Here is a 57,671-nt window from a genome sequence, read left to right as displayed (position 1 = left end):
ATGCACTATCGTGATACCGCTAAGATGAATGAATCCTGCAGCTCAGGTTGGTGATACATTCATGTTTGCTCAACCCATGAATTTTTCCAGTTGATCAAGATGTCCTGGGTTGGGTGCAACTCGCTTAAAATATCATCGTCTAAGGCAAATGTTACCCCTGAGTTCTGTTATTGATGAGGTTAAACGATGGTAGAGGACGTTAATCCGGCAGAAGGTAGTGCGATGGAAGACGATGAAGTCTCTAACATGGTGAATGAGACAGATGTCGATATCGAAGAACTTAAACTTGAAGACGCCGACATCGAAATTAATTTTGAGAATGAGTTTTCTGAAGCTAATCCTGAAGATGGTGAGGCGATAGATCCCTCTGATGCTGACACTACGGACAATGCTGAATCCGCCACAGCAACGGTTGCTGAATTAGAAGCCCAGATCGCTCAACTCAAAGGTCAGTTAGAAGATAGAAACAGCCAATATCTAAGACTCACAGCTGATTTTGAGAATTTCCGTAAGCGCACCAGTCGCGAGAAAGAAGATCTTGAAGTTCAGATTAAGTGTAATACGATTAGCAATCTGTTAGAGGCGGTTGATAACTTTGAGCGTGCTCGCGCCCAAATCAAACCTCAAAATGAGGGGGAAATGGCTGTTCACAAAAGCTATCAAAGTGTCTACAAGCAGTTAGTTGAAGGATTAAAGCGGGTCGGAGTAGCCCCTATGCGGGCTGAAGGTAAAGAGTTTGATCCCAATCTCCATGAAGCAGTAATGCGGCAACCCACCGATGAACATGCTGACGGCACAGTTATTGAGGAATTAGTCAAAGGGTACGTTTTAGGCGAGCGAGTCCTGCGTCATGCCATGGTCAAAGTCGCTACACCCCTTGAGGACTAGTTTGAAGGATCATGAAAAAGCAAACTTGGAGCCCCAGCTGATCGAGCTAGTCTTCTGTTAGCTCAGTTATGAAGCTTTCTTGAATATCGAGATGCTTTGTTAGAATTTATCGTTTTGGGTATTGTATTTATATGAGAGGGCTACTGACATAGCGTCTGCTAGGACACTTACTGCAAATATTTCTTGCAGGTATGTTGTTAGGTCCAGGGTGTAACTGTATGGCAATTTTTACTTAAGCTTATTTATCAGTCTGTCCCTATGATTAGGGGTTAAGAAATGCTTTCGACCTGGTAAATCTGCATAGGCTGTTAATCGACTTCAAGTTGATTAATAACCGCATCGGTTTACCTTCAAGCTATTAACCATCTAATTGATAGGTGGATATCTATATCTTTTAAAGAAATAAACGGTTCTCTAGAGTGAGCAGGCCCTTATGGGAAAAGTTATTGGCATTGATTTAGGAACTACTAATAGCTGCGTTGCAGTTCTAGAAGGTGGTAAACCTGAGGTTATAACCAACACAGAAGGCGGACGTACAATGCCCAGCATTGTTGGTTTTGCCAAAAATGGGGAACGCCTAGTTGGGCAGTTGGCTAAGCGTCAGGCTGTAACCAATGCAGAAAATACTGTTTACAGTATTAAACGCTTTATCGGTCGTCGTTGGGAAGATACATCCAGTGAGCGAACACGGGTTCCTTATACCTGTGTTCGCGGTAAAGATGACACCGTGGATGTTTTGATTCGGGGAAAAGCTTATACGCCTCAAGAAGTTTCTGCTATGACCCTGCAGAAGTTAAAGCAGGATGCTGAAGCCTACCTTGGCGAAGAGGTTACCCAGGCTGTGATTACGGTGCCAGCCTATTTTACTGATGCCCAACGCCAGGCAACAAAGGATGCGGGCAAAATTGCGGGTCTTGAAGTCCTAAGGATTATCAATGAGCCGACGGCTGCCGCCTTGTCCTATGGCATGGACAAGTTAGACCAAGATCAGACGGTTTTGGTATTTGACTTGGGTGGTGGTACGTTTGATGTTTCGATCCTACAGCTGGGGGATGGCGTCTTTGAAGTAAAGGCCACCTCTGGGAATAACCATCTGGGTGGCGATGATTTTGATAACAGCATCGTCACAGCTCTCTTAGATCAGTTCAGAGAGCAAGAGGGCATGGATCTGTCCACGGATCGCATGGCTTTACAGCGTATCCGGGAAGCAGCTGAAAAGTCTAAAATAGAATTATCTAGTCGAGCGAATACGTCAATTAATTTGCCCTTTATTGCAGCGGATGAAACCGGGCCCAAGCATTTGGAGGCTGAACTATCCCGCAACCAGTTTGAAGAGTTGGCCAAGCCCCTGGTCGCCGCAACGTTAGAGCCGGTAGCTCAGGCCCTCAAAGATGCCGAACTAACGCCAGACGACATTGATCGCATCCTATTAGTGGGCGGCTCTACCCGCATTCCAGCCGTCCAAAAAGCGATTACGGATTACTTTAATGGCAAAACTCCCGATCGCTCTGTTAATCCGGATGAGGCCGTGGCTTTGGGGGCCTCGATTCAAGCAGGGGTCTTAGGCGGTGAAGTCAAGGATCTGCTCTTGCTGGACGTCACCCCTTTATCCCTTGGCATCGAAACCTTAGGCGAAGTATTTACCAAGGTCATTGAGCGGAACACCACCATTCCCACCAGTAAATCACAAACTTTTTCCACTGCTACCGATGGGCAGACCTCTGTGGAGGTACATGCCTTACAGGGTGAGCGGGCTATGGCTCGAGACAATAAAAGCCTGGGACGATTCGAATTGACGGGGATTCCACCTGCTCCCAGAGGGATACCGCAAATTGAGGTGTCCTTTGAAATTGATGCTGACGGCATTCTGCAGGTAGCGGCGAAGGATAAGGGCACAGGTAGAGCCCAAAGCATTCGCATCACAAATACTGGCGGCCTAACAGCCAGTGAAATTGACAAGATGCGGGAAGAGGCAGAAGCCTATGCTGACGACGATGAGCGTCGGAAGGTAGTAGCTGAAATGATCAATAAGGCTGACGCCCTCTTCTACAGCTACGAAACAACGATGCGGGAAAATGCTGAGTGGATCAGCGACGAACGCAAAGCTCAAGGTCAAGAGGCAGAAGTTACCCTCAGAGCCGCTGTAAGCAATAAGGAAATTACACCAGAGGAACTTCAGACAGCTCTGGATGGATTACAGCAGATTATTTTTGCCATTGGCGCTGAGATGTATCGTCAGGTCAATCCAGAGGATAATTTTGACATTGCTGGGGGTGAGACCACTCCAGATATGTCATCAGAGTCAGGTAGCGATGGAAAATCCAGAGCAAAGGAACCTGTGGCCGCCGATGCCACCCCTGATGCCATAGATCTGTTAGCAGGTGAACCCGAGTTTGACTTGGACGCAACAATTACAGCTGATTATGAGGCGATAGAATAATAACCGAATGATGGGAGTACGGGAATTGCGAATCAGCAATGTGCCGTGTTTACGTAAAATGGTGGGATAGATTTCCAGTTGTCGTTGTTAAGCTAGCATTCTATGGCTCGTGATTACTATGAGGTACTCGGTGTTTCCCGGGGAGCCGATCAGGATGAGGTCAAGCGCGCTTATCGCCGACTGGCACGTAAGTATCACCCTGATGTCAATAAAGATGCTGGGGCGGAAGATAAATTTAAGGAAATTAACCGAGCTTACGAGGTGCTATCTGAGCCTGAAATCAGGGCTCGGTATGATCGATTTGGGGAAGCTGGCGTAGGTGGCGCAGCTTCTGGTGGTGCAGGGTTTCAAGATTTTGCGGATATGGGCGGCTTCGCCGATATCTTTGAGAGCTTTTTTAGTGGGTTTTCCGGTGGTCAGACCCAGACCAAGCGACGCGGCCCCATGCGCGGGGATGATTTGCGGCTTGATTTGAAATTAGATTTTTCTGAGGCGATTTTTGGTGGCGAAAAAGAAATCAAGATTAGCCATCTAGAAAACTGTATGACCTGTAAAGGATCGGGGGCAAAGCCGGGCACTCGGCCGCGCACCTGTTCCACCTGTAGCGGCTCTGGGCAAGTGCGGCGGGCAACCCGAACACCCTTTGGGAGTTTTACTCAGGTTTCAGCCTGTCCAACATGTAACGGCACCGGTGAGGTTGTTGAGGATCGGTGTGAAGTTTGTGGTGGAGCCGGACGAAAACAGGAAACTAAAAAGCTGAAAATAACGGTTCCAGCTGGGGTGGATAATGGTACTCGGCTCAGGGTTTCCAATGAAGGGGACGCGGGCATGCGGAGTGGTCCCCCGGGAGATCTCTATGTTTATTTGTTTGTTAAGGAGCATAGCAACTTTAAGCGGGACGGGATCAATGTCTTGTCGGACTTGAAGATCAGTTACTTACAGGCAATTTTGGGCTGTGACCTTCAGGTGGAAACGGTAGATGGGCCTGTGGAAGTCCACGTACCCTCGGGGACCCAGCCCAGTACGGTGTTGACCCTTGAGAATCGGGGTGTGCCGAAATTGGGTAATCCGGTGAGTCGTGGCAATCATTTGCTGACGATCATGGTTGATATTCCTACTCGCATTAAAGCGGAAGAACGTGAGCTCCTGGCAAAACTGGCAGAGGTGAGGGGTGATTCCATTTCCAAAAAGGGGCTTGAGGGATTTTTAGGCGGCTTATTTAAAGGCTAATACCGATGCGAGGGGCTTCAGACTATGACCGATGTCTTAAATAGACCTGATGAAACATTAGATTTGCGTGGGACTCCCTGCCCCCTGAATTTTGTGCGGACTAAGCTCAAATTACAGCGCATGCCCGTAGGAGAACTTCTGGAAGTTTGGTTGGATGCGGGTGAGCCTGTGGAGCAAGTGCCTGATAGCTTGCGTTCGGAAGGTTTTTTGATTGAAGAGTTAGAGTCAAACGCCGAAGGCTACTTTATGCTTCAGGTCAGACGACCTCCGGCATGAGGGGAGCATTAGAACCACCTAGGCCTTTATCTGCACTAGGTACAGTGGTTGCTTGTCAGGCAAATTACTATCAGGTAAGGCTGGCTTTAGAGGGGCCCAAACCACTCTATTTTTTGTGTACCCGTCGAGCCCGGTTGAAAAAGCTCGGGCAGCAGGTGGTGGTGGGCGATCGGGTGCTGGTGGAGGAGATGGATTGGCAGGATTGCCGTGGCGCGATCGCAACCATCCACCCCCGCTCTAACCTGCTTGACCGTCCACCGATTTCCAATGTGGACCAAATTCTGCTGGTATTTGCCCTCGCCGAACCGAACCTAGACCCCGCCCAACTCAGTCGATTTTTAGTCAAAGCAGAGTCCACCGGCATTCCCGTCACCCTGTGTCTGAATAAACAAGACTTGTTGCCTGGGTCAGCCATCGACCATTGGCAGACTCGACTGCGGAGTTGGGGCTATGACCCTCTACTGATCAGCGTACGGAATGATAAAAATCTTCCCCGGCCCCTGACGGAGGCCTTGCAGCATCGGGTGAGCGTTGTGGCCGGACCCTCAGGGGTAGGTAAATCCAGCCTCTTAAATCGTCTGGTGCCCGATGTGGAAGCCCGCACCAATACGGTATCCGGCAAGCTGGGCCGAGGACGTCATACTACCCGCCATGTGGAACTGTTTGAGCTACCCACGGGGGGGCTGCTAGCCGACACCCCTGGGTTTAATCAACCCGATGTCACCTGCACGGTGGAGACATTAATGGACTGCTTCCCGGAGGTGCGTCAGCGCCGAGGCCAATGTCAGTTCAACAACTGCCTCCATCGAGATGAGCCGGGCTGTGGCGTCAAAGGGGACTGGGAACGCTACGGCTACTACCTATCCTTATTGGATGAGGTGCTACAGCACCAGCAACAGCTGGACCATCGCCCGGATATGGAAGCCAGTGAAAAAGTGAAAATGGGCAGCGATGGCCAGGTAATGCATGAGCCCAAGCTAGAGGCCAAGAAATATCGCCGCACGTCCCGTCGGCAACGCCATCAAGATCTGCACGATATGTGTTCAGAGATTATGGATGCGGCTTCCGTGGATGATTTGGATGATGCGGTGCTTGAGGAGTATGGCCTTTAAAGACTGCGACTCCATGATCTGATAGGCAGGATAACAAGCATGGCGATCTCCTATTCAATTAACTAGAACTTCAGAAACTGGAACTCCAGAAGCTGAAACTCCAGAAACTGGAGCTCGGGCATTCTAACGATGCCACTCCGTTACACCGCCGGGCTTATCGATCAACGTGATTCCTTGGGCGGTCAAATCATCCCGAATTTGATCCGACAGGGCAAAGTCCTTAGCCTTTTTAGCGGCCAATCGTTGTTCAATCAAGGTGGCAATTTCAGCATCGCTGGGGCCTGCCTGGAGGTTGGGGCTACTGTCCGGTGTGGCTTCTATACCCAGCACCTGGGCTAGACCCACCAGGGTGCTCCACTGATGTTGGAGGTAGACGCTATCTCCATCGGTTTTGCCCTCATGCACCAAAAGGTTGCCTTGGCGGCGCAATTCCTTGGCCAGTTCAAACAGGACAGCTATGGCTTCAGAGGTATTGAAGTCATCATCCATCGCTGACTGGAATCGCTGTACTACCTCGCTCCCTCGGTTGAGTTCTAGGGGGACGGTGTCAGCCCAATTTAGCTGGGGGCCATGGGTATGGCCAAACAACAGACCATCTTTGAAGGTTTGCCAGCTTTTAGTGGCGGATGCGATCGCATCCGCCGTAAAGTCCACCGGCTTGCGGTACTGAGCCTGGCACAGGAATAGCCTCAGGGCCATGGGATGCAGTCCGTCATCATCATCCAGCAGCTGCCGAATGGTGGTGAAGTTACCCAAAGATTTGGACATCTTTTCCCCATTCACATTCACCATGCCGTTGTGCATCCAATACTGGGAGAGGGGCTTCCCCGTAGCCGCCTCCGACTGGGCAATTTCATTTTCATGGTGGGGAAAGGTAAGATCCCCGCCCCCCATGTGAATATCAATGGTGTCCCCCAAGCGATCGCGCACCATGGCCGAGCACTCAATGTGCCAACCCGGTCGCCCTGCCCCCCAGGGGGAATCCCAGGCCGGTTCCTCCGGCTTTGCCCCTTTCCATAGGGCAAAGTCAAACGGGTCCTGTTTTTTCGTCTCATCTCCACCCACACGACCACTGGCCCCGGCCTGCATGTCATCTAGCTTGCGACCTGAGAGCTTGCCATAGCCCTTAAACTGACGCACTTTATAGTAAACATCGCCACCAGCGGCATAGGCATAACCCTTTTGCTCCAGTTCCCCAATCAGCCGCTTGATCCCATCCAGGGTGTGGGTGGCATAGGTATATTCGTCAGCTTCTAGAATATTGAGCCGAGCCATATCTTCGTGGTAGGCCTCAATGTAACGCTGGGAAATGGCCTCCATGGTGGTCCCTTCTTGACGGGCACGGTTCAAAATTTTGTCATCAATATCCGTAAAATTTTGCACATATAGCACGTCATAGCCCCGCCACCGTAGGTAGCGACGGACAATATCCCAAACCACATAGCAGCGAGCATGGCCCAGGTGACAGTAGTCATACACCGTCACACCGCAGCAGTAAATCTTGGCGGTCCCAGCAATCAAAGGCTGAAACGGTTCTTTGCGGCGAGACAGGGTGTTGTAAAGGACTACGCTCATTGAAAAGGAAAGTTAACGGCTCATGGCCTTTCGGCCTAATCGTCTCCCATGGTAAGCCCTTTGGGACAGCGGCGATACCGAGAAAGCGTTTCCCTAACTCTCGGAGGATATCCCATACAATTTCCCATCAACATTTCCCATTAAAAAAGGGAAGATGCCCAAGGCACCCTCCCCATTAAATTTCCGAACTGAGTTGAGCAGCCAAACCGTCCTTAGAAGGTCACATTTGCCGCTTGAACAGTCTCAACCTGTTTCTTCTTCAGCACCAGCATAACCTGAGTCAAAGCAGCAGCCGCTAGGAAAGCCAAAAGGCCTTTAATGCGGTTGGGGCTCTGTAGAACAATCTCAGTGTCGTGCTGACCAAAACCACCCACATTGGGGTCGTTAGTCAGGGGAGCACCCGCTGCCACTGCATCACCCTTGGACACAATCAGCTCTGGTCCGGGCTGAAGACTTTCAGTGACGATTACACCATCGGCAGTCTGAATGGTCACTTCAGTACTGTAGTCACCCTTGACGATATCGGTAATGGTGCCGCCCTTGGAAGCAGTGTAAACAACATTATTCGTGGCCTGACCCGTTGGATATACCTGACCACGGCCACGGTTACCACCAACATGAATCTGGTACTTACCAAAGTGAGCGTTCTGATCAGCATTAGGGTCGGGGGAAAGTACCGGGAAAATAATTTCCTGATACTGTTCACCGGGCACCGGGCCTACGATCAGCCAGTTGGGATGCTCGTCGTCGTAAGGAGTATAGAAGGTACCGCCAATCTCTTCCTTCATTTCCTCAGGAATGCGATCTTCAGGAGCCAAGGTGAACCCATCGGGCAGCATCAGTAGAGCACCTACATTCAGACCTCCTTTGCTACCGTCGCCCAATACCTGCTGAGCATCGAGGTCGTAGGGCACCTTAACCACCGCTTCAAAAACGGTGTCGGGGAGTACCGCCTGGGGCACTTCAATTTGAGTGGTCTTTTTACCTAGGTGGCAGTTGGCACAAACAATCTTGCCAGTGGCTTCCCGAGGTACTGCATAGTTTTCTTGAGCCCAGAAGGGGTAAGCGGCTGCCGATTGGGCATTAGTCATTACTAGCCCCAGGGTTGCGATCGCAACCACAGCACTAGAGACAATGGCCTTAGCCAGCTTATTGAACACGCCTAAAAAATTAAATTTCATCCGTCACACGCCAGCAATTCAAGTACGTAGAGAGAAATCAAGAAAAATAGAAAGCCTAAGCCCACCAGGGAGCATCGCCTGTTCTAAAGTCAGTGTCGGTCCAAGGGCTCAAAACCACCTTGTCATCACTGCCCACATCCGCTTGAGCCAAGGGCAGGGATAGGGGAGCCGGGCCACGAACCACCTTGCCGGCAGAGTCATACTGAGAACCGTGGCAGGGGCACATAAACTTATTTGCACCCGCATTCCAAGGCACCACACAGCCTAAGTGAGTACAGACTGCATTGACAGCGTAGCTATCAATGGCACCATCATCAGTTACAACTAAATACGTTGGATCACCCTTCAGACCTTGAACCAGAGAGCGGTCACCAGCGCCGTGGGTTTTCAAATAACTGCTAGCGATCACATCGTTGCCCAGTTCATCCTTAGCGACGAGACCGCCACCAGTCGAGCCACTGCTCGGGGGCAAAAAAAACTTCACAACGGGGTAAAGAGCACCCACAGCCGTACCAGTTGCTGCTCCGAATGTGAGCAGATTCATAAATTGGCGACGCCCTAAATCAGGGACATCAGGGTTTCCAGAAGCTTGAGCCATAACTATCAGACTATATATGCGAGTATGAATCTAAAGGCTGCATTGCCCAGCGCAAACAAGCTTGTGAACGTTGGCCAGACAACATTTTCAGCCCGTACCGTCACAGAAGTTTGTAAATTGCTATGAGTATTATTACATTTTGCCGTCTCAGATAAACCTTTCTTCTCAGGGTTTAGCCGTTACAATCGTTGTCCCAAAGCGGCTATTTGCCAAATGTCCACACCGTAGTGAAATCCAGAACAAGCCCCAAACCCCCTTGATTCGGCTATCACCATGGGAGCTGATCAACCGTAAAGAACGGTACTTTGAGAGCTAAAGAACGGCATTCCAACCTTGACCGAGGAATAGTTCGCTATCTGAAATCGTGTAAACAAATGTAAAAGAGCCCCCATAAATGAGCTATGACCCCCGAAGATTTCCAAAACTTACTGATCGATAAATGGGGTTACTCATTTGATGTACAAATCCGTAAAACCTCCACCAAGGTCTTTTTCCAAGTCATGTGGCGCTACTTAGAACAGGTTTCTTTTCCCATGGAGGAGGAGGAATATCTGGCCCATTTAAAAGACATTGTGCTGTACCTAGAAGCGATGGGTTGTTTAACTCAGATTCAAACGGCCATTGAGCAAACCAAGGAACGCCCCAGGCTAGGTAAAGCGGTAAGCATTCCCATTGATTTGGGCAGACGAGCTTCGGAATGGCTGATCGATTAACCTTCTGGGCAGGGCGAATCCCCAGCCTGATTTAATCTCAAACATCCTGGCAGGATGCCCCTGTCCCCGATGGGTTTACCCTCAAAAATTAGCCAAAGCAATTACTGTACTAACGGCTAATAGTTCTGATATGATTAGCCTCATATTTGTATTCAAAGATACAATTTACTTGCATGGGCTTTAAGGCTCAAGCGATTGTCTTCTTTAAAAATTTCTTTAAAATTCCGTGGATTTATCGCCATCTACCATCTAAATGTCTGCACAAGAGCGGGTTTAGGTTAGAACGATAAAACCTTGCATTAGCATCGAGCATCCCTAGATCGATTAGGTGTCATCACATGCAGACAATGCTTGGGTAGTTCAGATATAAAATCTCTGGCGTCTATGGTCACTCATTGCCCAACTTTGCAAGCATTTGTCCGCTGTGTTAGTCACAGTCTTATTGTCTTAGATCCATTAGGGCAATCAGAGATATTACTGAAAGGTTATCCGATGTAATGCCAATAAAGTGTAATGCCAATAAAGTAGGTAAATAATCTAGCCTATGGAGCTATCGATATATGGGATTTGGCTATGCCGCTAATTCCTACATATCAGTTAGATGCCAGGGTGCTTCGAAGAAATATCTCACTTAGGAAAAATACGCTCAGATTTTTCTAAGACCGATGTTACGATTTGCATGAACTCGCCAAGTATGATTCGAGGGCCTGCCGTGATCAGCTCTGCAACACTGCCTGCTACAGCCACCCTGCCAACTTTGGAAGACAAGAGTCGCCTGAAGTTATTTTCGGGCTCATCCAATCCAGCTCTCTCTAAAGAAGTTGCACGCTACCTAGGAATGGACTTAGGACCTATGGTCCGTAAGCAGTTTGCCGATGGTGAACTGTATGTTCAAATCCAGGAGTCCATCCGTGGATGTGATGTTTACCTGATTCAACCCACATGTCGACCGGTCAACGATCATCTGATGGAATTACTCATCATGATCGACGCCTGTAGACGTGCTTCCGCCCGTCAGATTACAGCGGTTATTCCCTACTATGGTTATGCCCGTGCCGATCGTAAGACAGCTGGTCGCGAATCCATTACGGCCAAGTTAGTGGCTAACCTCATTACCCAAGCTGGCGCTAACCGTGTTCTGGCGATGGACTTACACTCCTCTCAGATTCAAGGGTATTTCGATATCCCTTGCGATCACATATATGGTGCTCCCGTATTGGTCAATTATCTCGCCAGCAAACGTCTCAGTGACTTAGTTGTGGTGTCTCCCGATGTGGGTGGGGTGGCCCGTGCCCGCGCCATCGCTAAACGTTTAGATGATGCGCCATTGGCCATTATTGATAAACGACGTCAGGCCCACAATGTGGCTGAAGTAATGAATTTGATTGGGGATGTGGAGGGTAAAACCGCCGTCCTTGTGGACGATATGATCGACACAGGTGGCACTATCTCTGAAGGGGCGAGGTTACTGCGTGCCCAGGGAGCCCGCCAGGTTTATGCCTGTGCTACCCACGCTGTATTTTCCCCACCTGCGGTCGAACGGTTATCCAGCGGCATTTTTGAAGAGGTGATTGTGACAAATACCATCCCTGTGCCCCCAGATCGGCAATTTGCCCAGCTCACCACCTTGACCATTGCTAACTTGCTGGGGGAAACCATCTGGCGCATCCACGAGGAAAGCTCTGTCAGCAGCATGTTTCGATAGCAGCCAGTGGCGATAACGGCCCGTTAGGATTCATTGAGTAGGGGAGGTTGTTCGCAGCCGCCCCTATTTTATTGGGCGCACATATTTAACCATACGGATAACCACCCCCTAATAGGAATGAAGCCTTATATGGATAAGGGGAAAGTGAAGGCTAGTGGGCTTTTATGGCTAGGGGAAACTTTAGGATGACATTGATGGACTGTAGATATGTTGCTGTTTAGAACCCATAGTGAAAAGCACCTCTATCCTTCAATGGGCCAGTGCTCTATTGGCCATCAGCGCACTGAATCCTCAACTCATGCAAATACAGTCGACACGGCTGGTATCAGTACTGGCTGAATCTATGGCCCAGGCAGACTCGTTGCAGGCTGGGTTGCCATCCCTGGATCAACAGCTGTTAGAGGCTGTTCAAAGTGGCAATGTCCAACGGACAAAACTAGCCCTAGATCAGGGGGCCAACGTAGATACGGGCAATCGCTACGTGGGCTATCCTGTTGCGATCGCAACCGAACAGGGCAACCAGGGCATGGTTCAGCTCCTAGTGGACCGAGGGGCCGAAGTAGATGTGGTCAGCGCAAGCGGACAAACCGCCTTGGGTCGGGCCGTTGACATGGGCAATATCGAGCTAGTACAGATTTTGATCAATGCGGGCGCATCTCCCGACCGCCGCACTAACTACGGTGTCCCCCTGCTATATCGCGCCACCGAAATGGGGAACATTCCCATTGTCAGACTGCTACTGCAGGGCGGAGCAAATGCCAATGCCCAGGTGGCCGGAGTTACCCCCTTATACAAAGCCGTTGAATCTGGCAATATCGCCATTGCCCAGCTCCTACTGGAGGGAAACGCTGACCCCAACCAAGCAGATCCGCTGTACCGGGCAGTGGAAATGGGTAATATCGAACTGGTCAGCTTGCTATTGAATCATGGCGCTAATCCACGCATCAGCGAGCGCGGAGTCAGTGCCTTAAGCTTGGCCAGGGCCCAGGGCAATCGTCAGATTTCCACCCTGCTACAGCAGGCCATGTAGAGCACCCAGACTCCAGTTATGGGCCCCAGCCATAAAGCTAACCATCAGGGTGAGTCATAAATTTAGTCATAAATATAGGCATGGCAATTTTCAGGTACTAGGTTTAGTACCCCTGCCTGCACCTGATCTGTCGGGATCCAGATCGCATCATGGCGATCCTCACCTTCGATCAAGGTATAGGTCTGGTCCAAATGATAAAAATCAGGGTCGACAAAATCACACCGAAACAGCTGGATTAGCTCGTGACCAGGTTTGCCATGGCAGGTAAAAAGATTATCCAAACAGGTTAAATATTCAATATTGGTCAGTTCCGCCTGGATTTCTTCTTGAAATTCCCGCTTGAGGGCATCGATACTGGTTTCACCAAAGTCAATGCCCCCACCTAAGAAACGGTAAAACGCCTGGTCTGTAACCTTGTCGATACCTTTACTAACAAAAAGATGTCCCTGGTGCTGAATCAATCCCAGGACAATGGGTCGAATCCGTGGTTTGCCCATGTTTTTCCCGTGTCAACCACTACACAACCATGACAATAGCTGTCCTCAATCTATCGGACTGGCCATCAAACTGGCCAGTCCGATAGATTGAGGACAGGCGATAGAACTGGAAAGGTTTTAGATCGCCGTTCCAGTTCTAAATATTAGACAGGGCCTTACACTGTGGCCGTCGAACGGGTTACCGTCCGCAACGATTCACGCAAACTGCGAACAGCGGCAACCATGGCAATTTCGTTATTCAGCTTATTCACTGCAGAGCCTACACCCACACCTGCAGCTCCCGCCGCGATCGCCATGGGGGCCGTGACATCCGAAATACCAGAGGCACAGAGCACGGGTATCCTCACAGCTCGGGAAATGGCATGGGCCGCCGCCAAGGTGGGGGTGGCTTTTTCAATCAATCCTATACTCCCAGCATGGATGGGCTGAGTGCTGGTACCGCCCTCGGTTTGAATGATGTCTGCCCCTAGGTTGACCAGGTCTTCGGCGAGCTGCACCTGCTCGTTTAACGGCAGGGTATGGGGGACGGTCACCGACAGCGGGATGTGGGGCAATAGCTCACGGGTACGCTGGGTTAACCCCAGCACATCCTTGGCTCCAAAGGTCAGTCCCTGGGCATAGAAGGCATCAAAGTTACCGATTTCAATCAGCATTGCACCGGCAGCCACCGGCGCTAGAAATGCTTCAGGATCAATCGCGGAAACACAGATCGGCAGGCTAATATGCTGGCCCACATGCCGCACAAGATCAGCATCGGCAGCAATGTCCACAAATGTGGCACCGCCCTGCTGAGCCGCCTGGGCCACGGCCAAAACGTTGGTCCGATCAAAGTTAGTCAAACCACTAATAATTTTGAGCGCATGGCCCTGGGCAAAAGCTTGGTGGAGTTTGGGGTGGATAGTCATAGGTCGTTCTTAGACAAGATCAATTCAGGGCCATTGTGCCAGAGGTTGGGGCCGCACAATGGTAAAGAATCACTAGGGCAGCCCAACTAGCTAATCCCTGCCAAAATGTCCCGCTTCACATCATCCGGGGATTGGTTGCCATCCACCCGCAACAGTCGTTGACGATAGTCATAGTATTCCAACATGGGTAGGGTGATGGCGGCCAAGGTTTCAATGCGACGACGCAGTGCTTCAGGGTTATCATCAATCGCTCCCCTATTTTCAGAGCGTTCGATCAGACAGTGGGCCGGTAGCTCTAGCCAAATGACATAATTCACCTGCAGGGTGAGGGTATCTAGGAAAAAATCCAGTTCTTCGGCTTGGAAGGCGGTGCGAGGATAGCCATCCAAAATCCAACCCTGGGCGACATCAGGTTGCTGTAAACGGACTTTAATCAAATCGATCATCACGTTATCCGACACCAGTTCACCCCGCACCAAGGTTTCCGACACTTGCTGCCCTAGCGTTGAGTCAGCGGCAATTTCTGCCCTTAGCGCGTCTCCCGTGGAAATCCATGGGATGCCAAAATGATCGCTGAGTTTTTTTGCTTGGGTGCCCTTGCCCGAACCTGGGCCACCTAAAACCACTAACTGCATGGGTGATTTCCTGTTGCTCGACATGGGTTGAGTCTAATGTAACCGGCTAGCGCCCGATGGCCATTTCAGATCATTCTTGGCTGGGCTATTGAAGCAAGCACTATGAACGTAGTAAACTGGTAAGCCGTGAAAAACCGTTGTAAGACCGGTTAAACATTTAAACGTAAAACCGTAAAACCATGCCCAAGCTTAAGACCCGTCGGGCAGCTGCCAAGCGTTTCCGCCGCAGCGGAAGTGGCAAAATTATGCGTCGTAAGGCGTTTAAGAACCATTTGCTACAGCATAAGTCAGCTGGCCGTAAAAATCGTCTATCCCAGAAAGCCGTTGTGGTAGATGCTGATATTCCCAACATCGAAGGGATGATGCCTTATTTGTAAGATGACTGCCTGCAATCACCTTACAGATAATTTCAATTCAATTGTTTTTCTAGCTAAATAACCACCTAGTATGGCACGTGTAAAACGCGGCAATGTAGCTCGCAAGCGCCGCAAGAAAATCCTCAAGCTTGCAAAGGGATATCGGGGCTCCCACTCTAAACTTTTCCGTACGGCTAACCAGCAGGTAATGAAAGCCTTGCGGTATGCCTATCGTGACCGCCGAAATCGGAAGCGGGATTTCCGCCGACTGTGGATTACTCGCATCAATGCGGCAGCTCGTCTTAACGGCACTACCTACAGCCGCTTGATTGGCGACCTAAAAACGGCGAATATTGAAATTAATCGCAAGATGCTGGCCCAAATGGCCGTGTTGGATCCGGGCACCTTTACCAAGGTGGTCGAGTTAGCTGGTAAAAAAGGCTAGTACCGCCATATGTGGCGATGTTTGCTGGCTATAGGTTTACAGTTGGGGGCACAGGTTACTGTGCCCCCAACTGTTAATGCGGCAGAATTAGTTGAGATTGAATCCCGTGGTCGGCTGATTGTGGCGGTTAAGGATAACTGGTATCCCCTGGGCTATCGGGATGTCAACGGTGAGCTGAGTGGGTTTGAAATTGATATTGCCCGTCGATTGGCCTTGGATCTACTTGGGGATGAAACCGCTGTGGAGTTTCGCCCGGTGAGCAATGGAGAGCGGCTCAATGGGGTGGTCAATGGGGATGTGGATATTGCGATCGCATCCATCACCGTCACCGCCCAACGTCAGCGCATTACCAGCTTTAGCCTGCCCTACTATTTAGACGGCACCGGGTTTATCACCACATCCCCCCAGGTAGCTGATCTTGACGATCTACACCGAATTGCCGTGCTCCAAGATTCCAGCACCCTGGCCCATGTCCGCCAGCAACTGCCCAACGCCAGTCTAGTCATGGTTTCCTCCTATGAAGAGGCCATTACGGAACTGGACCGGGATCAGGTAGATGCCTTTGCGGGAGATGTGTCATTACTAACGGGCTGGCAGCAGCAAAATAGCCGCTACCGACTACTGGATCAGGTGATTTCTGTAGAACCGGTTGCGATCGCAATTCCCAAAGGAACTCAGCATAGCGAGTTACGCCAAGCCATTAATCATTCCCTGCGCCAATGGGATGAAGAAGGTTGGTTACAAGATCGGGCTGCCCACTGGGGGTTACGGTAGCTACCATGGGAGAATATTCCAGACCACCACTGTACGCAATAACCGATTAAGCGAGTTCATGGAAAATAGCACCCTGTTTTTGACGTACCTTGGCATCTTGCTAACGCTGCTAGGACTGTCAGCCTTTTTCATCATTCGCCAAGTCTTCAAGACTCGACGAGTTGAGACGACCTTGGGCCGTCTGCAAAATAAACTCACCAAAGAAAAAGGCACCGCCCAAGAATATTACGAACTCGGCAGCTTACTGCTAGATAAAAAGCTCTTTTCCCAATCCGCCCTCTACATGCAGCAGGCCCTAAAAGCCCTCACGGAAGAAGAAGAACAAGAAAACGCACCACTCATTTTCAACGCCCTAGGATACTCCTACTTTGCCCAAGGCCAGTTTGACTTAGCCATTCGCCAATACAAAGCTGCCCTCAAAATCACACCGGGCTATGTGACCGCCCTGAATAATCTGGGCCATAGCTACGAAAAGAAGCAACTCACCGTGCAAGCCTTAGAAAGTTACGAACAGGCCCTTAAAGTGGAACCTAATAACATGACAGCTAAGCGACGGGCCCAGTCCCTACGTAAGCGCGTGGCGATCCCCATGAATGTACAGCAGTAAACTGCCTGTGGCGATCCCGTAGGCATAACTTCCTTGGGATGACGTAATGACGCTCGATGGGACGATGGGTTTGCTGATTGGTCAGCATCAAAACTAGTGTTTTTTTACTAGTAGAAATTTTTCCGAGCCTATACAGCAGTTAGCTCAGGGGTTTCCTTAGCAAAAGAGACTCTGGGAGCAGACGTTTCCTCACAATAGACTTCAGCCGAGTTGTTGGGGCTCTCGATCAGCTTTACCTTATGTAGACTGGCTCCAATTTGCTTAATCGGTTCCCGTAGCAAGTCACAAATACGCACCGCAATATTCTCAGCGGTGGGTACCACCTCAGCAAAGTAAGGAATATCCTTATTCAAAAACGTGTGGTCGAAGGGTTTCACCACGTGGGTGTTAACGGCATTTTGGAACTCTACTAGGTCGGCAATCATGCCCGTACGGGGGTTCATTTCACCCTTGATGGTCACTTCTAGATGATAGTTATGGCCATGACCGTTAACCCGCGCACAAAGACCATAGATTTCGCGGTTTTGCTCCAGCGTCAGTGAGGGCAGAGCCAATCGATGGGCGGCACTGAAATGGGTAGAGATAGATAAATAAGCTTCCATGGCGTTTCCTTGATAATCGGCCCAGAGGGTGGAGGTTTCAAACAGCTGGACATTGGTAATGGGTAAGTGGGGGGCCAGTCGCTGCCAAATTACCCGGGCAATATTCTCGGTGGTGGTCAATCCTGCCTCAGGTCGCTCAATCTGGAACTCAGGCCACACATCGTTCAAATACGAAAAGTCCAACTGACTGGTCACTTCACGCTGAATAATTTTTTTTACATCCGACAGGTTGAGCACCATGCCGTACTCGTCAAGCTCACCTGCCATGGAGATAAACAACTCATAGTTGTGCCCATGCCCCGGAGCACGGGTACACAGACCAAACTTGGCCTGATTTTCATCGTCACTTAACTCAGGCAACCAGTAACGATGGCTGGCGGAAAACTGAGCCCGACGGTTGATGGTGCATTTCATAGAAATACCAAAAACAGCAAGTCAAATATTAATTTTTGCGAATATGTTTTCCTTCAGCATAGACCATCCGTCAGGCCCGATGGCTGGGAAAATCCCCTGGTTAACCTGGGGGGAGAAACCTCCAAAGCAATTAAACAAAAAAACATAACCTCCTTTTAAGTCATGAACAGCCGCAACGAAAGTCATGAAGTTTTGACACATTTTTATCCGTTGAAATGAACAAAATCCAGAAAATCCCTGATAAATCGACTGTTCAGAGTTTCTGATGTGAAATATCAGGAGTTGCTAACTTCAGCGCAAAACGGTAAAAATAGATACAGAACACATCCTCGTTCATCTCCATAACTTTGCCCTTTGCTGGGGCGGTGAGACGGAAGTAGAGCAACGTTTACATCTTTACTTATAGAGTATTTACGCAGCTCGAAGGAACGCACTAATTCCTATTAGTAGTGCTCATTCAGGAGGAGACACACCGATGAAACTTACCTACCGTGGTGTCAAATACGACCACAATCCGCCGATGTTAGAGGTTTCTGAAAGCGACATTCTGTGCAAGTACCGTGGCCGTAGCCATCGCTATAGCTATGTGCGTCATGTGCCCTTTCCCCAGCCTCAATCTGTGCTAGTTTATCGCGGCGCAGCCTACCAAACTGACCGCCATGGACAGCGTCAGTCAGTTGAACAGACTCCTTTTAAGTCGGTATTTTCAGCTTTCCAGCGTAAATTGGCAGAACTCACTCCCTTGATGGATGAGCGTCGACAGCTGCTCCATGAGGCTGCTCGCAGCCATAGTGAGAGTATCCAACGCTCTTTGGAGCATCGCATTGCGGTGGCCCGTGAACAAGGCAACACCCATTTGTTGCAGCAGCTAGAAGATGAAATGCGTCAGATGGCTTAGAGGTTAATGGTTCCGTCCCTAATGGGGGCTAGGGTAAACCCCATATGAGCCCCCCAAACAAAAAGGAGAAGCTGGATCAGCTTCTCCTTTTTGTTTGGGGCCATGATGTTTCACAATAAGTCTGGAAGTCTGGACCGGTATCCGGCATCCAATCTTATTTCTTAGGGTGTTATGGGGCTATTTGATCAGGTTTTTGACCCATTGCCAGAGTCGCAATCCCTTACGCCAGCAGAAGCGTTGGCGGCTATTTGTTTGGTTGCGATCGCAGCCGACGGCTACCTCTCCGACCAAGAAGGTCTGGAAATGGATATGCTCCTAAGCCGGATGCGACTTTTCAAAAGCTACTCCAACGAAATGATCAACCGGATGAAAGATAGCCTGCTACAGCAATTGCAGCAGCATGGTCCCAGTCGATTAGTGGAGTCGGCCAATACAGCCCTACCGATTGAACTCAAACCCACAGCCTTTGCCCTCGCCACCGATTTAGTCCTAGCTGACGGCAACGTTACCCCCCAGGAGCAAGCGTTTCTTGACGATCTTTACCGCATTCTAGACATTCCCAGCGATCGCGCCCTGACCATTGTGGAAGTAATGACCGTTAAGAACCGAGGATAAAAAGCCGAAATCTTTACTTCAGTAAAGGCTAAACCGCAAGTTCTAACTAAATACGAGATAATAGGAGCTACCACTGACTGACTATCTAACCCTCCAAAAATCCCCTATGACTGCGGCAATATCAGCGCCCCAAAAACGGATGGATGACTCCAAACACGGATTGCCCGTAACCATCATTACCGGCTTTTTGGGTAGCGGCAAAACCACCCTACTCAACCACATCTTGACCAACCAAGAGGGTCTGAAAACGGCCGTTTTGGTCAACGAGTTCGGGGAAATCGGCATTGACAGCGACTTACTCATCACCACCGGTGACGACACCATGGTGGAACTGAGCAATGGCTGCATTTGCTGCACCATCAATAACGATCTGCTCGAGGCCGTCTATAAAGTCCTAGAGCGCAAGGACAAGATTGACTATCTAGTGGTAGAAACCACCGGACTGGCCGATCCCCTGCCCGTCGCCCTCACATTCCTAGGCACCGAACTGCGGGATCTCACCCGCCTAGATTCCATTGTCACCTTGGTGGATTCAGAGAACTACAGCGTTGATTTGTTCAATAGCCAAGCCGCTCACAACCAAATTGCCTACGGCGATATTATTCTGCTCAACAAGACAGATTTAGTTGATGAGGGAGATTTAGACCGGCTAGAACTAAAGGTTCGTGACATCAAAGAAGGGGCTCGCATTTTGCGCACAACCCAGGCTCAGGTGCCTCTGCCCCTGATTTTGAGCGTGGGTCTGTTTGAGTCCGACCAGTACTTTGACACCTCCAAACCAGAAACCCACGACCACCACGACCACCACGACCACCACGACCACCACGACCACGCTAATTGTGACCATGACCATGGCCATGGCGAACACGACGGCCACGATCATGCCCCCACCGCCAACCCACAAGCAGTAAGCCAGCATACAAAGCATGATCACACCGATTGTGATCATGACCACGGTCACTGTGAGCATGACGACCACGATCATGAAGGCCACAGCCATGAACATGGCCACTCCCACCTAGACGTCGACGGTTTTACCTCAATTTCCTTTGCGCGGGATCAGCCCCTAGCGATTCGCAAGTTTCAACAGTTCTTAGATAACAAGCTGCCTGAAAATGTCTTTCGCGCTAAAGGCATCCTGTGGTTCGACGAAAGCGAAAAACGCCATATCTTTCACCTCAGTGGTAAACGATTTTCCCTAGAAGACGAAGAATGGAACGGACGGCCCCAGAAAACCCAACTAGTGCTAATTGGGCAGAATCTCGATCATGATTTTCTGAAAACTGAAATCGAGAAATGCTTTTGCCTAGAATCCAAACCAAATCGCGGCAATGGTTTTGGTCGCTAGTGCGCGTCGTCATTCAACGGGTCACAGCATCCCAAGTCGTTGTAGACGGCGCAGTGGTGGGTCGCATTGGTCGAGGACTCACCCTACTGGTGGGGTTTGCCGCCACTGATACGGAAACAGAACTCCACTGGATGGCACAAAAGTGCCTAGGATTAAGGCTTTTCCCTACGGCTGACACAGGTCAGTTTGAGCTTTCAGTGCAAGATACTCAGGGAGCCCTACTGGTGATTAGTCAGTTTACGCTCTATGGTGATTGTCGCAAAGGACGACGGCCATCATTTGCCCAGGCAGCCCCACCTGCCCAGGCCATTAAGTTATATGAACAGTTTGTGGCTAAGCTGCAACAAAGTGGATTACAGATAGAAACAGGGCGATTTGGAGCCACCATGCAAGTCTCGATTGAAAATGATGGCCCTGTCACAATAGTGTTAGATCGAGATGCCGGATAGTCTAAGCTTGGAATTCAGCTCTACCCAGGCTAAAGAGGGATTCAGATATTCTCTAGTCACAAGAATGACGCCACAAGATATCTGAAGACTGTGACACTTTATTTTCTTTTTATGCCACTGGGCAGGTTCCTGCTTCCCTTGATAAAGTAAAGAAACATTAAGTAGTTTGACAATTCTTCATCTATCCATCATTCATAGAGACGATCCTGGAATGCGCCTTCCCAAATCCTTTATGCCACACATTATTAACCAGATGACCTCGTTACCCATGCCTTCTAAACAGGTATTATTCTGTGATTTTGATGGCCCGATTGTGGACGTTTCGGAGCGTTACTATCGCACCTACAAGCTAGGTCTTTCAACCCTACAAGCGAGTTATCAACAACATCACGCAGCAACTTTGCCATTGCAAGTTCTTTCAAAAAATCAGTTTTGGTGGATGAAGCGCAATCGGGTAGCAGATACCGATATTGCCATGCGTTCTGGGGTGCCCGCAGACTTAATCGACACGCTACTGCAGCAGGTTCAGCGCATTGTCAACCATCCCCATCTGCTACAGTGGGATACCCTACAGCCCGGCGCTGACACCGCAATCCATCAGCTTAAACGCATGGGCATACGGTTAGTATTGGTTACCCTACGACACCCACGCCAGGTACAAGCTTTTCTGCAGGCCAATGATCTCAGCCAATATATTGACGAAATCTTTGGCGCGTCGGATATTAATGCAGCCCATCTCAACCAAGCTGAGCAAAAGGTAGCCCTCTTAGAGCGTGCCCTTGCCGCGCAGAAATCCCAAGGCTATCAAACATCGCCCACCTGTATGATCGGCGATACTGAAGCCGATATCATTGCAGGACAGCGGGCAGAAATGATCACCGTAGCCCTCACCAACGGCATTCGTAGCTACGATTACTTAAAACGATATCAACCAACCACTATTGCACCGACTCTGTTACAGGCGGTCCAAAGCCGAAACATGACCCAAGTTCTACAGGCAGCGTAAAGCTCTCCTCAGAACAACTCGACTTAAATCTCATCGAGTAAAGTATTAGCAGTATTAGTAGTGGCAATACCCAGCCGACTAACCTTTCCACCAACGATGAAGGGGGTAGTATAGGGCCGGTGTCCACAAGCTACTTAAGATCGCCGAGCTTAGTGCCACCCGCTGATGAGTGCGCCAAATTTGCCAGAGATTCAGGTAAGGCGAGTTGGGCCAAAGCAAATGACGAACGCTCATTTGTAGGGCGATGACTGTGGCCCCTACCACGGCCATGCCAAAGACAATGAAGGCCACCAGCACGACATTTTCCTGGATGATACGCTGACGCTGTAGACGTGCTGTCAGCATACCTACCGCCATTAGACTCAGGGCATGGGTGGGGAAAGGCCCGGTAAGGCCATCCTGCATCAGACCTAGGGCAATACCGGCAATGGCCCCATCGACAATGGGGTGGTGAATACTCCAGATCACAACCCAGATCAGCAACCAGTTGGGGGCCACCCCCAACAGCTCAATCCCAGGAAACCTCATGGGGGATAGGAGCAGACAGACTAAAACTGAGCCAACGATAATAGCAATGTTAAGACAGTTTTTTTGAAAGTCGGAAAGCGTAGTCTTCCCTTTAGATGAGTTCATATCTGAGGGATTAGCAAGGGATTAGAGCTACGGCGTTGAGGCATCGTCTATGATTTCTGCGGGAGGTGCGTTAACGTCGGTTTTGGCCTCAAACGGATGGAGCGTTACCCACTCCAGAATATTCAGGGGGGACGACAGTTGAATAACCGCTTCAGGAGCCGGACTCTTTTTCAAATCCATACTTTCGATCCGTCCGACCGGGACTCCCTGGGGAAATAATCGACTGTAGGAAGACGTGACAATCACATCCCCCGGCTTCACGTCTGGAGTGGTCTCAAAAAACTGCATCACAACCCGACCGTCAACGTTGCCACGTACAATTCCTAGGGCACGGCTACGGCTAACTTTGACCCCCATTTGACTCGTCGGATCAGTCACTAACAAAATTTGACTGGTGTTGGGAGAAACACTAACAACTCGCCCCACCAATCCGCCAGGGCCAGTGGCTGTATCCCCCTCGGTGACGCCCGCCAAACTGCCTTTATTGACCGTAATTTCCTGCCACCAACTATCGGCACTACGTCCTATGACGGCAGCAATGGTTACCTTGCCTTGGCTCTCGGCATAGCTAATGTTGTCTCGCAGGCTTTGGTTTTGGTTTTCTAACTCAATGACCCGCTGCTGTAGCTCCAGGATATAAGCGTTTTCCAAGCGTTCCGCTTGAGTCAAGCCTGGCTGCAGCGGAGAGGTTAGCACCTGATAGATTTCATAGATGACTGCTCCCTGGCTCTGACGCATGGCCCAGGCTAGAGCAATTACAAGGGTAGCTACACCTGCCCTTGTCGCGTATCTATCCCACCATCGTCTAAGTGCAAACATCTTTATAATTTGCAGAAATAGTCGTCAATCGTCTAGAGAATCCCTATAGGTCACGGGAACGGGCACTAAATACGCGCTCCATCTGACTAAAGTTCTCAAGCACACGGCCAGTACCCAACACTACGCAACTGAGAGGATCAGCCGCAACGTGGACCACGATGCCGGTCTCATGGCTAATCAGAGTATCTAAGCCTTTGAGCAAAGCTCCTCCTCCTGCGAGCATAATGCCCCGATCAATAATATCAGCTGCCAACTCAGGTGGTGTCCGTTCCAACGTCCGCTTAACAGCTTCAACAATAACCGACAGAGGTTCTGCCATACTTTCGCGGATTTCAGCACTTTTTACAGTCACCGTTCGAGGCAGACCGGACAGTAAGTGTAATCCGCGGACATCTAAAACGATTTCGCCATCATTGGGACTGGGATAGGCAGAGCCGATATTAATCTTAATTTCTTCGGCAGTGCGCTCACCAATGACCAAGTTGTGAACTTTTTTCATGTATTGCGAAATCGAATCGCTCAGCTCATCACCCGCCACTCGGACCGACTCACTGAGCACGGTGCCCTGCAAGCTGAGAACGGCAACTTCAGTGGTGCCGCCACCAATATCGATAATCATATTGCCCGTCGGCTCAGCCACTGGCAGCCCGGCGCCAATAGCCGCCGCCACTGGCTCATCGATCAGATAAACCATGCGAGCACCAGCCTGTAAGGCTGCATCCATCACAGCCCGACGCTCCACTCCGGTCACACCACTGGGAATGCCAATAACAATGCGGGGCATACCCAGGGCCCGCCCTTCGTGGACTCGCCTAATGAAGTGCTTGAGCATCAGTTCAGCGGTGTCAAAATCAGCAATCACACCGTCTCTCAGGGGCCGCAGGGCCGTGATATTGCCGGGGGTACGTCCGAGCATGCGCTTGGCTTCTTCTCCGACGGCTAGAGGCTTGCCGTCCTTATCCCTGGCCACAACGGAGGGCTCCTGTAGGACAACGCCTTTACCCGAAACATAGACCAGGGTATTGGCAGTACCTAGGTCTATGCCCATGTCACGGGAGAAGGAAAAGCGATCGAGTAAACTCACTGTTAGACGTGCCCCCAAACGAGCTATTAAAAAACAAATGGACGACTAATTAAGTCGGAATGGATTCTATTACGTTTTATATCTACAAGTCTAGTCCGTAATTACGGCCAAAAGTCGGTGGAGTGATTAACATAGACCCGCTTAGAACATTTGGATAGGTTTATGAGTATAGACTACCAATCTACTGAACTCTGGTATTTCATCCTAGTAAAATTAGCTTTGACAAGTGGTGAGTCCAGATTAGGCTGTGTGCAACCTGCGTTACTTACCATACTCCAAGGTTACACGGTCTGAGATTCTAATTTGCCGGTAAAGACTGTTCGACCAGAGTAAAGGAAGGCTAGCTTATAGAGATGAGAATGACTTATTAAGGATCATTCTAGGCAGCGGCGTCTGTCTTGCATATTAAATTGGTTGAAATATGGCTTTGCGTCCATAGTTCAAAACATACCTACTAAAAGCTATGTAATAGCTTCCAGTAGGTATGGGGGCACAACCGGATGAAAGCCTTCAGCCGGTTGCTATAGTTAGTTGATCCAGTGGCGGGCAAAAGAGCGATGAGTTTAAATGTTGTAAATCTTGTAGGTCGGGCAGGACGAGATCCTGAAGTCCGTTATTTTGAGTCGGGCAATGTGCTGTGCAAGTTCACCATTGCAGTAAATAAACGGACTCGCAATAGTGATCAGCCTGATTGGTTTAATTTAGAGCTGTGGGGGCGGAATGCTGAAGTCGCCGCTAACTATGTCCGCAAAGGGAGTCTAGTGGGGGTAGTGGGCTCTCTGAAACTTGATAGCTGGCAAGATCGGGCCACAGGCGCACAACGTTCTAGCCCTGTGATTCGGGTGGAGCGTCTCGACCTGTTGGGTTCTAAACGGGATAATGCAGCTCCCATGGATGGAAACTACGAAGACGAACAATTTTAATATCTGACTAGGTGTGGCTAGCTTGCTAAACGATTACCCACGTCACCGTCTTTATCGGTGGCATCGCCATCGACTTGAATACTAACCTGAACACCACACCAAGCAGCACCAGGAATCACCTCAATTTTTCCTCGACTGGGAAAGGTTAGTTCTTCTACAGCTGTAACACCGTTCGTGTAAAGGTACTCCCGCAAGAGCTGATAGGCATCATCAACACTTTTCACGGTGTAGTTAGCCGCATAAAGATAAGGTTTGAGACGATTTTTATTGCGGGGCGCAGTTTCTCGAAAAGTTAGACGAGTAGCCTTGTTGGAGCTACGTTGGCAGCTAATGCGGTACTTGATGGTGTGGCAAGCTGTGTTGGGGAACATTTCACTAGGGAAAAACGAAATTCGGGAAACGCTGTAAGGATTGACTGGCTAGCTAGATGAACGAGAAATTAATGGTTGCACAAGTCTTTTACTGACAGTAAGGGCTAGTACTAATAAACGAACCCTAATCTATATCGCCTAAGGTTGTCAAAAGGAAGACTGAATTCACAGTTACATGCGATCACTTTTTGCAACTAAAATTTGCAACTAAAGACAGTATGCCTAGTAACGGGTAGCGGCCCATAAACTAAATCACGGTCCAGGTGAAACCTGTCGTATTTTCGCCATTCTGGGCATGGCAAAGGCTGCTGGAGGTTTTTGAGTTAATTTCCTTATATTAGCGGGTTTTTACTCAAGCTAACACTAGAGGAAGATCGGCAGAACTACCCATTAATACGGTTCGACTTGACATGATATGCCCAACGGAGGCAGCCGTAGTAACTAATGATGGATAGGATCAGGCCCACAACGGTACTACCGACCATTAATGCCAGGGTAATGTCAAAGCCAATGCTCATCCATTCCTGGGGAGAACGATTGCTGAGACTGGTGGTTGCAGATTGACCTAAAATCCTGCGACCCACTTGATAGTTAAAGGCATAAATCGGCGCGTAGGTCAGGGGGTTACTAATCCAAGTGCCAGCGGCGGCAATGATTTTATTGCCTCGGATAGTGGCTGCGATCGCAACTGCTATCAACATTTGCAGGCCAAATAGGGGATAGCTACCGGCAAACACTCCGGCGGCTAGTCCCCTGGCAATGACTTTAGGATGACTCCGTAGGCGAATGAAGCGTATATGGATATACCTGAACAGACGCCGAAATTTAGACCGTTTATGCCGGGCGAGACCGGGCAAGGGTCGGAGACTGCGAGCACCGGGTTGATTGTCGTTAAAAGAACCTTTTGGAGTCACTACAGCTGGATTCCTTGGATAATAGGGGGCACAGTAGGGACGACGTCCCAGGTATTATGCATGGGCCAATCCTACCGGTCATGACCTACTAGGATTAATTATGACAAAAGAGGCGATGTTAGTGCTTCCTCATGTCCCTGAGGTCCAGGTGGCATAGGGTAGGGTGCCAGGTTGGTGCAAATGATTAGTAACTCAGGAGAGCACGGGTGACCAGGACAGGGAAAACGGTGGTACAGGGAGAAACCATTGCCGCGATCGCCACCGCCATTGTGCCGCAACAGGGCAGTGTCGGCATTGTGCGCCTGTCGGGAGCCACCGCCGTTACCATTGCCCAGCAGCTTTTCCAGAGTCCAGGGCCGTGGGAAAGCCATCGCATTCTCTACGGTTACATCACCCATCCCGACCATCAGCAAACCGTGGATGAGGCCCTGCTGCTACTCATGCGGTCCCCCCGATCCTACACCCGCGAAGATGTGGTGGAATTTCACTGCCACGGCGGCATCATGGCGGTGCAGCAGGTCTTGCAACTATGCATTGCCCAGGGGGCACGGCTGGCGACACCAGGGGAGTTCACCCTGCGGGCTTTTCTCAATGGACGTTTAGATCTGACCCAGGCCGAAGGCATCGCTGATTTAGTCGGGGCCCAGTCACCCCAGGCAGCCCAAGCCGCCTTAGCGGGGATTCGGGGCAAATTGACAGAGGTCATTCGCCAATGTCGCAGCCGTTGTTTAGATGTGCTGGCGGAGGTGGAGGCCCGAATTGATTTTGCTGACGATCTGCCGCCGTTGGATGAAGACCATGTGCGTCATCAATTGGAGAGCATCCTGGCGGACTTGGACCATACGTTAGCCACGGCCCCCCAAGGGGAACTGCTGCGGGCCGGTCTGAAAGTGGCGATTATTGGCCAGCCGAATGTGGGAAAATCTAGTTTGCTCAATGCCTGGAGCCGTTGCGATCGCGCCATTGTCACCGCCCTCCCAGGCACCACCCGCGATGTGGTGGAATCCCATCTGGTGGTCGGCGGTATTCCCGTCCAGGTCCTAGATACGGCAGGCATTCGAGACGCCACGGATCAGGTGGAAAAAATGGGCATTGAACGCTCCCAAACCGCCGCCCAAAATGCTGATGTAGTCCTCCTAACCATCGATGGCACCCTGGGCTGGACCGCCGCCGAAGAAACCCTATACGGCACCATTAAACACAAGCCCCATATCTTGGTGCTCAATAAAATTGATATCGCCCCGCCCATCAATTTGCCCGTCACCAACGTGCCCATTGTCCAAACCGCCGCCGCCCAGGGCACCGGCATCGAGGACTTGGAACAGGCCATCCTAGGGATTGTGCAAGCGGGCCATGCCATAGCCGCCAATACAGACCTGGCCATCAATCAGCGCCAGGCCGCCGCCCTCATTCGGACTCAGACTGCTCTCCAACAGGTGCAAACAACCATGGCAGATGGCTTGCCCTTAGATTTTTGGACCATTGATCTGCGCGATGCCATTCGGGCCTTGGGGGAAGTGACCGGGGAAGAGATGACCGAATCCATGCTGGATGAGATCTTTAGTCGGTTTTGTATTGGGAAATAGGGTGGAGTAATAGCCATGGATCATAGCCAGGAGAAAGGGGGGAGGAATCAGGAAACAGGGGAGAGCCCCCTGACCCTCCAAACCCTGTATGTCACCCTAGCCAGTGAGGATTTACCAGAGTTGGTGGCCTTTTATCAGGGTCTGCTGGGTTACTCTCCCCACAGCCATTTGCCAGAACGCTATGCCGAGTTCTGGCTACCGGGTCTGAAGTTAGCGTTGTTTAAACCGAGTGCTGACCATCGGCAGGAATTTTCCAACCCCGCTGGCAGTATGAGCTTGTGTTTGGAAGTGGCAAATTTACAGGTTGCGATCGCCACCCTCACAGACCTGGGCTACCCACCACCGGGCAGCATTACCCATGCCAGCCACGGCCAAGAAATCTACGCCTACGATCCCAGAGGCAATCGCCTTATCCTGCACCAATCGAATGCATCTAATCCACCTAATCCATCTGACTGATGCGCTTAAGCTTGAGCAAATCAGTCATCTTACGTAGCTTTTTGACGGTTCGATCAAAATGGGCATGATCTTTCACATCAATTCCCAAGTCGATCTCAGCAATCTGATCCGGAAATGTCGTCACCGTCGCCCGATGCACATTAATTTTTAGATCCGACAGATGACTCAAAATATCCTTCAGGACGCCCACCCGGTCAATCACCTCAAGTTTGAGCATCACGGGATAGGTTTGAGGACGCCCGGTACTCGTCTCAGCCGTATTCCAACGGACGGGGATTAATCGATCCCCAGGCACAGAGGCCACATTAGGGCACCCCTGGCGATGAATCGCGATCCCCCGCGCCCCCAGGGACACCACCCCCAGAATAGATTCCCCAGGCAGCGGGTTACAGCAGCCCGCAATGTGATGCAATAGCCCCTCCACACCAATGATAGAGCTGCCGGAATCGTTATTTACCGCCGCATCCCCACCCCACTTAGTCCGCACATTGATTTGTTCAACTAGGGTCTCAGAGTCGATCTCTTCTATCGGTTGCAGTTCCTTAGTGGCTTCCTGCAGTCGATTAACCACAGAATTCAGCGTAATTTCGCCGTATCCCAAAGCCGCCAGCATATCTTCCACACAGGGATAATTACTCCGTTGGGCCGCTTCTTGCGCTGGGGCAGATTTAAGCAGAGCATCCAAACCGTCTCTACCCATTACCTTTTCCAACATGGCATGGCCACGGGCCATGTTCTCGTCATGGTGACACTGCTTATACCAATGGCGAATACGACCGCGAGCACCGGCAGAGACGGCAAAATTTAGCCAGTCCAAACTGGGATGACTATTTTTGTTAGTCATAATCTCCACAATGTCGCCGTTCTTCAGTCGAGTATCCAGAGTCACGATGCGATCATTGACCTTTGCCCCACAACAGTGATTTCCCACTTCAGTGTGAATGCGATAGGCAAAGTCTACGGGGGTAGCCCCTTGGCTGAGGGCAAATACATCCCCCCTGGGACTAAAAACATAGACTTCCTCATCAAAGAGATTGTCCTTAACGTCACTTAGATACTCCTGGGCATCTTTGAGTTCGTTTTGCCATTCCAGCAGCTGACGGAGCCAAGTAAATTTTTCATCTTCGGCATTAACCTTAGTATTGCTATTGCCGGTTTCCTTATATTTCCAATGGGCAGCGATCCCGTACTCGGCCACATGATGCATCTCCATCGTCCGAATCTGCACCTCAATGGGACGCCCCTGGGCACCGATCACCGCCGTGTGGAGGGATTGATAGCGGTTAGCCTTGGGGAGACCAATATAGTCCTTAAATCGTCCAGGGATCGGCTTAAAGCTGTCGTGAACCACTGCCAGCGCTCGGTAACATTCCACCTTTGTGCCGACAATAATGCGTACGGCTGCGATGTCATAGATCTGCTGGAAGTCCTTCTGCTGCCGTTGCATTTTGCGATAGATGCTGTAGAGATGTTTTGGACGGCTACTGATGTCAACACAGTTGATCCCTTCATCCTCTAGGTTCGTTTTTAATAGGTCAGCCACCTGCTGCAGACGGGATTCTCTATCCGTGCGTTTCTCAGAGATCAGACTTTTAATCTCGTTATAAGCTGCATCTTCCAGGTACTTAAAGCAAAGATCTTCCAGCTCCCATTTGATCCGACCGATCCCCAGGCGGTTGGCCAATGGAGCAAAGATTTCGATTGTTTCACGGGCCTTTTGTCGCTGTTTTTCCGGCGGCATATGCTGCAGGGTGCGCATATTGTGGAGACGATCCGCTAGTTTAACCACAATGACGCGAATATCCTGGGCCATGGCCAAGAACATGCGGCGAAAGTTCTCTGCTTGGCGTTCCGTCTTGCTATTGAACTGAAACTTTGAAAGTTTGGTCACCCCCTCCACCATCTGGCGAACTTCAGTGCCAAAGTGAGCTTCAATTTCATCCGCCGTAACATCCGTATCCTCTACCACGTCATGCAAAAAGCCCGCAGCAATCATGGCGCTGTCTCCCCCTAGACCACGCAAGATGTTAGCCACAGCCACTGGGTGGGCAATGTACGGTTCCCCAGAAGCGCGCATTTGCCCTTTGTGCAACTGATAGGCAAACTCAAACGCTCGACACACTAACTGATTGTTGTCTTTAGGGAGTTCAATCGGGGCCGTACCCTTTTCGCATTCTGCCTTGGGCAGCTGACTGTGTTCCAGGATGCAAGACCTGAGCCAGGTAGGCAAGGTACAGTCGTGGGGAATAGCAGGGGCGGCTGAGATCATGGTGAATAGAGGGAAAGGATAAAAACTGAGAAGATGCGCATGGGCTCTGGGGCAAATACAAAATCTAGATAGGTACAACTAACTATCCAGACAGGCTTGCCATGAGCTGTCTGAGTCTTATCGTCTTGAAATGAAAAATTATGCCTGTGGCTAGGTAGATAAACTCTTCAAGCTTTATCTTGCCCAGGACAGTTGCCCCGTTATTTCCAGGACAGACAGGTTAAGCGTATAAATTCTTACAATTATAACCTGACACTGAATGGGCCAATAGCTAGCAAGAAACCATTGGGCTTAATAATTTAAAGGAGTGATCTGATGGGGTGATCTGAATCTTTTGAGCCAGTTACCCAGGCCATGATGGATCTCGTGACCTATCAGGGATTGGCCTGATTGCCAATCAGTCAGCTACTCATATTAAAAGTTTAAAAGTTATAGATATCAAGGCTTTAGTTGAGGCGGTTTTATTAAATTCTCACATTATTATTAAATCATGACATTTACCCATGCCCACCAGACCCTCGTCCATTATGCAGAACGGTTAACTCAGCTACAGCGGGTGATGGGGCAAGAAACCATGGCCCAGCAGGCCCATAGCCTACAGACCTTTTTTCGTCAGGAGCTATGGCCCTTGGTGACCCAGCTGGATCTACCGCAGCAGCGGTCCCAATGGCTTTCAGCGATCACTGAGATGCAACGTCATATGCGACTTTTGGCCGTGGAAATCAGCTTTGTTCAAGCAGCCCGTCAGGGTCAAACCCGTCAGCAACGTCTAGGGCAAATTGAGCATCGATTAGGGCAATTGCAGGGCTTTACCCAAGTTATGATGTCCCTCTTGGCGAATAATGTACAGACCTAGGCGTGCTGATCTGGACAGCACCAAGAGTGATGTCAAAGAATGACTTTAATGCTTGAGTTTTTGGGCCCGAAAAACTAAAGTCTGGAGGTGGAAACGATTTAGACGGCTTAGGTCGACTACCTTTGATGCTTTGATTGCCAACCATTGTTTGTGTACTTTACTCACGAGGGCGATGCTCTGTCCGAAACATCCACAGGAACCTTTGCTGACAGAACAGCTAGCAGCAGGGCTCATCTCCCACAGCTGTTCCATCTGTCATGGGTCTTGGGTAGCGGCTGACGATTATCAAGCCTGGCAATCGACCCAGGCAGATCCGTCCATGGGGATCAGAAATTTAACGGTGCCGATTAACCACAGCGCTGATTATCAGCCCTCTCGCTACGACAATCGGGCTGGACTCTGTCCCCACTGTGGGTTTTACCTGGTGCGGGAGCGGATCAACCTACAGAAAACAGCTTTTTTTATTGAACGCTGCCCGGGCTGCAGGGGAACTTGGTACGACGAGGGGGAATGGGCCGTACTGGATGAGCTGGGTCTGAGTGCCTATGTGCCGGTTCTGTTTACCGATGAGTGGCACAACTATGTGCGCAGTGCGGAGGCCGAGTTCCGTGAACGGGCAGCCACGGCGGACAAGCTGGGGCCTGAGATTGCAGAGAAACTGTTTGAGCTGGCAAAACTGCTGGAGAAACATCCCAATGGCGACTTTGGGGTGGCCTATTTGATGCGCCGGTTTGAGCAGTAGGGGGCGGGTCAGCACAGCTCATATCTGTTTGATCGTGGTCAACCCATCGCGGTCTCAGCCCGTCGCAGGCTTGAGTCGACAGGAAATCAACGAGAAATCCGTTTAGAAATAGTTTAGACATTGTCCTCCATTCACATTCCATGGCTCCCCCTCTCCTAGAACTTGATAACTTTTGTGTGGCCTATCCACGCCAGACCACTTGGGCTGTTGATCATGTTTCCCTATCGTTACAGCCAGGGGAAATGCTGGGGTTGGTGGGGGAGTCGGGATGTGGCAAGTCGACCTTGGGCCGGGCGGCCCTCAGATTATTGCCGGGAGGCAGTCGCACGGAGGGAAAGTCCCTATTTGAGGGACGAGATGTGTTTGGCATGGTAGCCCAGGACATTCGTCGGTTTCGGGGGGAAGCGGTGTCGTTGGTGTTTCAAGATCCCATGACGCGACTCAATCCGTTGATGACCATTGGCGATCACTGTGTGGAAACCCTGCGGGCCCATCGGTCTGATCTATCTAAGCAAGGGGCGAAGGAAATTGCGATCGCAACCCTAGCCTCCGTCAGCATTCCCGCCACCCGCTGGGAGCAATATCCCCACGAATTTAGCGGCGGCATGCGGCAGCGGGTGGCCATTGCCCTGGCCCTCCTGCTCAACCCCAAACTGATTGTGGCGGATGAACCCACCACTAGCCTGGATGTGACCATCTCGGCTCAAATTTTAGACTTGCTGACCCAGCTGTGCCGGGAGCGGGGCATGGCCCTGATTTTGATTTCCCATGACCTAGCCCTGGTGGGGGAATATTGCGATCGCATCGCCGTCATGTACCAGGGCAAACTGGTGGAGCTAGGACCCACCGAGCAGGTGCTGTATCACCCCCAGGCCGACTACACCCAATCCCTTTTAAAAGCGGCTCACCAGCTCCAAAACTACGAAGCTGAGGACGTGGTGGGGGTCGTCAACCTAGATACCCCTCTGCTGCGGGTGCAGGATCTGGTCAAGCACTACACCATCGAGCAAAATCTGCTTGCCAAGCTGTTTAACCGGACACCGCCGGACACCATCCGGGCAGTGGATGGCATCTCGGTGGATTTGCATCCCGGCGAAATATTGGGGTTAGTGGGGGAGTCTGGCTGTGGCAAAAGCACGTTTTCCCGAACGCTGATGCAGATTATTCCGCCCACCTCTGGCCGGGTAGAATTCATGGGACAAAACCTGGTGGGCATGGCACGGTCTCAGCTCCAGGCCCAGCGCCGCAACTTTCAAATGATTTTCCAGGACCCCCACGCCTGCCTCAATCCGATGATGACCGTGGGGCGGGGGATTGCTGATCCGTTAATTATCCATGGTCTGGCCACGGCCTCGGAGGCGAAACAGCAGGTCCAGTCCATGTTACAGCGGGTGGGGCTAACGCCCACCGAGGACTACTACCATCGCTATCCCAGCGATTTATCCGGCGGGCAGCAGCAGCGGGTGGCCATTGCACGGGCGTTGATTACTAAACCTAAATTGGTAATCTGTGATGAGCCGGTCAGCATGCTGGATGCGAGCGTTCAGGCCCAGGTCCTAGAACTGATGCTAGAGCTGAAGGAGGAGCTGGATCTGACCTATTTATTTATTACCCACGATCTGTGGGTGGCTCGGTATCTTTGCGATCGCATCGCCGTCATGAACGAGGGCAAAATTGTGGAACTAGAACCCACAGAAAAGCTATTTAAACACCCCCAACACCCCTATACCCAAACCCTGCTAGCCGCAGCCCCCCTATTAGCCAAAACCTAAATCTGCCCACAAAAAAGACCGGCCTGGGCCGGTCTTTTTATTAAATCCACGAATTAAGCTCATGGATTAAACCTATCTAGCCCCATGCGTCATGGGCTATAGGCCGTAGATTGAATTACTCAACGACAATTTTGCCAACCATACCAGCACCACGGTGAGGAGCACAGAAGTAGCTGTACTCACCGGGTTCAGAGAATGTGGAGGAGTAGGACTCACCGGGGGAAAAGGTTAGCTGCACTTGGGATAGGGCATCAGCAACATCTTTGCCACCAGGCACTGCAGCTGCATCAAAAATAACGTTGTGGGGGGCCATTTTGTTATTAACCCAAGTGACCGTATCGCCAGCCTTGATGGTGATATTTGCCGGCTCAAACGCCAACAGACCGGCATCGGATCCCATTTTGACTGTGTGATCAGTAGCGTAGGCAGGAGCGGCATTGAAGACAGTGCCTGCAAAAACCAGAGCAGCTGTCACTAACAACGCACCCATGGCTCGCAAAGCTCGGTTGAAAAAGGTCATGGTGATTTTCTCAAGGTTGAATTTAGAGATAGTTAAGCATTTTTAACTACCCGTGCTTCATTATTTTATGATGCCTGCTGTCTCAGTAGACAAATAAACAAAAAATAAAGCATTACTCAGCACCAACCGCGATATCAGACGAATCGTCTACGGGGGCATGAACATCTAATCCGCCCCATGTCTGGTCGGGGAAAAGTAAAATCAATGCCCTGAAAAATAGAGGTTCTAGAAATCTCACCCAGGGTTCTATGACCCCAGGTCAGCGGGAGCAATTTGCCTGGGAATTCATTGCCTCAAGCTTCACAATTGTTTATGTTTGACCGAATGTCATTTGACTGGGGCAAAAAAAACCGAGGACGATAGGCCTGGTTTAACCTAGAAGCTTTTAGCTGCCATGGGTTGACCTCAAACGATGACTTTTTTGAGAGGAGTACCCGATGAAATCTATTTTGGCTATGGTCTTGGCATTCGTAGCAACTGCCCTATGCATGGCCTCCCCAGCCCTGGCGGCGGATGCTGATGCTGGTGCACAGGTATTTGCCTCTACCTGTGCAGCTTGCCACATTGGCGGTGGGAATGTGGTGAATTCCGCCAAGACCCTCAAGCAGGCTGACCTATCTGCGAATGGGAAAGATACCGCTGCAGCCATTGTCACCCAAGTGACAAATGGCAATGGTGCCATGCCTGCGTTTGGGAATCGGCTAACGGCTGAGCAAATTGATAACGTTGCGGCCTACGTCCTGGCAAAAGCCGACCAGGGCTGGTAAACACCCATCCCGGTCTGAGGCCTGTTTGGATTGCCTGGGGATTTTACCTAGATTATTCTCAACTTTTAAAATAGAAAGACCTGTTTTTAGGGGTGTCTCCCCCCTGGGAACAGGTCTTTCTATTAGGTAACGTAGTTCTGCAGCCTTGAAAAGGCCTCAGCAATCCAACGGATAATTATGCATGGCTAGGTAAAAAATAATACTTGGTTGCAGGGTAACGGATCGGAGATAATACGTAACCGAGAATAAATATTTTTGGAGACATTTGAATGCTTGCTTCGACTGTTCATAGGAATCATTTGCCTGCGATCGCAGGCAGCGAAACCCAAGGGTTACTCAGGTGAGGCCCAGTCCCCTGGCAACCTTAGCCAGACAATTGGCACCTGCGGTCTGTGCCCTCGGTCTTGGGGGATGTCAAGTCGCCGCCCAGCTTTCTCCAACCGCTGGGGCTCGACAAATGCCTAACACCCATACTGTTATCGTGCAGCTATTTGAATGGCGCTGGTCAGATGTTGCCCAGGAATGTGAGACCTGGTTAGGCCCCCATGGCTATGGTGCTGTACAAATTTCTCCACCCCATAAACATCGCATCATTGCCGAGGACACCAACCCTTTCCCCTGGTATCAGCGCTATCAGCCTGTTAGCTATGAACTATCGAGTCGCAGTGGCAGTCAGGTCGAACTGACAGACATGATCAGTCGCTGTAATCGCTCAGGGGTCAAGGTCTATGCCGATGTGGTGATTAACCAACTAGCCAACACCGGGGCCGCCCAGGGCATTGCCAGCCGCAGCCAAGTCAATGCTACCGACGTTGCCTATGACCATGGGGCTACCCCATGGCAACAACCGGGATTGGATACGGGCAGCGAGTCGGTGCAGGCTGAGATTGCCACGGCGATAAATCAACTCCTAGACCTGGGTGTGGCAGGGTTCCACATTGAAGCGGCCCAACATACTCCGCCCCAAGATCTGGCCAAAATTGTCCGTCAGCTCCAGCCCCTTAATCCCCAATTCCATGCCAACGGTGGTCGCCCTTTTGTCTATCAGGCAGTCGCTGATACCGGATCTGACTCCGTCAAAACCAGTGACTATTTGGGGAATGGCGCAGTCACCGAATTTGATTACGGTCGCAACCTCGGTGAACAGGTCCGCCATGGACAGCTCAAAAACCTCATGCTGTTTGGCGAAGCCTGGAACCTGATGCCGAGCCATCAGGCCGTGGTGTTTACCGATAACCACGTCACCCAGCGGGGGCGCGATCGCAACATAGTTACTTTCGATACCCCAGCAGATGATGGCGCCAGCTACACATTAGCCAACGTATTTATGCTGGCATGGCCCTACGGTATTCCCAAAGTAATGTCCAGTTACAACTGGCCCAGGGAAGTGGGCAACTGGGTAGGTCCCCCCGCCACAGCTGATGGCCAAACCCTACCCGTCAGCTGTGGTCATGACTGGGTCTGTGAGCATCGCTGGCCGAACATTGCCCACATGGTAGAGTTTCGCAACGTCACCCAGAGTGCGCCGACCATTGACCACTGGTGGGATAACGGCAATAACCAAATTGCCTTTGCCCGAGGAACGCGTGGCTTTGTGGTGATTAACAACGAAACAACCCCCCTCACCGAAACCTTAATGACGGGGCTGCCCCCTGGACTCTACTGCAATGTTTTATCAGCGGAAACAGCCACAGCTCCCGTCAGGCCTGCCACCGACGACGGCCTCACCCACGACTGCCATAGCTCAATTGTGGTGGACGAAAATGGTAGCGCTAAGTTTGCAGTCCCTCCCCGCCAGGCCGCAGCTATCCATATTGGCCAAACCCTTTAAAATTGGCACGGCTTTTGGCTGCCTCTTGCCCTAATCGTGTCTTTGCCAGAGGCACTCGACCGTTCCATCCATCCTTACTACTGTGGGCAAAAAGCGTTGAAAACCCGACAGATGGTGTACGGTTTTCAATCAGTTTTTTTCTCCAGCTACGTTGATAGGCTAAGGCTAAGGACACATTTGCAAGGAATTTCAACCCATGCCAGTCAATAAAAACCCTCGTCCACCGCGTTCCCAACAAATTAGCAGCCTGCTACTGCTGTTAGGGGCCATACTGCTAACGGTCAATATTTTTCTACCGATTCAGCAAACGCCACGCACGCCTTACAGCATGTTTATCCACCAGGTGCAAGAGCACGAGGTAATTAAGGCATCTGTGGGGCAAAACGAAATTCGCTATCAGGTCAAAAATGAGTTGGGACAACCCAGTACGGTCTATTCCACTACACCGATTTTTGATCTCAAGTTACCCGATTTGTTGGAAGCAAACGGTGTCGAATTCGCAGCGACTCCCCCCCCTCAGAACCAATGGATTGGGAGCCTCCTGAGCTGGGTGATTCCGCCGTTAATCTTTATTGCCGTGTGGCGCTTTTTCCTAGCCAAAGGTGGCGGTCCCCAGGGGGCACTGTCCATCGGCAAAAGTAAAGCCAAGGTGTATGTCGAAGACGAAGCCACCAAAATCACATTTGAAGATGTGGCTGGCGTGGAGGAAGCCAAGACTGAACTGGTGGAAATCGTTGATTTTTTGAAAACGCCGAAGCGGTTTACCGACATCGGGGCAAAAATTCCTAAGGGCGTGCTGCTCATCGGCCCACCAGGCACGGGTAAAACCTTACTCGCAAAAGCTGTAGCCGGAGAGGCCGGTGTACCCTTCTTCAGTATTTCCGGGTCCGAATTTATCGAAATGTTTGTGGGAGTGGGATCCTCTAGAGTCCGCGACCTGTTTGAGCAGGCCCAAAAGCAAGCGCCTTGTATTATCTTTATTGATGAATTGGATGCCATCGGTAAATCCCGTGCTTCGGGTGGGTTTTACGGGGGTAACGATGAGCGGGAGCAAACCTTAAACCAGCTGCTCACCGAAATGGATGGCTTTAGTGCTGGGGAAAATACCATCATCGTCTTGGCCGCCACTAACCGACCAGAAACCCTAGACCAAGCCCTACTTCGCCCCGGTCGATTTGACCGCCAGGTATTGGTGGACCGTCCTGACCTCAAAGGTCGAGCAGCCATCCTCAAAATCCATGCTCAAGAAGTAAAGCTTGAGGAGAATGTGGATTTAAATGCGATCGCTACCCGCACCCCTGGATTTGCCGGTGCCGACTTGGCCAATCTGGTCAATGAAGCGGCCCTACTGGCAGCGCGCAATCACCGTCAGGCAGTCATCCAAGCGGATTTTGCCGAAGCCATTGAGCGAGTCGTTGCCGGTCTAGAGAAAAAGAGCCGCGTACTCAACGATAAGGAAAAAGAAATTGTTGCCTACCACGAAGTAGGCCATGCCATGGTGGGAGCCCTCATGGAAGGAGGTGGCCAAGTGGAGAAAATTTCCATTATTCCACGGGGTATGGCCGCCCTAGGATATACCCTGCAACTGCCAACGGAAGATCGTTTTTTACGTAGTGCCGATGAACTTAAAGGACAAATTGCTACCCTCTTGGGCGGTCGTTCCGCCGAAGAAGTCGTCTTTGGCTCCATTACCACCGGCGCTGCAAACGACCTCCAGCGGGCCACTGAAGTAGCCGAGCAAATGGTCACCACCTACGGCATGAGCGATGTACTTGGCCCCCTGGCCTACGACAAAGGGCAGCAAAGCTCATTTTTAGATAGCGGCATGCCGAATGCACGTCGCAATATGAGTGAGGAAACAGCCCGAGCCATCGATGCCGAAGTCAAGGGCTTAGTGGAGGCAGCCCACGAAAAAGCCTTGGGAATTTTGCGGAGTAACCGAGCAATCCTGGAAAGCATTTCACAGCAGTTACTAAAAGAAGAGGTAATCGAAGGCAATGTCCTACGGGAGATGTTAGCCCAGGTACAACCCTTAGAGGCAGAAGCATAGAGGCCTCGACCTCCTTAAACCCTCTCTTCAACAGACCTTATGCATCAAACCGGGGCAGTGGCTTGGGCTTACCAATGCCATAGCCCTGGACATACCCCACGTTCAACTCCCGGAGCCGGTCCAAAATCAAGTCGTTTTCAACAAACTCAGCGATGGTTTTCATTCCCATCATGGTGGCCACCTGGTTCACCATATCGACAATCGTAGGAATATAGTCTTCTGTTTCAATACTACGAATCAAATCCCCATCGATCTTGAGGTAATCAACAGGCAACTGACGGAGATATCCGAAGGAAGAAACACCACTCCCAAAATCATCTAACGCAAACGTAACCCCCAACTCTTTGATAGTGGTGATAAACTTCAGCGCCTGATCTAACTGAGAAATGGTCGTTGTCTCAGTAATCTCAAAACATAGCCGGTCTGCAGGCATCGCCGATTGTTGCAACAGCTGAGTCACAAACTCCGTAAACCGTTCATCGCTCAAACTACTCCCTGAAAGGTTAATGGCGACAATCGTTTGAGCCTCAGGGTAATAGCGGTGATAGTTAGTCAGCACGGTTTTTACCACCCAGCGATCAATCAGCCCAATCATGCCATAGCGTTCTGCCATGGGAATAAATAGATGGGGATGGACAATATTGCCCGCTTCATCTGTCAAGCGTAATAAAATCTCCACATGACTATGGGAGTCATCCCACAGGGAGATAATCGGTTGCTCCATTAAATAAAATCGATTTTCTTCAATGGCTTGGGGAATATTGGCAATATGAACTAATTCAAGATGTTGTCGATCCAGTTCAGTATCATTTTTATCGGCCAAGTACACCCGACTCCGACCCAAATCCTTTGCCTTGTAGCAGGCTAAATCAGCCCGGCTGAGCAATTCAAGCACATTGGAGACATCAGCCAAAATGGGTACTAGGCCAATGCTGACGCCTACCTGAAACTGACGCCCCTGCCACATAAACTGATAACTACTAATTTTGTCGACTAGGGTTTGGGAAAGTTGCTGCCCCTGTTCCAGGGAACAGCCCTCTAATAGCAATCCAAATTCATCTCCCCCTAGTCGGCCTAGGCTATCGGAGCTACGAATATTTTGCTGCAGGAGCTGAGCCAGCTCTGCTAACAGCTGGTCACCCACTAAATGGCCAGCTGTATCATTGACAATTTTGAATTGATCTAAATCGAGATAGCCCAACACAGATTGCATGCCTCTCTCCTGCACGCGTTTGATCGCCTGCCGCAGACGGGTATCAAACTCATTCCGATTAATCAATCCCGTCAGGGGATCATAGGTAGCCTGATAAGCAATGGTTTGGGTCAGATTATATTCCTCTGTTACTTCTCGCTGCAGGCCACGATAGCCCTGAAAGCGATGATGTTGATCAAACAGGGGACGGGCATTGAGCTTAAAGATGCGGAGCGTTGTGTCGGATGTTTGTAACCGCAACGTAAAATTTTCTAGGGGCTGATACTGGGTTAACCGCTCTTGCAAGTAATCCCAATCGGCTTCCAGCTTAGAATGATTCACCAGAGCCTGGTAGGGAGTTTTACCCACTAAATCGTCCCGTTGGAAGTAGTGGAAATTGCCAGAAAGGTAGGAAAATTTTAGGTCTTCGTCTAACTCCCAAAATAAATCTGCACCGAGGGTTGCCAAGTCGTGGGACCGTTTTTCATTTTCCTGTAGTAGCTGTGCCTGAAACGAACGACAGCGAAGCACTTCAACGAGCAACACGCAAATTACCAAACTGGCTAAACCCAGACCGATCATTAGCCCTAGGATGTTTGGGTCCAGGTGTCCCAGCACCCCAAGTTGGTAAATAGAAGCGGCCCCAACCGGCTGACGAGCCCATACTAGTGGCGATAAACGCCATTCCTGTAAACCTGCCAACCCAACAAGAATTGTATTAAGAGCGTGCCACACAATAACGGGACAATAAATCACAGTTTTAAGCAAGTAATGGCCAACGGCAGCGATAATTTAGCAATAGTGCTGAAATATAACTTTGTGCATATGGTTCGGCACAGCCGTGATCGTTGAAAACCTTTAAATAGCAATAGCTATGCAGTCTTCTGAGAATGTATTCAGCAGACTGATACACAAGAAACAGTTAGGAACTTGTGCCAAAAACAATCCCAAAAATGATCCTAGTGATCTGCACAATACCCCTGCACTGCAGCACTAGGCCCATGCCTGCTTCTAGTGTGGTCTAAATGTAAGTTTTATTCAAAATACCCAATTTAGTTAACGCTTACAAAGTCTGTCAGTCCCCAGATCTCAACTATAACAGTCACAAAAACAGTCACCAACAGTAGCCTATCCAACGGGTTCAATGGTCTACGAGTCAATAGTCTTGACGAATTGTGGCCGCTTGGGCAAGGAGTGATTCCGCAAAGGCAATACCTTCTTGGTGGGAGCGACCACCGGCTAACTGGGCCAGTTCTTCGCGACGCGCAGCGGCATCGAGATCTGTAACTCTCACCACGGTACGCTCATCACCCTTTTTTTTACCGTTAAAGACCACTTGCTTATCGACATGAAAATGAGCATCTGCCATGGCAGCCACTAGGGGTTGATGGGTTACACAGAGTACCTGACGATGCTGACTAAGCTGATAAAGCTTTTCGGCAATAGTTTGGGCTACACGCCCTGAAACACCCACGTCAATTTCATCAAATATTAGGGTCCCAATGGGGTCTACCTTAGTGAAACAGGCCTTAAAAGCCAGTAGGAACCGGCTCATTTCTCCACCGGATGCTATTTCTGTCAGGGGCTGTAGGGGCTCACCAGGGTTAGGACTAAAGAGAAACTCGATCATATCCCCCCCATGGGCTTGGGGCGGCATCGGTCGGAGGTCGGCCTTAAACTTGACCCGTTCCATGGCTAAGGGCTTGAGTTCCTCCACCAGTTGTGACTCTAATCGTTTGGCGGCTTTTTTTCGAAGTTTTGTCAGCTTGGCACATTCATCATCCAGCGTGGCTTGGGCTTGTTCATAGGCCGCTTCTAACGCTTCAATGGACTGTCCATCACCGTTGAGGGCATCTAAGGCCACCTGTATTTCCTGATAGTACTCAATTAGCTCAGGTAAGTCGCGACCATATTTTCGACACAGCTGTTTCAGGTAGCTCATCCGGGCCTCCACCTCAGCTAGACGGGCTGGGTCCGTTTCTAAATTTTCCCCATAGGTATTAATTTGGCGTCCCGCTTCTTCTACTTGGGCCAGGGCATCGCTGACCAAATCAAGCATCGGTGTCACCTGCTCGTCAAATCGTTGCATGGAGCTGAGCAGTTGCTCCACCCGTCCGAGTAAGTCAGAACAGCTATCAAAGCTACCATCACTTTCATAAAGAATTTGGTAGGCATCGTAGCTTTGTTTTTGGAGTTCAACGCTGTGGCTAAGACGCTGATGTTCCTGCTTTAAGCGATCTAACTCGTCAGGGTCTTGCAGGTTGGCGCTGCTTAAATCCTGGGCATGGTAGTCAAATAAATCAAGCTGCTGCTGGCGCTGTTGCTCGGCTCGGCGGCGACGTTCTAACGCCTGCTGAGCAGCAGCAGCAGCGTCATAGGCCTGACCGACTATTTGACGCTGCTGCTGACTGCCGCCAAACCCATCGAGCCAATCGCGCTGGACATCTAGGGACCCTAACTGCACGGTTTGCCCCTGGGCAGTAATTTCCACCAATAGACAACGTAGCTCTTCTAGCTGATTCTTTTTAACAATGACGTCATTGAGACGGCTGCGACTACGGACACTACCTCGACCGGTGGTCAGTTCCCGACTACAGCGTAGTCCACCATCAGCCAAGGGTATGTCGTTGGTATTGAGCCACTCGGTCACGTTGGGAGGGGTCTGAAACGTGGCTTCGATGAGGGCTTTTGTTTCCCCTGTCCGCACTAATCGTCCAGTGGCTTTCCCGCCTAAAACCGTATCAATGGCATCGAGGATAATGGATTTTCCGGCCCCTGTTTCTCCGGTGAGAACATTAAGACCGGGCTGGAGCGAAAGCTCTAGCTGATCAATCAGGGTGAAATTGTCGATTTTCAGGGAGGTTAGCATGGCCATTGCCTCCGGGGCACAACAGGTTGCAGACAGATGTGACTAAACCAGAGCACAGCGTGGGACAGCCAAATAAATGTACGGCTCGAACAGCGAGCTAATCAATCTTACTGTGGATTTTTTACTGTGAAAATTAAGTGCACTGTCGGGCTGGTGCAATTCGGCCAAATCTTTTCAGGGTTAGGCCCTAAGGACTTCGGTTTCTGCGACTGACACCGATCCAAGGAAAGCACTATCCTGTCAATTAGCAATAGTTGATGGGGATAGCAGGGACAGTTTGTTACAATAATTAAGATAACTTAACGAAGGCCTAGTTAAAGCATTAGCTGGATGACTTTCAATCCCCCTAAGGTCCCAAAATCCTACCAGTTGACTTTATTGAAGCGCCTTATACCTAAAAGGATATAACCCATGTCTGCTGCACCAGCGTTCTCCAGCTTGAATAACGGGTCGGTATCTCCAGCCAAGTCTTTGGAGGAGCTATTGACCTACGATCCAGCTGCGATCGCACACTACTATCGCTCTCGCTCCCTACAAATTTTCCTGCGCCTAGTGGAGCTGGTGTGGACTTTCCTGGGTTTTGGCCTAGGACTGTTGTGGGATCGTCAAACCGGCCGCCAAGCAAAAAATGAAGTTAAGCGCGCTGTTCAGCTACGGCAGGTATTAACCAAGCTGGGTCCCGCCTACATCAAAATAGGCCAGGCCTTATCCACCCGGCCAGATTTGGTGCCCCCGGCCTTTATGGCAGAGCTGATTAAGCTACAGGACCAAATCCCACCGTTTCCCAACGAAATTGCCTTTCGGCTAATCCAGGAAGATTTGGGGCAAACTCCCGACCATATCTATGCAGAAATTTCCCCAGACCCCGTAGCGGCAGCATCCCTGGGCCAAGTGTACAAAGGCAAACTGAAAACGGGTGAGGACGTGGCCATTAAGGTGCAGCGGCCAGGACTCACCATACAAATCACCCGCGACATCTATCTATTAAGACGGTTGGCCCAGTGGGCGTGCAATAACCTCAGGGTGGTGCGCAGTGACCTGGTCAGCATCATGGATGAATTTGGCACCCGCATCTTTGAAGAGATGGACTATAACCACGAAGGGGAAAATGCCCAACGGTTTGAGTCCCTTTACGGATACATCCCCAATATCATTGTGCCAAAAATCTACACCGAGCTGACCGCCCGCCGGGTACTCACCATGGAGTGGATCAATGGTACGAAGCTAACCGAACCGGCCCTGTTGGAGGCCAAGGGCCTCAAAGCAACTGAGGTGGTAGAAATTGGCGTGCAGTGCTCCCTCAGGCAGCTATTGGAGCACGGATTTTTCCACGCTGACCCCCATCCGGGCAATTTACTCGTCACCGATGATGGCAAGCTGGCCTATCTAGACTTCGGCATGATGTGTGACGTAGAAAGCTATCAGCGCTACGGTCTGATCGAAGCCATCGTGCACATGGTGAACCGCGATTTTGAGGGTTTGGCCAACGACTATATCAAGCTAGAATTCCTGACTCCTGAAACCAACCTTGAGCCCATTATCCCGGCTCTGGCCAAGGTGTTTAACAATGCCCTAGGGGCCTCAGTGGCTGAACTCAACCTGAAAAGCATTACCGATGAATTTTCGGCCCTGATGTACGAATATCCATTTCGGGTACCGGCCTATTACGCGCTGATTATTCGTTCCCTCGTCACCCTCGATGGCATTGCCATTAGCGTTGACCCGGACTTCAAAGTACTCAGTAAGGCCTATCCCTACGTGGCCAAGCGCCTGCTGACCGATCCATCGCCTGAACTGCGCCAATCGCTCCAAGAGCTGCTGTTTAAGGATGGGGATTTCCGTTGGAATCGGTTAGAAAATTTGCTGCGCAATGCTCGCTCCAGCCAAGACTATGACCTGGCCAATGTCCTAGAGCAAACTATTAACTACCTCTTCTCAGAGCGGGGGGACTACATTCGCGATCGCATCGCCGATGAGCTAGCAAAGAGCCTTGACCAGTTGGGCCATGGACTAGTGCAGCGATTACAAACCGCTGTCAGCCAAGCATCCACAACTCAAGCCCCCATCGCCAACCAAACCAACGAATGGGAACACATCAGCCGCATTGTCAGCCTCCTGGGGGAAACCAAGGGCATGGACGGAGGAAAAATAGTGAGTCTGGTCCCCCAGGTACTCGCTAAGCCTGAGACTCGAAAAATGGGGCAGCGTGTAGCCCGTAACTTAGCCCAGCGGGCGGCAGCCAGGCTATTGCGCACTATTTTCATGCCAGCCCCTGGCAATGCTCAAATAGCCAACAATACGCCCTTACTATCCGCCCAAAAGACCGCCTAGGGAACGGCCTGGCAAGATTTACTGGACAGAGCTAGGGAGACTTGATTTGATTTTGCTTTTCAAGCTCTTCCTGCCCTAGCCTCAATTTCTTCTCTAAGGCTTAAATTTCATCTCGTCGAGCTTCAAGCTCTTCCTGCTCTAGCCTCAATTTCTCCTCTAAGGCTTGAATTTCATCTCGTCGAGCTTTAAGCTCTTCCTGCTCTAGCCTCAATTTCTCCTCTAAGGCTTGAATTTCATCCCGTCTAGGTTCAAGATCTTCCTGATCTAGCCTCAATTTCTTCTCTAAGGCTTGAATTTCATCTCGTCGAGCTGCCGTTTCTAAAGCGCGACGACGAATTTCTTGGCTTTGCAACGTCAGGGACTGACGCCACTGCTCAGCCCGTTCAACTTCTTGATGGAAAAACTGTGGTGTCACCCCTTGGGTTAGAAATTGAGACACTAAATCTAAAACCCAATCCGTTGCTTCTTGAAGGTCAACGACCCGATTAGATGCGTCTAACTCTACTAAAACCAGGGTTCCCTCATTCAGGGTGACGGGCAATTTACAAACGGTTTCCTGATCTCCAATGGACAGTTCCCAGAGATAATCTTCGAGCTGACGCGCCAGAAATTGTAAGACTATAGCGCCCTCAGAGGTGGTATGGCAAACCTTGGCCAAGTGCTGCATGATTGGATAAGCAAACGGCTAGAACTTAGTATACCCTTACCCCCTTCGATGTTTATGTGTTCTATCGGGGAGGTTCGTCAAGTTTTCGTATCTATCTTGTATAAACTGGCACAAACTTGACATCTCTAGGGCATCACAGTGCGAAAACTCCAACTCCAAGATTGATTCATCCAGTATAGTGATTGCTTTATGCGCCGGGAAGATGGTGAGCGTTGGCTCTATTCCTAATGACATCTGATGGGCATTACGAGCAAGATGGTGAGCGTTGGCTTTATTCTTAATGACATCTGATGGGCATTACAAGCAAAAAGTCTTGGCTCTCCGGATACTTTTTGCTCAGCCCAACGTCTCGGATCAAAAGCGTACTGCTTGAGTTACTTCTTGATAGAAGTAATCAATCAGTTCCCCAGTTAGTCTCTAGTCACCAGAAGAAGACTAACGGACAATCGAGCAGGCATCTTAGAGCAGCCGATTTGAGGGGCAAGGTTACTGGTAGATTAAGGTCCACAAACGTTATGTCCTTTGATCATGCTTCCTTTGATAAAAGCAGCTCCTCTGGCAAAGTTGAGCCCTTTGACATATCGTCAGAGCAGTCTGACGGCAATCAGCTCCCGGCTGGAGAGACCCCTGAGCAAAGGACTGAACACCTCGAAACCTATGACGAAGAGGAACGTTTTGAACTACTCAGTGCCTATCTGGATGATGAAGTAACTGCTGCAGAACGACAGCAGGTGGCCCAGTGGCTGATGGATGAGCCCCATACCCTGCAAATGTATCGGCGATTGCTCATGCTGCGCCAAGCGATTCGGACCGCACCGGTCCAACCTCAACCATCTCTACAGGTGCCGACGCCGCCAAAGCGAGTCTGGAGGACATTATCTTCACCTACAGTGCATAGGGTCGTGATTTTCGCCATTTCCATCGCGCTTATCAGTGGCCTGATGCAACTCACTACTGTTAGCGGTCGCCAACAGTTGCGAGAGGCTTGGCAATATATCAAATCGCTGCCTGAAGGTGCATTGTTAGAATTAGCCTCAACAAGTACAAAAATACACCCTGAGCAAACCCCAGGGTCTACTTTTTCAGCCCTAGAATCTAGCCCAACGCCCCCCTGGGCAAAACCTAGCAAGATCTAGTTATAGAACCCCACGACAAATCCCAAAGACCGAGGTAAAACCGTGCAAAAACGTCGTTTTACCCACCGGACCAATTTCACCATTACAAAAGAATCCCCCCAAGGGTACTGGCCCCAGGTGTTGACTAAACTGCTCAGTGTCGCAATTAGGGGCATCAAATAGACTGGTGCCCCGACCATTACAAGCAAACAGCAGGGCTCCTGAAGGAGCCGCCTGTCCTTGGCGACTTAGCCGATAATCGCTTAAGAGCAACGCTAGCTCGTCCTTTGCCGTGTGGGCATCCCGTAGATGAAATTGAATTCGTTGACCGGGACGAATTCGATCTGCGATCGCAATCGCCCCCAGCTTGGGATCCACCCCCACCAAATTACGAATCAAAAAATCCCCCTGCCCTAGGGACTGCTTAAAATTGCTCTGGGCCAAGCCAATAAACAACGACTCCTGAGCCAGCTGTCGATCCGCCTCGTCCAAGTCCTGAAAAAGCTCCTGCAGAGCCTCCAGGGGTGTCTGCGCATCGGATTCTGCTTGGGAAAATTGAGCAGCCACTTGAGTGACTACATTCCGATCCCCCTCAACAACTCGAAACGTAGGACCAATAGGACGACAGCCCTGGGCCACAATGGGGTCAATCACAATGTTGCCAGACAGGGCCACACCAATCACACCCTGGCGGTAAAGCTGCTGACCACAAAATAATCCACAGCTGCGGTTAATGCTTTCAATGCCGGCCAAACCACCCAACTTGACAGAGTCTGGATAGGCAAAATCTAACCCTTGCAATAGATCGTTCATGCCCGAAGCAAAGGGATCAGCCATCAATAGAAATTGGGGCTTGTCCTCCGGGGATACCTGAATAATTTCAGTCCACTCACTGGGGGGACTATCCAGATCGGGCAGCTCATCGATGGATAGGTGAAAGCCCTGGATGGTGACATCGGGCAAATGGGCAACCGTCAAGCTGATACCAGCGGTTTCTTCAACTTCTACCAAATGGCCTGCCTGGGTTCTACCAATTACCCCACTCCCACTACAGCCGATAATATGGGCTCCCTCCAGGGGACCTTTAAGCAAAGGCAGTACGCGGGAATATTCGCTCGCAAAGGCCGAAGAGATAAAAATAATTGCCAAGTTAGGGGCTGCTCCCAGTTGGCCCAATCCCTGTTCAACCACTTCTCGCAGTGCTAGCTCTAGTGAAGGATTGGTAGAGACGGCACTGGCCCATTTCATAGCGTTTGGTGGCAATGGTGGCAAACTCAATACTCTGAAAATAAATTAGGCTACTAGTCTAGTCTAGCCCCCGGCATCCTGACATTAAGCCAATGGGGGCTTACAGCATGGGGACCAGAGTGACGATTTCTCCCGATCCAAACTGCCTACTTGCAGTTCCTCAGGCTCGGCAAATGTGAAGCCAATGCCTTTGGTCAAAAGGTTTTCAACCCAGCAGCCCCACCGAAAATCATGGGTTTAAGCATACCTTGAGGATAGACACATTCCCCCAATTACAAAATGCTTCTTTAGATACAACGGGTTTCAAATAACCACAGCTAACATGGAAATGTAAACTACTCCTAACGCTAGGCTGCTGGTGGAAAACTCTAAACAGGCCACTGGACATTAGCGGAAAGCGTAATTTCAAAGCAAATAGTTCGTTGCAAGCCAAGGTAGGCCATAAGATCATGAACGATATTCAAGAAAAAATTTCCGAAGAGCTGAAAGCAGCCCGCGAGATTTGCAGCACTGAAGGTACCGGGTCTGAAAATTGTGCAGCAGCTTGGGATGCTGTAGAGGAATTGCAGGCTGAAGCATCTCATCAGCGTGAAGCTGAGAAGCCCAAGACTAACTTTGAAACTTACTGCGATGAAAACCCTGAAGCAGATGAGTGTCGGATCTACGAAGACTAACGACATGGATAGTTCAAGCTCCATGTGCTTAAAATCCATGGGCTGAAGATATCAGTAGATATCATTTAAAGTTGGGTACCTTAAGGCCAAGTCCCTTATTTCTGTAGGGCTTGGCCTTAATCGTGGATACAGACAGGTGGGCAAATAGGGCATGCCGATGTGCGGCCCTGCGATGTTAATCTAGAGAGCGTTTTAATGGCGCGTCATCCCCTTATTCATGCCGAGTTCTTCTGTGTTACAAGCATTGGTTTGGACAGACTATCGTCTGGCCGTCCTATTCACGGTGCTATTCCCGTTGATCCTTTTGGTTTGGGCATTGGTGGCGCGAGCTGAGGCCATCCAGCAGCTTATCGTCATTTACTGGAAGGTTTCCAGTTTGCTGGCCATTACCGTATACCTAATGATTGCAGGACTGCCCTTTAGCTTTTTAACCGCTACCATAGCTCGGGTGCTGATGCCCCTGTCCCTATGGTTTTGGGCCGATTTAAATGAAGAAATTCGGGAGCAGCCCTTTTCTTTACGGAAACTTGCCTTTACTGCATGGCGCTGGGGCATGACGTTCTATTGCGGTTTAGGGGTCCTCTTTCAGTTGCCTTTTTTGCGCTGCGCATTCTCCAAAACAGCCTTTGCGGGCGAAAGTTGTCAGGTATGGCTGGAGGCTCCAGCATTATTTAGGCAATCATTTCATGCTGGGTTTACCCCAGGATTCCTTGGCTTCTGGGCAATTTTGGCCTTGGTGGCTTATGTGATTACCCTGGCCTATTTTGTATTTGTCAAACTGGGACGTCAGGGACGGTCCGCTCTCAACCAGTAAGGTTAGCTTTCGGCCATGGCAATCTCGATTGAGAAACAGCTGGAGCAATATACGTTACAGCATCCCCAGGAGGTCTTGTTAGTCTCGATCGAAGTCGAGGGTGAAGCGGATGAAATTCTTATTTTCAAAGGATTTTCTAGTTCCCTGGTCCGGCCAACAGCCACGGATCCAGACGTACCGGTTCTCCCTGACGATGCGACGATCGTAACGATCGACCGATTGGCCAGTCCCTATCAACCCAATTGCCCCCATTACTTGGAACGGCACATTAGCTGGGATACATTTTCCCAGCGATTAATCAATCCTTGAGGATACACTCGTTGCGTTCACGACCTGTCACAATGGATACAACATTTACAACCACAGCTAATGCTGGGCTATCTCCATGTAGCTAGCTGTTTTAGTAGCTTTCCGTCGCGCTTCTCCTTCTGCTATGCATCAAACGCAAGATTTACATGTGGTTGAAACCCGGCCATTGATCAGTCCCGCCATGATCCATGCGGAACTGCCCCTGCCCCAGTCATCCGCAGAACTGGTGGCTAAAACTCGCGATCGCATCCGCAATATTCTTTACAACGAAGATCGCCGCCTATTGGTGATTGTGGGGCCTTGCTCTGTGCACGATGTGGGCGCCGCCCATGACTACGGCCAACGCCTAGTCAAACTCAGGGAATCCCTGTCCGATCAGCTAGAAATCGTCATGCGGGTCTACTTCGAAAAACCCCGCACCAACATTGGCTGGAAAGGATTAATCAACGATCCTCACCTGGATGGTAGTTATGACATCAATCAAGGACTGCGGTTAGCGCGTCAGCTCTTAATTGACCTAGCCGAAATGGGTCTACCCGCCGCCACGGAGCTACTGGATCCCATTACGCCCCAATACATTGCCGACGTGATCGCCTGGACAGCCATCGGAGCCCGCACCACCGAAAGTCAAACCCATCGAGAAATGGCCTCTGGGCTATCTATGCCCATCGGCTTTAAAAACAACACCGACGGCAGTCTCCAGGCTGCAACCAACGCCATGGTAGCGGCCAGCCGTTCCCATCATTTCCTCGGCATTAACCACAGTGGGCTAGCCAGCATTGTCGCCACCACCGGCAATCCTGACGGCCACCTAGTCCTACGCGGCGGCAAAAATGGACCTAACTACGATGTACGCAGCGTCGAACAGGCTGTAGCTCAGCTTGTCAAAGCCGGTCTCAATCCTAGACTGATGGTAGATTGTAGCCATGCCAACGCCAACAAACAATACCAGCAACAGTCCGTAGTGCTCAGCCATGTAGCAGAACAGCTACAGCTAGGCACCCGTAATATTCTTGGCGTCATGATTGAAAGCCACATTAAAGCTGGGAATCAGCCCATTCCAGAGAATTTAGACGACCTGGTATATGGCCAGAGCATTACAGATGCCTGCGTTGATTTTGAAACAACTAAAACAATGCTACAGCAGCTAGCTGTTTCGGTTAGGCCCCACCTGTCAGCAGCATCCCTCTAAACACCCCCCCGAACATCCGCGCTAAAGGCACCTTGCTAAAGGAACGTCTGGCTAAAACAATGGCCAGTTGACATTGATACTGGCCCCATAAATTGTGTCATCAAAATTGATGGCAGATAGGGAGGAACTACCAAATCTAACCCCAGTAAACAGACTAATGCGGGTAGTACTGGACAGGTCATGGCTGGCCTGGACCAGTATTTGATGATAGGTATCGAACCTCACAATCTCTGTGTAATCATCCAGAAATAGCTGATACAGCAAACTAACCCGGGTTTGAGGATCAAACCCATAATTCAAGGAACTAGTAGCAATCTGACTAAAACGGCTAAACTCTTTCGGATCGCTACTACTCACACGAGCTTGGTAGTAGGTATCCAACCAAGTACGGTTGTTGAGAATATCACGCCGACTTAGCAATAGCTCAACGTAATTTGCCGTAAAAAAGGAATCGCTACCGGGAGTACTAAGGTCTTGATAACGCCAATTAATTTGTCCGTAACTGCGCTGCCCTAACCGCTGACGAATGCCAGCTTGAAACTGTAGCTCGTTATAGTCAACCACCGACAAATCTTCATATCGTGCCAGGTTGGTTTCAGCACTCAGCACCAGCCTGGTATCCTCGGAGAGGCTAGGGAAGGCAAAAACACCCACTCCAGCTTGATAAATGCGGTCATCAATGGGGTTCGGTGTACGAAATAAATTACCGCCACCGTACACATTAGCCCGCCCGGTTAAAAAGACACTGGCTTGTCGGGTTGCCTCTGGTTCTACGTCCAACGGAACCTCGTCAGTGGGGCGAATACGCAGTAAGCCCAGTTCGCTGTCAATACCCAAGGGGTGCGATCTAACCCGCAAAATCCCCAACTCATCATCAATCGACCCCTCAGCCTCACCAGTCTGCGGCGGATGCTGATCTAACTCATCTGTCTGTTCCAGTTCTCCATCCTGTTCAACATCCTCCTCCGCTGAACGGGGTCTGATATCATGACCATTGACCAATATCAAGGGGCCACCAGCAGGCTTTTGCTTCTCAGGATTCTGCTGCTTGCATTGACAGCTCCCCAGGGGCTGCTTCGCCAGTTTTGACCCAGATGAAATAACGGCAGAATTCTGACCTCCATCAGCATCACGCAGCAGAACAACCAGCTCCACAGAGTTCAGACCTTCACCAGAACTTGGCTGATGTAATACAGCATCCTGGGCAAGTGCACTATAATCCAGCACTCCCCAAATACCCAGACACATAGCTAAGCATCGAATGCTCTTTCGTGGCCTAGAAAACAGACCCATGATTGATGTTCCATATTGCTAGTAACGGCCCATTGCAGTTGGCGATTGAGAAAATGGACCGATCCACAAGAAGGGCACCATGCCAAAGATGTATAAGTTTATTGATCAACAAACAAGCACAGTACCTATAAACACACAGCTCAACGCATAGCAGTTGTAACTGCAGTTGTAACCGCAGTTACAACTGTTGTAACTATAGTTCAGAAGCATCAACCCCCTGGCTACCCTAGGTCAAAATACCAAGAATATCCTTCCCAAACAGTTAAAAATACTGAAATATCAGGATAAAAACTGAGTAAATTACAAGATCTAGGCAACATTTTAAAGAAATTGTAAATAAACTGTGGCCATGTTACTAGGAAGTTGGGTAGTATTACTAATGGAGCAAAGTAAAATACGCGCTCCAGGTGCATCCTCCAGTAATTCTGCCGATGAGCCCTCATCCTTAGCTATGCAAAAAGTTTCTGCCATCTGGTGTTCACTTTTATTAGGGACCGCCTTGATATTGGGTAACCCAGTAAAAGCTTCGGCCCAAACGACCCTGACATCAGCCAAAGTTGAAAGCCTACGCAATCGAGTTCACCTGATTCCTACTGGCAGCAATGCCAGGCTGGCAAGGGTTGCCGATGTGATGAGAATTGGAGATGCCCTCCGCACAGCTGCATCCGCTAGGGCAGAGCTCCGCTTTAATGATGGTTCATTAGCTCGAGTTGGAGAACAAGCTACCTTTCGCTTCACGCCAAACACTCGAAACTTTCAGCTTTCGAACGGGACTGTTTTACTATTAATTCCCCCTGGTCGCGGACGTACTACCATACAAACCCCCAATGCCGTCACCGGGATTCAAGGATCGGCTCTATTTGTTCGAGTTCAGTGTTTGGCAGAGTTAACATCCGAAGGACACTGCGCTTCACCAGTAACTTTTGTCGGCGCTTTAACCAATAATCCAGCCGGGGCCATGGTGGCCTACAACGAGAGTGGTTCACAGCAACAGCTGCTCTATGCCGGAGAAATGGTTGTGATTGAAGATGGGAACATTTCGCAGCGGCTTGAATTTGATCTAAGCACATTTTATCAAACCGCAGGTCTTGCAGAAGGCTTAGGCCTTGACAGCGCGACCCCCCCAGCAGAGCTATCTGAAGACCTACAAGAAGTGTGGCAAGAGATTCAAGATGCTTTAGAGCTACAGGGTGATTTTGACAGTCAAGGTTCAGCGGAAGAGATTGTCGAAAACCCAGATTTTATTGCCCCTGTCGCCACTGCGATAAATCTAGACAGCGCTGAGCTAGATACAGCCTCCAATGGTGTTTTCGCTGGGTTCCCCGGATTTGAATCTTCACCAGCTGCCTCTTTTCACGGATTGGGTGAGGTAGCTACATCATCGGAAGCAGGTTCAACAACTGGCGTCATATCAACCCCTAGTAGCGTGGTAACTACTTCTACACCAACAACTTCCGTTGCTGTGCAACCCGTCACACCTCAAATAACTGACGATACAGTAGTTCAGCAACCTGTTACCCCTATAGCAACAGTTCCTGAAACGACTATACCTGGAGAAAGTGTTGCAGTGACTCCAACGACAACACCCGTAACAGCTGTGCCACCAACGCCAGTAGTCACAATTGTGCCAGAGCAGCCGCCAATCATCCCAGAAGCCGATCAGACACCTGTTCGTGAGGCAGTCCCTGAGGACACATTTAATTGGCAGTCCGCAGAACCTAATGTGGCACCAGCGCCAGAAGTCACAACTGTACCAGAAGTCACGGTTGTACCAGAGCAGCAACCAATCATCCCAGAAGCCGAGCAGACGCCTGTTCGTGAGACAGTCTCTGAGGACGCATTTGATTGGCGGTCTGCAGGAACTAATGACCCTGAAGTTTTACAAGTGCCAGACTTACCTACTCAAACCGAACAAGGTACCGAAACCAATCTACAGCTCTAATACTCGAGTGCTAAAAGCTGGCCGACTTTTTGGGTTGCCCAAAAAGTCGGCCATAGTCTAATCTCACGTTGGATTAAACATCTACAATATAAAGATATGCACACTTCATGCTTTGCAGGGTACTCAGCTACTTGCGATACATTTTTTAGTGTGGGCAACTATTCTGACTTGATATAATTCTTACTTCAACTCGTACTCTACTCATCACTATTATCATCGTTATCGATAGCAGTGGTTTCATTAGGTAGTTTATAACTCTTACCCCAGTCCGTTGGTAGAAGCATGGTCGAGAGTTTAGCGTCTTCATCGTTAAGCATCTCAGCTATAGGCATATCCTTTATCAGCGAATCTTCAGATAAACCATCTAGCTTCAATTGCCGTAAGTCCTCAAGTACCGCCTTTGCCGTCCCATAGCGTTGGTTAAAATCGTAACGCACCATTTTCTCGATAATCTTAGCAAAGCCAGGGTGCAAATCCGGCACTTTATCAGTCCATACGATTTCCCCATGGGAGTCTCGTTTCATCACATGGGGAGGCAGACCGGTCAGGGCCTCGATAACCGTGACACCAAGGGCATACAAATCACTACTAAAGTTAGGTAATCCAGCAGATTGTTCACTAGGCATATACCCCTGGGTCCCAATGCCCACCGTGGAGGTGATCCGAGCATTCGTATCCGTCAACCGATTGGAAATCTGTTTGACAGCACCAAAATCGATCAGAACATAGCGGCCATCTATTTTACGTGAGATGATATTAGAAGGTTTGATATCTCGATGAATAACACCTTGGGCATGGACTGTCTCAATCACAGGTAACAGATCTAGCAAGAATTGAGCTGCTGCGCGTTGTGACATCGGTTGTTGAGGATCCAGCAGGTCCTTAAGTAACGTTCCTTCAATCATTTCTTGCACCAGATAAAAGGAGTAGTTTGCCTCAAAATAAGCGAGTAAACGCGGTATTTGATCGTGCTCTCCCAATCGTTCTAGGGTAGACGCCTCTGAGGCAAATAAACGCTGGGCCAACTGGTGGGCCCTAGGATTGTCACTAACAATTTTCAGCTGTTTAACCACACAGATCGGATTACCTGGGCGCTGGGTATCTTGCGCTAGATAGGTATCACCAAAGCCTCCGGATCCAAGGATTTTACTAATTTGATAGCGATCACTCAGGACCGTGCCAATCATTTCACTCTCATGGACAGCTAGCAAATCTTTAAAGTCATCCTGTTGACTAATAATCTCCTGCACGATGGGGGATGTCACATAGCGCGCCAATGTATTACGCAATGTTTTTTTCCGTAGCTGATCGCCAAAGAACCCAATGGAAAAGTCTGCGACAGCAAATCCTAAGACACTCAAAATAGGCACTGTAAAAGGGATAATGACACCCCCTGCTACAAAAATAACAAATCCAACTATCCCCCAACCCAAAGCACCTAAAACTGCAAAAGCCAAGCGGCGAAGAGGTTTTCGCGATGAGACTTGGGTAATCACAACCGCCATCCCCCCCAGCCAACCCGTCACTATCAACGCACTAAGCCATGGTCTTTGGGACAAAGAATAGAGTGCTAAGTCACTTCGCAATGTTGCAACAGTATTCGCTAAAATCTCCACGCCAGCCATCTTGGTGGGATACAACAAGCCTTCTGAGAACGGTGCTGCGTGAAAATCTTGGTGTAGAGCAGCCGTAGAACCAACTAGAACAATCTTATTTTCAAAGAAACGACCGCTATCTAACTGTGTCTTCCAAAGCTGCTCATCCAAAAGATACCAAAAGGGAATATGTTGAAAAGTTTTGGCAGGACCGTAAAAGAAAATATGGTCACCACTGTCATTGGTATAGTCAACTTGGGCTGCCTGCAGTGTTGCCTCCGCAAAACTCAACACAGAGGAGGATGCAGTATCGTCTTCTATCAGCAACTCATCACCAAGGAGATCTGCTTCCACCTCCCTCAACGTCTCTAAAAACTCTCGACCGAGGCGATGAATTTTACCATTGGGTGTAACTACTCAGGCTTAAAAAATTAGAGAGTTTTCCCAGGTTACAGAGATTATCAGCTAGCGTAATCCAAATATAGGAATTGGTAACCTCCTTGAGCAAGCCCAAGGGTCGCATCAAACTCAGTGA

At 50.1% G+C, this 57,671-nt stretch carries 53 protein-coding genes and 1 riboswitch; of the genes, 33 read left to right on the top strand and 20 right to left on the bottom strand.

Annotated elements, in window-relative coordinates:
- Positions 1–186 precede the first annotated feature (186 nt).
- From grpE to rsgA, 5 genes are all read left to right on the top strand, one after another.
- Positions 187–888 (top strand): nucleotide exchange factor GrpE, encoded by a 702-nt coding sequence (gene grpE, locus VB741_RS05160; protein ID WP_323364076.1) that lies wholly within the window; start codon positions 187–189, stop codon positions 886–888.
- A 433-nt stretch (positions 889–1,321) separates the two neighbouring features.
- The gene (gene dnaK / locus VB741_RS05155) at positions 1,322–3,328 is read left to right on the top strand and encodes a molecular chaperone DnaK (protein WP_323364075.1); all 2,007 of its coding nucleotides are present in this window, start codon (positions 1,322–1,324) and stop codon (positions 3,326–3,328) included.
- A 102-nt stretch (positions 3,329–3,430) separates the two neighbouring features.
- Positions 3,431–4,558: a molecular chaperone DnaJ gene (gene dnaJ, locus VB741_RS05150; protein ID WP_323364074.1), complete on the top strand. Its 1,128-nt coding sequence runs from the start codon at positions 3,431–3,433 to the stop codon at positions 4,556–4,558.
- 24 nt (positions 4,559–4,582) lie between these two features.
- Positions 4,583–4,834, top strand: coding sequence for a sulfurtransferase TusA family protein (locus VB741_RS05145; RefSeq protein ID WP_323364073.1), 252 nt, complete (start codon positions 4,583–4,585; stop codon positions 4,832–4,834).
- A complete protein-coding gene (gene rsgA, locus VB741_RS05140) occupies positions 4,831–5,946 on the top strand; it encodes a small ribosomal subunit biogenesis GTPase RsgA (protein ID WP_323364072.1) in 1,116 nt (371 codons plus the stop codon). Before VB741_RS05145 ends, rsgA begins: the two co-directional genes overlap by 4 nt.
- Before the next feature lie 123 nt (positions 5,947–6,069).
- Here rsgA and cysS read toward each other — a convergent pair whose 3' ends face one another.
- The 3 genes from cysS to petC form a co-directional block, all read right to left on the bottom strand.
- Positions 6,070–7,521, bottom strand: a complete 1,452-nt coding sequence (cysS, locus tag VB741_RS05135) for a cysteine--tRNA ligase (protein WP_323364071.1) — start codon at positions 7,519–7,521, stop codon at positions 6,070–6,072.
- 212 nt (positions 7,522–7,733) lie between these two features.
- Entirely contained in the window at positions 7,734–8,702 is a 969-nt protein-coding gene (gene petA, locus VB741_RS05130) for a cytochrome f (protein ID WP_323364070.1), read from the bottom strand.
- Between the two features lie 55 nt (positions 8,703–8,757).
- Entirely contained in the window at positions 8,758–9,300 is a 543-nt protein-coding gene (gene petC, locus VB741_RS05125) for a cytochrome b6-f complex iron-sulfur subunit (protein ID WP_323364069.1), read from the bottom strand.
- A gap of 401 nt (positions 9,301–9,701) precedes the next feature.
- Between petC and VB741_RS05120 the strand changes: the two genes are divergently transcribed.
- The 3 genes from VB741_RS05120 (at position 9,702) to VB741_RS05110 (ending at position 12,748) form a co-directional block, all read left to right on the top strand.
- A complete protein-coding gene (locus VB741_RS05120) occupies positions 9,702–10,013 on the top strand; it encodes a DUF3067 family protein (RefSeq protein ID WP_323364068.1) in 312 nt (103 codons plus the stop codon).
- 694 nt (positions 10,014–10,707) lie between these two features.
- A complete protein-coding gene (locus VB741_RS05115) occupies positions 10,708–11,718 on the top strand; it encodes a ribose-phosphate pyrophosphokinase (RefSeq protein ID WP_442786293.1) in 1,011 nt (336 codons plus the stop codon).
- 229 nt (positions 11,719–11,947) lie between these two features.
- A complete protein-coding gene (locus VB741_RS05110) occupies positions 11,948–12,748 on the top strand; it encodes an ankyrin repeat domain-containing protein (RefSeq protein ID WP_323364067.1) in 801 nt (266 codons plus the stop codon).
- Positions 12,749–12,810: 62 nt separating this feature from the next.
- Here VB741_RS05110 and VB741_RS05105 read toward each other — a convergent pair whose 3' ends face one another.
- From VB741_RS05105 to VB741_RS05095, 3 genes are all read right to left on the bottom strand, one after another.
- Complete coding sequence (locus VB741_RS05105; protein ID WP_323364066.1) at positions 12,811–13,245, bottom strand: NUDIX hydrolase; 435 nt, start codon at positions 13,243–13,245, stop codon at positions 12,811–12,813.
- Positions 13,246–13,400: 155 nt separating this feature from the next.
- The gene (locus tag VB741_RS05100) at positions 13,401–14,150 is read right to left on the bottom strand and encodes a DUF561 domain-containing protein (RefSeq protein ID WP_323364065.1); all 750 of its coding nucleotides are present in this window, start codon (positions 14,148–14,150) and stop codon (positions 13,401–13,403) included.
- An 86-nt stretch (positions 14,151–14,236) separates the two neighbouring features.
- Entirely contained in the window at positions 14,237–14,785 is a 549-nt protein-coding gene (locus VB741_RS05095) for an adenylate kinase family protein (RefSeq protein ID WP_323364064.1), read from the bottom strand.
- A 179-nt stretch (positions 14,786–14,964) separates the two neighbouring features.
- Here VB741_RS05095 and rpmI point away from each other — a divergent pair, with 179 nt between their 5' ends.
- From rpmI to VB741_RS05075, 4 genes are all read left to right on the top strand, one after another.
- Entirely contained in the window at positions 14,965–15,162 is a 198-nt protein-coding gene (gene rpmI, locus VB741_RS05090) for a 50S ribosomal protein L35 (protein ID WP_323364063.1), read from the top strand.
- Between the two features lie 70 nt (positions 15,163–15,232).
- Entirely contained in the window at positions 15,233–15,586 is a 354-nt protein-coding gene (gene rplT, locus VB741_RS05085; protein ID WP_323364062.1) for a 50S ribosomal protein L20, read from the top strand.
- Between the two features lie 60 nt (positions 15,587–15,646).
- Positions 15,647–16,360, top strand: a complete 714-nt coding sequence (locus VB741_RS05080; protein ID WP_323364061.1) for a transporter substrate-binding domain-containing protein — start codon at positions 15,647–15,649, stop codon at positions 16,358–16,360.
- Positions 16,361–16,418: 58 nt separating this feature from the next.
- Positions 16,419–16,967 carry a tetratricopeptide repeat protein gene (locus VB741_RS05075; protein WP_323364060.1) on the top strand — a complete coding sequence of 183 codons (549 nt, stop codon included), beginning with the start codon at positions 16,419–16,421 and terminating at the stop codon, positions 16,965–16,967.
- A 128-nt stretch (positions 16,968–17,095) separates the two neighbouring features.
- Here VB741_RS05075 and VB741_RS05070 read toward each other — a convergent pair whose 3' ends face one another.
- Positions 17,096–17,983, bottom strand: coding sequence for a 6-carboxytetrahydropterin synthase (locus tag VB741_RS05070; protein WP_323364059.1), 888 nt, complete (start codon positions 17,981–17,983; stop codon positions 17,096–17,098).
- A gap of 328 nt (positions 17,984–18,311) precedes the next feature.
- Positions 18,312–18,418: riboswitch (Glutamine riboswitch) on the top strand.
- 40 nt (positions 18,419–18,458) lie between these two features.
- On the opposite strand from VB741_RS05070, the gene pirA reads away from it, so the two are divergent.
- The 5 genes from pirA (at position 18,459) to VB741_RS05045 (ending at position 22,299) form a co-directional block, all read left to right on the top strand.
- On the top strand, positions 18,459–18,881 hold the full coding sequence (gene pirA / locus VB741_RS05065) for an arginine synthesis PII-interacting regulator PirA (RefSeq protein ID WP_323364058.1): 423 nt from the start codon (positions 18,459–18,461) through the stop codon (positions 18,879–18,881).
- Between the two features lie 171 nt (positions 18,882–19,052).
- The gene (locus VB741_RS05060; protein ID WP_323364057.1) at positions 19,053–19,496 is read left to right on the top strand and encodes a tellurite resistance TerB family protein; all 444 of its coding nucleotides are present in this window, start codon (positions 19,053–19,055) and stop codon (positions 19,494–19,496) included.
- A 106-nt stretch (positions 19,497–19,602) separates the two neighbouring features.
- The gene (locus tag VB741_RS05055) at positions 19,603–20,844 is read left to right on the top strand and encodes a CobW family GTP-binding protein (protein WP_323364056.1); all 1,242 of its coding nucleotides are present in this window, start codon (positions 19,603–19,605) and stop codon (positions 20,842–20,844) included.
- A complete protein-coding gene (dtd, locus tag VB741_RS05050; RefSeq protein ID WP_323364055.1) occupies positions 20,844–21,293 on the top strand; it encodes a D-aminoacyl-tRNA deacylase in 450 nt (149 codons plus the stop codon). The genes VB741_RS05055 and dtd overlap by 1 nt, the downstream gene beginning before the upstream one ends.
- A gap of 253 nt (positions 21,294–21,546) precedes the next feature.
- On the top strand, positions 21,547–22,299 hold the full coding sequence (locus VB741_RS05045; RefSeq protein ID WP_323364054.1) for an HAD family hydrolase: 753 nt from the start codon (positions 21,547–21,549) through the stop codon (positions 22,297–22,299).
- A gap of 78 nt (positions 22,300–22,377) precedes the next feature.
- On the opposite strand, the gene mreD is transcribed toward VB741_RS05045, so the two are convergent.
- Genes mreD through VB741_RS05030 form a run of 3 tightly spaced genes read right to left on the bottom strand, consistent with a single transcriptional unit; the run spans position 22,378 to position 24,835 of the window.
- Complete coding sequence (gene mreD, locus VB741_RS05040) at positions 22,378–22,932, bottom strand: rod shape-determining protein MreD (protein ID WP_323364053.1); 555 nt, start codon at positions 22,930–22,932, stop codon at positions 22,378–22,380.
- Between the two features lie 27 nt (positions 22,933–22,959).
- Complete coding sequence (mreC, locus tag VB741_RS05035; protein WP_323364052.1) at positions 22,960–23,751, bottom strand: rod shape-determining protein MreC; 792 nt, start codon at positions 23,749–23,751, stop codon at positions 22,960–22,962.
- A gap of 43 nt (positions 23,752–23,794) precedes the next feature.
- Positions 23,795–24,835: a rod shape-determining protein gene (locus VB741_RS05030; RefSeq protein ID WP_323364051.1), complete on the bottom strand. Its 1,041-nt coding sequence runs from the start codon at positions 24,833–24,835 to the stop codon at positions 23,795–23,797.
- Positions 24,836–25,392: 557 nt separating this feature from the next.
- Between VB741_RS05030 and VB741_RS05025 the strand changes: the two genes are divergently transcribed.
- Positions 25,393–25,758 (top strand): single-stranded DNA-binding protein, encoded by a 366-nt coding sequence (locus VB741_RS05025; RefSeq protein ID WP_323364050.1) that lies wholly within the window; start codon positions 25,393–25,395, stop codon positions 25,756–25,758.
- A gap of 17 nt (positions 25,759–25,775) precedes the next feature.
- On the opposite strand, the gene VB741_RS05020 is transcribed toward VB741_RS05025, so the two are convergent.
- Together VB741_RS05020 and VB741_RS05015 are read right to left on the bottom strand one after the other, a co-directional pair.
- Positions 25,776–26,129, bottom strand: coding sequence for a hypothetical protein (locus tag VB741_RS05020; RefSeq protein ID WP_323364049.1), 354 nt, complete (start codon positions 26,127–26,129; stop codon positions 25,776–25,778).
- Positions 26,130–26,512: 383 nt separating this feature from the next.
- Positions 26,513–27,043: a DUF2062 domain-containing protein gene (locus VB741_RS05015; protein WP_323364048.1), complete on the bottom strand. Its 531-nt coding sequence runs from the start codon at positions 27,041–27,043 to the stop codon at positions 26,513–26,515.
- 206 nt (positions 27,044–27,249) lie between these two features.
- Between VB741_RS05015 and mnmE the strand changes: the two genes are divergently transcribed.
- Positions 27,250–28,629: a tRNA uridine-5-carboxymethylaminomethyl(34) synthesis GTPase MnmE gene (gene mnmE, locus VB741_RS05010; RefSeq protein ID WP_323364047.1), complete on the top strand. Its 1,380-nt coding sequence runs from the start codon at positions 27,250–27,252 to the stop codon at positions 28,627–28,629.
- A gap of 15 nt (positions 28,630–28,644) precedes the next feature.
- Positions 28,645–29,088 (top strand): VOC family protein, encoded by a 444-nt coding sequence (locus VB741_RS05005; protein WP_323364046.1) that lies wholly within the window; start codon positions 28,645–28,647, stop codon positions 29,086–29,088.
- Here the strand turns inward: VB741_RS05005 and VB741_RS05000 are convergent.
- Positions 29,072–31,357, bottom strand: coding sequence for a RelA/SpoT family protein (locus VB741_RS05000; RefSeq protein ID WP_323364045.1), 2,286 nt, complete (start codon positions 31,355–31,357; stop codon positions 29,072–29,074). The two genes, VB741_RS05005 and VB741_RS05000, sit on opposite strands and share 17 nt — an antisense overlap.
- Positions 31,358–31,847: 490 nt before the next feature.
- On the opposite strand from VB741_RS05000, the gene patD reads away from it, so the two are divergent.
- The 3 genes from patD to VB741_RS04985 all read left to right on the top strand — a co-directional run bounded on the left by patD (position 31,848) and on the right by VB741_RS04985 (position 34,727).
- On the top strand, positions 31,848–32,213 hold the full coding sequence (patD, locus tag VB741_RS04995) for a heterocyst frequency control protein PatD (protein WP_323364044.1): 366 nt from the start codon (positions 31,848–31,850) through the stop codon (positions 32,211–32,213).
- 202 nt (positions 32,214–32,415) lie between these two features.
- Positions 32,416–32,955 carry a hypothetical protein gene (locus VB741_RS04990; protein ID WP_323364043.1) on the top strand — a complete coding sequence of 180 codons (540 nt, stop codon included), beginning with the start codon at positions 32,416–32,418 and terminating at the stop codon, positions 32,953–32,955.
- A 140-nt stretch (positions 32,956–33,095) separates the two neighbouring features.
- Complete coding sequence (locus VB741_RS04985) at positions 33,096–34,727, top strand: ABC transporter ATP-binding protein (protein WP_323364042.1); 1,632 nt, start codon at positions 33,096–33,098, stop codon at positions 34,725–34,727.
- A gap of 115 nt (positions 34,728–34,842) precedes the next feature.
- Here VB741_RS04985 and petE read toward each other — a convergent pair whose 3' ends face one another.
- Entirely contained in the window at positions 34,843–35,247 is a 405-nt protein-coding gene (gene petE, locus VB741_RS04980) for a plastocyanin (protein ID WP_323364041.1), read from the bottom strand.
- A 437-nt stretch (positions 35,248–35,684) separates the two neighbouring features.
- Here petE and petJ point away from each other — a divergent pair, with 437 nt between their 5' ends.
- The 3 genes from petJ (at position 35,685) to ftsH (ending at position 39,895) form a co-directional block, all read left to right on the top strand.
- Positions 35,685–36,014, top strand: a complete 330-nt coding sequence (gene petJ / locus VB741_RS04975; RefSeq protein WP_323364040.1) for a cytochrome c6 PetJ — start codon at positions 35,685–35,687, stop codon at positions 36,012–36,014.
- 340 nt (positions 36,015–36,354) lie between these two features.
- Positions 36,355–37,845: an alpha-amylase gene (locus VB741_RS04970; RefSeq protein ID WP_323364039.1), complete on the top strand. Its 1,491-nt coding sequence runs from the start codon at positions 36,355–36,357 to the stop codon at positions 37,843–37,845.
- A gap of 196 nt (positions 37,846–38,041) precedes the next feature.
- A complete protein-coding gene (gene ftsH, locus VB741_RS04965; RefSeq protein WP_323364038.1) occupies positions 38,042–39,895 on the top strand; it encodes an ATP-dependent zinc metalloprotease FtsH in 1,854 nt (617 codons plus the stop codon).
- Positions 39,896–39,932: 37 nt separating this feature from the next.
- Here ftsH and VB741_RS04960 read toward each other — a convergent pair whose 3' ends face one another.
- Positions 39,933–41,843 (bottom strand): EAL domain-containing protein, encoded by a 1,911-nt coding sequence (locus tag VB741_RS04960; protein ID WP_323364037.1) that lies wholly within the window; start codon positions 41,841–41,843, stop codon positions 39,933–39,935.
- 400 nt (positions 41,844–42,243) lie between these two features.
- Positions 42,244–43,956 carry a DNA repair protein RecN gene (gene recN, locus VB741_RS04955; protein WP_323364036.1) on the bottom strand — a complete coding sequence of 571 codons (1,713 nt, stop codon included), beginning with the start codon at positions 43,954–43,956 and terminating at the stop codon, positions 42,244–42,246.
- A 411-nt stretch (positions 43,957–44,367) separates the two neighbouring features.
- On the opposite strand from recN, the gene VB741_RS04950 reads away from it, so the two are divergent.
- Positions 44,368–46,287, top strand: a complete 1,920-nt coding sequence (locus VB741_RS04950; protein ID WP_323364035.1) for an ABC1 kinase family protein — start codon at positions 44,368–44,370, stop codon at positions 46,285–46,287.
- Between the two features lie 100 nt (positions 46,288–46,387).
- Here the strand turns inward: VB741_RS04950 and VB741_RS04945 are convergent, their stop codons facing one another.
- Entirely contained in the window at positions 46,388–46,954 is a 567-nt protein-coding gene (locus tag VB741_RS04945) for a hypothetical protein (RefSeq protein ID WP_323364034.1), read from the bottom strand.
- A 515-nt stretch (positions 46,955–47,469) separates the two neighbouring features.
- On the opposite strand from VB741_RS04945, the gene VB741_RS04940 reads away from it, so the two are divergent.
- Complete coding sequence (locus VB741_RS04940; RefSeq protein ID WP_323364033.1) at positions 47,470–48,090, top strand: anti-sigma factor family protein; 621 nt, start codon at positions 47,470–47,472, stop codon at positions 48,088–48,090.
- Here VB741_RS04940 and VB741_RS04935 read toward each other — a convergent pair whose 3' ends face one another.
- Complete coding sequence (locus VB741_RS04935) at positions 48,091–49,317, bottom strand: FIST signal transduction protein (protein WP_323364032.1); 1,227 nt, start codon at positions 49,315–49,317, stop codon at positions 48,091–48,093. It lies immediately after the preceding gene.
- Positions 49,318–49,766: 449 nt separating this feature from the next.
- Between VB741_RS04935 and VB741_RS04930 the strand changes: the two genes are divergently transcribed.
- From VB741_RS04930 to VB741_RS04915, 4 genes are all read left to right on the top strand, one after another.
- Positions 49,767–49,991: a Calvin cycle protein CP12 gene (locus VB741_RS04930; RefSeq protein WP_323364031.1), complete on the top strand. Its 225-nt coding sequence runs from the start codon at positions 49,767–49,769 to the stop codon at positions 49,989–49,991.
- 217 nt (positions 49,992–50,208) lie between these two features.
- A complete protein-coding gene (locus tag VB741_RS04925) occupies positions 50,209–50,805 on the top strand; it encodes a DUF3177 family protein (RefSeq protein WP_323364030.1) in 597 nt (198 codons plus the stop codon).
- Positions 50,806–50,820: 15 nt separating this feature from the next.
- Positions 50,821–51,114, top strand: coding sequence for a DUF7734 family protein (locus VB741_RS04920; protein ID WP_323364029.1), 294 nt, complete (start codon positions 50,821–50,823; stop codon positions 51,112–51,114).
- Positions 51,115–51,238: 124 nt separating this feature from the next.
- Positions 51,239–52,306, top strand: coding sequence for a 3-deoxy-7-phosphoheptulonate synthase (locus tag VB741_RS04915; RefSeq protein WP_323364028.1), 1,068 nt, complete (start codon positions 51,239–51,241; stop codon positions 52,304–52,306).
- Positions 52,307–52,357: 51 nt separating this feature from the next.
- Here VB741_RS04915 and VB741_RS04910 read toward each other — a convergent pair whose 3' ends face one another.
- Positions 52,358–53,554: a hypothetical protein gene (locus tag VB741_RS04910; RefSeq protein WP_323364027.1), complete on the bottom strand. Its 1,197-nt coding sequence runs from the start codon at positions 53,552–53,554 to the stop codon at positions 52,358–52,360.
- Positions 53,555–54,050: 496 nt separating this feature from the next.
- Between VB741_RS04910 and VB741_RS04905 the strand changes: the two genes are divergently transcribed.
- Positions 54,051–55,541 (top strand): FecR family protein, encoded by a 1,491-nt coding sequence (locus tag VB741_RS04905; RefSeq protein WP_323364026.1) that lies wholly within the window; start codon positions 54,051–54,053, stop codon positions 55,539–55,541.
- A 197-nt stretch (positions 55,542–55,738) separates the two neighbouring features.
- Here the strand turns inward: VB741_RS04905 and VB741_RS04900 are convergent, their stop codons facing one another.
- Complete coding sequence (locus VB741_RS04900) at positions 55,739–57,430, bottom strand: protein kinase domain-containing protein (protein ID WP_323364096.1); 1,692 nt, start codon at positions 57,428–57,430, stop codon at positions 55,739–55,741.
- Positions 57,431–57,671 lie beyond the last annotated feature (241 nt).

Source organism: Leptothoe sp. PORK10 BA2 (assembly GCF_034932105.1).
In the GTDB taxonomy this organism is placed as follows: domain Bacteria; phylum Cyanobacteriota; class Cyanobacteriia; order Phormidesmidales; family Phormidesmidaceae; genus Leptothoe.
Note: the sequence above shows the minus strand (reverse complement) of the source record. Positions and strands in the feature narration are given on the sequence as shown.

What these genes read in the sequence shown, in the direction of transcription:
- VB741_RS05020 (WP_323364049.1), bottom strand. Translation starts at nt 26,129, where the DNA reads ATGTTCCCCAACACAGCTTGCCACACCATCAAGTACCGCATTAGCTGC.
- VB741_RS04905 (WP_323364026.1), top strand. Translation starts at nt 54,051, where the DNA reads ATGCAAAAAGTTTCTGCCATCTGGTGTTCACTTTTATTAGGGACCGCC.
- rplT (WP_323364062.1), top strand. Translation starts at nt 15,233, where the DNA reads ATGGCACGTGTAAAACGCGGCAATGTAGCTCGCAAGCGCCGCAAGAAA.
- pirA (WP_323364058.1), top strand. Translation starts at nt 18,459, where the DNA reads ATGAAACTTACCTACCGTGGTGTCAAATACGACCACAATCCGCCGATG.
- VB741_RS04940 (WP_323364033.1), top strand. Translation starts at nt 47,470, where the DNA reads ATGTCCTTTGATCATGCTTCCTTTGATAAAAGCAGCTCCTCTGGCAAA.
- VB741_RS05120 (WP_323364068.1), top strand. Translation starts at nt 9,702, where the DNA reads ATGACCCCCGAAGATTTCCAAAACTTACTGATCGATAAATGGGGTTAC.
- VB741_RS05045 (WP_323364054.1), top strand. Translation starts at nt 21,547, where the DNA reads ATGACCTCGTTACCCATGCCTTCTAAACAGGTATTATTCTGTGATTTT.
- VB741_RS05025 (WP_323364050.1), top strand. Translation starts at nt 25,393, where the DNA reads ATGAGTTTAAATGTTGTAAATCTTGTAGGTCGGGCAGGACGAGATCCT.
- VB741_RS05105 (WP_323364066.1), bottom strand. Translation starts at nt 13,245, where the DNA reads ATGGGCAAACCACGGATTCGACCCATTGTCCTGGGATTGATTCAGCAC.
- VB741_RS05060 (WP_323364057.1), top strand. Translation starts at nt 19,053, where the DNA reads ATGGGGCTATTTGATCAGGTTTTTGACCCATTGCCAGAGTCGCAATCC.
- VB741_RS04950 (WP_323364035.1), top strand. Translation starts at nt 44,368, where the DNA reads ATGTCTGCTGCACCAGCGTTCTCCAGCTTGAATAACGGGTCGGTATCT.
- VB741_RS05100 (WP_323364065.1), bottom strand. Translation starts at nt 14,150, where the DNA reads ATGACTATCCACCCCAAACTCCACCAAGCTTTTGCCCAGGGCCATGCG.
- VB741_RS04915 (WP_323364028.1), top strand. Translation starts at nt 51,239, where the DNA reads ATGCATCAAACGCAAGATTTACATGTGGTTGAAACCCGGCCATTGATC.
- VB741_RS04925 (WP_323364030.1), top strand. Translation starts at nt 50,209, where the DNA reads ATGCCGAGTTCTTCTGTGTTACAAGCATTGGTTTGGACAGACTATCGT.
- mreD (WP_323364053.1), bottom strand. Translation starts at nt 22,932, where the DNA reads ATGAACTCATCTAAAGGGAAGACTACGCTTTCCGACTTTCAAAAAAAC.
- VB741_RS05075 (WP_323364060.1), top strand. Translation starts at nt 16,419, where the DNA reads ATGGAAAATAGCACCCTGTTTTTGACGTACCTTGGCATCTTGCTAACG.
- mreC (WP_323364052.1), bottom strand. Translation starts at nt 23,751, where the DNA reads ATGTTTGCACTTAGACGATGGTGGGATAGATACGCGACAAGGGCAGGT.
- ftsH (WP_323364038.1), top strand. Translation starts at nt 38,042, where the DNA reads ATGCCAGTCAATAAAAACCCTCGTCCACCGCGTTCCCAACAAATTAGC.
- dnaK (WP_323364075.1), top strand. Translation starts at nt 1,322, where the DNA reads ATGGGAAAAGTTATTGGCATTGATTTAGGAACTACTAATAGCTGCGTT.
- VB741_RS04945 (WP_323364034.1), bottom strand. Translation starts at nt 46,954, where the DNA reads ATGCAGCACTTGGCCAAGGTTTGCCATACCACCTCTGAGGGCGCTATA.
- VB741_RS05055 (WP_323364056.1), top strand. Translation starts at nt 19,603, where the DNA reads ATGACTGCGGCAATATCAGCGCCCCAAAAACGGATGGATGACTCCAAA.
- petJ (WP_323364040.1), top strand. Translation starts at nt 35,685, where the DNA reads ATGAAATCTATTTTGGCTATGGTCTTGGCATTCGTAGCAACTGCCCTA.
- VB741_RS04930 (WP_323364031.1), top strand. Translation starts at nt 49,767, where the DNA reads ATGAACGATATTCAAGAAAAAATTTCCGAAGAGCTGAAAGCAGCCCGC.
- VB741_RS05070 (WP_323364059.1), bottom strand. Translation starts at nt 17,983, where the DNA reads ATGAAATGCACCATCAACCGTCGGGCTCAGTTTTCCGCCAGCCATCGT.
- grpE (WP_323364076.1), top strand. Translation starts at nt 187, where the DNA reads ATGGTAGAGGACGTTAATCCGGCAGAAGGTAGTGCGATGGAAGACGAT.
- VB741_RS04920 (WP_323364029.1), top strand. Translation starts at nt 50,821, where the DNA reads ATGGCAATCTCGATTGAGAAACAGCTGGAGCAATATACGTTACAGCAT.
- VB741_RS05145 (WP_323364073.1), top strand. Translation starts at nt 4,583, where the DNA reads ATGACCGATGTCTTAAATAGACCTGATGAAACATTAGATTTGCGTGGG.
- VB741_RS05115 (WP_442786293.1), top strand. Translation starts at nt 10,708, where the DNA reads ATGATTCGAGGGCCTGCCGTGATCAGCTCTGCAACACTGCCTGCTACA.
- VB741_RS05095 (WP_323364064.1), bottom strand. Translation starts at nt 14,785, where the DNA reads ATGCAGTTAGTGGTTTTAGGTGGCCCAGGTTCGGGCAAGGGCACCCAA.
- VB741_RS04910 (WP_323364027.1), bottom strand. Translation starts at nt 53,554, where the DNA reads ATGTGTCTGGGTATTTGGGGAGTGCTGGATTATAGTGCACTTGCCCAG.
- rpmI (WP_323364063.1), top strand. Translation starts at nt 14,965, where the DNA reads ATGCCCAAGCTTAAGACCCGTCGGGCAGCTGCCAAGCGTTTCCGCCGC.
- dnaJ (WP_323364074.1), top strand. Translation starts at nt 3,431, where the DNA reads ATGGCTCGTGATTACTATGAGGTACTCGGTGTTTCCCGGGGAGCCGAT.
- patD (WP_323364044.1), top strand. Translation starts at nt 31,848, where the DNA reads ATGACATTTACCCATGCCCACCAGACCCTCGTCCATTATGCAGAACGG.
- petA (WP_323364070.1), bottom strand. Translation starts at nt 8,702, where the DNA reads ATGAAATTTAATTTTTTAGGCGTGTTCAATAAGCTGGCTAAGGCCATT.
- VB741_RS05000 (WP_323364045.1), bottom strand. Translation starts at nt 31,357, where the DNA reads ATGATCTCAGCCGCCCCTGCTATTCCCCACGACTGTACCTTGCCTACC.
- petC (WP_323364069.1), bottom strand. Translation starts at nt 9,300, where the DNA reads ATGGCTCAAGCTTCTGGAAACCCTGATGTCCCTGATTTAGGGCGTCGC.
- cysS (WP_323364071.1), bottom strand. Translation starts at nt 7,521, where the DNA reads ATGAGCGTAGTCCTTTACAACACCCTGTCTCGCCGCAAAGAACCGTTT.
- recN (WP_323364036.1), bottom strand. Translation starts at nt 43,956, where the DNA reads ATGCTAACCTCCCTGAAAATCGACAATTTCACCCTGATTGATCAGCTA.
- VB741_RS05005 (WP_323364046.1), top strand. Translation starts at nt 28,645, where the DNA reads ATGGATCATAGCCAGGAGAAAGGGGGGAGGAATCAGGAAACAGGGGAG.
- petE (WP_323364041.1), bottom strand. Translation starts at nt 35,247, where the DNA reads ATGACCTTTTTCAACCGAGCTTTGCGAGCCATGGGTGCGTTGTTAGTG.
- VB741_RS04985 (WP_323364042.1), top strand. Translation starts at nt 33,096, where the DNA reads ATGGCTCCCCCTCTCCTAGAACTTGATAACTTTTGTGTGGCCTATCCA.
- rsgA (WP_323364072.1), top strand. Translation starts at nt 4,831, where the DNA reads ATGAGGGGAGCATTAGAACCACCTAGGCCTTTATCTGCACTAGGTACA.
- VB741_RS04935 (WP_323364032.1), bottom strand. Translation starts at nt 49,317, where the DNA reads ATGAAATGGGCCAGTGCCGTCTCTACCAATCCTTCACTAGAGCTAGCA.